Origin of the sequence: Microbacterium enclense (assembly GCF_001456955.1) — a bacterium.
Lineage (GTDB): Bacteria > Actinomycetota > Actinomycetes > Actinomycetales > Microbacteriaceae > Microbacterium > Microbacterium enclense.
Window position 1 is genome coordinate 1 of record NZ_KQ758475.1, and the last position, 57,671, is coordinate 57,671.

At 70.9% G+C, this 57,671-nt stretch carries 45 protein-coding genes, 2 tRNA genes and 1 rRNA gene (1 of these 48 running past the window's edge); 23 read left to right on the forward strand and 25 right to left on the reverse strand.

Translation table 11 applies throughout. From position 1 onward, the window contains the following. The 4 genes from AS029_RS15085 to AS029_RS15100 form a co-directional block, all read right to left on the reverse strand. A 16S ribosomal RNA gene (locus tag AS029_RS15085) occupies positions 1–352 on the reverse strand; the annotation flags it as partial. 553 nt (positions 353–905) lie between these two features. Further along, positions 906–2,216 carry a glycosyltransferase family 2 protein gene (locus tag AS029_RS15090; protein ID WP_228375965.1) on the reverse strand — a complete coding sequence of 437 codons (1,311 nt, stop codon included), beginning with the start codon at positions 2,214–2,216 and terminating at the stop codon, positions 906–908. A 20-nt stretch (positions 2,217–2,236) separates the two neighbouring features. Further along, complete coding sequence (locus AS029_RS15095; RefSeq protein WP_058233430.1) at positions 2,237–3,232, reverse strand: glycosyltransferase; 996 nt, start codon at positions 3,230–3,232, stop codon at positions 2,237–2,239. Then, positions 3,229–4,170, reverse strand: coding sequence for a WcbI family polysaccharide biosynthesis putative acetyltransferase (locus AS029_RS15100; RefSeq protein WP_058233515.1), 942 nt, complete (start codon positions 4,168–4,170; stop codon positions 3,229–3,231). The genes AS029_RS15095 and AS029_RS15100 overlap by 4 nt, the downstream gene beginning before the upstream one ends. A gap of 57 nt (positions 4,171–4,227) precedes the next feature. Between AS029_RS15100 and AS029_RS15105 the strand changes: the two genes are divergently transcribed. The 4 genes from AS029_RS15105 to AS029_RS15120 are packed head-to-tail and all read left to right on the forward strand — an operon-like array spanning position 4,228 to position 8,322. Then, positions 4,228–5,379, forward strand: a complete 1,152-nt coding sequence (locus AS029_RS15105) for a glycosyltransferase (RefSeq protein WP_058233431.1) — start codon at positions 4,228–4,230, stop codon at positions 5,377–5,379. After that, positions 5,376–6,512: a glycosyltransferase gene (locus AS029_RS15110; RefSeq protein WP_058233432.1), complete on the forward strand. Its 1,137-nt coding sequence runs from the start codon at positions 5,376–5,378 to the stop codon at positions 6,510–6,512. The genes AS029_RS15105 and AS029_RS15110 overlap by 4 nt, the downstream gene beginning before the upstream one ends. Next, positions 6,506–7,513, forward strand: a complete 1,008-nt coding sequence (locus AS029_RS15115; protein ID WP_058233433.1) for a glycosyltransferase — start codon at positions 6,506–6,508, stop codon at positions 7,511–7,513. The genes AS029_RS15110 and AS029_RS15115 overlap by 7 nt, the downstream gene beginning before the upstream one ends. Then, positions 7,510–8,322, forward strand: coding sequence for a glycosyltransferase family 2 protein (locus AS029_RS15120; protein ID WP_058233516.1), 813 nt, complete (start codon positions 7,510–7,512; stop codon positions 8,320–8,322). The genes AS029_RS15115 and AS029_RS15120 overlap by 4 nt, the downstream gene beginning before the upstream one ends. Positions 8,323–8,476: 154 nt before the next feature. Here AS029_RS15120 and AS029_RS15125 read toward each other — a convergent pair whose 3' ends face one another. Genes AS029_RS15125 through AS029_RS15140 form a run of 4 tightly spaced genes read right to left on the reverse strand, consistent with a single transcriptional unit; the run spans position 8,477 to position 13,338 of the window. Next, the gene (locus AS029_RS15125; RefSeq protein ID WP_058233434.1) at positions 8,477–10,159 is read right to left on the reverse strand and encodes a glycoside hydrolase family 13 protein; all 1,683 of its coding nucleotides are present in this window, start codon (positions 10,157–10,159) and stop codon (positions 8,477–8,479) included. A gap of 31 nt (positions 10,160–10,190) precedes the next feature. Continuing rightward, positions 10,191–11,117: a carbohydrate ABC transporter permease gene (locus AS029_RS15130; RefSeq protein WP_228375966.1), complete on the reverse strand. Its 927-nt coding sequence runs from the start codon at positions 11,115–11,117 to the stop codon at positions 10,191–10,193. Continuing rightward, complete coding sequence (locus AS029_RS15135; protein WP_058233435.1) at positions 11,114–12,028, reverse strand: carbohydrate ABC transporter permease; 915 nt, start codon at positions 12,026–12,028, stop codon at positions 11,114–11,116. Before AS029_RS15135 ends, AS029_RS15130 begins: the two co-directional genes overlap by 4 nt. Further along, complete coding sequence (locus AS029_RS15140; protein ID WP_058233436.1) at positions 12,025–13,338, reverse strand: ABC transporter substrate-binding protein; 1,314 nt, start codon at positions 13,336–13,338, stop codon at positions 12,025–12,027. The genes AS029_RS15135 and AS029_RS15140 overlap by 4 nt, the downstream gene beginning before the upstream one ends. A 114-nt stretch (positions 13,339–13,452) precedes the next feature. Here AS029_RS15140 and AS029_RS15145 point away from each other — a divergent pair, with 114 nt between their 5' ends. Together AS029_RS15145 and AS029_RS15150 are read left to right on the forward strand one after the other, a co-directional pair. Then, positions 13,453–14,682, forward strand: a complete 1,230-nt coding sequence (locus AS029_RS15145; RefSeq protein ID WP_058233437.1) for an ROK family protein — start codon at positions 13,453–13,455, stop codon at positions 14,680–14,682. Positions 14,683–14,864: 182 nt separating this feature from the next. After that, entirely contained in the window at positions 14,865–16,148 is a 1,284-nt protein-coding gene (locus AS029_RS15150) for an alpha-amylase family glycosyl hydrolase (protein ID WP_058233438.1), read from the forward strand. A gap of 167 nt (positions 16,149–16,315) precedes the next feature. On the opposite strand, the gene AS029_RS15155 is transcribed toward AS029_RS15150, so the two are convergent. Further along, entirely contained in the window at positions 16,316–16,966 is a 651-nt protein-coding gene (locus tag AS029_RS15155) for a response regulator (RefSeq protein WP_058233439.1), read from the reverse strand. Next, complete coding sequence (locus tag AS029_RS15160; protein WP_175456673.1) at positions 16,963–18,576, reverse strand: sensor histidine kinase; 1,614 nt, start codon at positions 18,574–18,576, stop codon at positions 16,963–16,965. The genes AS029_RS15155 and AS029_RS15160 overlap by 4 nt, the downstream gene beginning before the upstream one ends. Positions 18,577–18,758: 182 nt before the next feature. Here AS029_RS15160 and AS029_RS15165 point away from each other — a divergent pair, with 182 nt between their 5' ends. Together AS029_RS15165 and AS029_RS15170 are read left to right on the forward strand one after the other, a co-directional pair. Further along, the gene (locus tag AS029_RS15165) at positions 18,759–20,285 is read left to right on the forward strand and encodes a CitMHS family transporter (protein WP_058233440.1); all 1,527 of its coding nucleotides are present in this window, start codon (positions 18,759–18,761) and stop codon (positions 20,283–20,285) included. 161 nt (positions 20,286–20,446) lie between these two features. Further along, positions 20,447–21,673 carry an acyltransferase family protein gene (locus tag AS029_RS15170; protein ID WP_058233441.1) on the forward strand — a complete coding sequence of 409 codons (1,227 nt, stop codon included), beginning with the start codon at positions 20,447–20,449 and terminating at the stop codon, positions 21,671–21,673. Positions 21,674–21,788: 115 nt separating this feature from the next. On the opposite strand, the gene AS029_RS15175 is transcribed toward AS029_RS15170, so the two are convergent. From AS029_RS15175 to AS029_RS15185, 3 genes are read right to left on the reverse strand one after another with little or no spacing between them, the layout of a single operon-like run. Beyond that, positions 21,789–23,162, reverse strand: coding sequence for a hypothetical protein (locus AS029_RS15175; protein ID WP_058233442.1), 1,374 nt, complete (start codon positions 23,160–23,162; stop codon positions 21,789–21,791). Continuing rightward, positions 23,143–23,898, reverse strand: coding sequence for a TIGR03943 family putative permease subunit (locus AS029_RS15180; RefSeq protein WP_058233443.1), 756 nt, complete (start codon positions 23,896–23,898; stop codon positions 23,143–23,145). The genes AS029_RS15175 and AS029_RS15180 overlap by 20 nt, the downstream gene beginning before the upstream one ends. Then, positions 23,891–24,943, reverse strand: a complete 1,053-nt coding sequence (locus tag AS029_RS15185) for a permease (protein WP_228375967.1) — start codon at positions 24,941–24,943, stop codon at positions 23,891–23,893. Before AS029_RS15185 ends, AS029_RS15180 begins: the two co-directional genes overlap by 8 nt. A 221-nt stretch (positions 24,944–25,164) precedes the next feature. Between AS029_RS15185 and AS029_RS15190 the strand changes: the two genes are divergently transcribed. After that, positions 25,165–25,725, forward strand: a complete 561-nt coding sequence (locus AS029_RS15190; protein WP_058233444.1) for a flavin reductase family protein — start codon at positions 25,165–25,167, stop codon at positions 25,723–25,725. Positions 25,726–25,740: 15 nt separating this feature from the next. Here AS029_RS15190 and AS029_RS15195 read toward each other — a convergent pair whose 3' ends face one another. Beyond that, positions 25,741–26,628, reverse strand: a complete 888-nt coding sequence (locus AS029_RS15195; protein ID WP_058233445.1) for a DUF808 domain-containing protein — start codon at positions 26,626–26,628, stop codon at positions 25,741–25,743. 226 nt (positions 26,629–26,854) lie between these two features. On the opposite strand from AS029_RS15195, the gene AS029_RS15200 reads away from it, so the two are divergent. The 3 genes from AS029_RS15200 to AS029_RS15210 are packed head-to-tail and all read left to right on the forward strand — an operon-like array spanning position 26,855 to position 28,436. Continuing rightward, positions 26,855–27,445: a molybdopterin-dependent oxidoreductase gene (locus AS029_RS15200; RefSeq protein ID WP_058233446.1), complete on the forward strand. Its 591-nt coding sequence runs from the start codon at positions 26,855–26,857 to the stop codon at positions 27,443–27,445. Continuing rightward, a complete protein-coding gene (locus AS029_RS15205; protein WP_058233447.1) occupies positions 27,442–28,176 on the forward strand; it encodes an FAD-binding oxidoreductase in 735 nt (244 codons plus the stop codon). Before AS029_RS15200 ends, AS029_RS15205 begins: the two co-directional genes overlap by 4 nt. Then, positions 28,176–28,436 carry a DUF6510 family protein gene (locus AS029_RS15210; RefSeq protein WP_058233448.1) on the forward strand — a complete coding sequence of 87 codons (261 nt, stop codon included), beginning with the start codon at positions 28,176–28,178 and terminating at the stop codon, positions 28,434–28,436. Before AS029_RS15205 ends, AS029_RS15210 begins: the two co-directional genes overlap by 1 nt. Positions 28,437–28,494: 58 nt before the next feature. Here the strand turns inward: AS029_RS15210 and AS029_RS15215 are convergent. From AS029_RS15215 to AS029_RS15225, 3 genes are all read right to left on the reverse strand, one after another. Beyond that, positions 28,495–28,586 (reverse strand) — tRNA-Ser (locus tag AS029_RS15215). A gap of 101 nt (positions 28,587–28,687) precedes the next feature. After that, a complete protein-coding gene (locus AS029_RS15220; RefSeq protein ID WP_058233449.1) occupies positions 28,688–29,977 on the reverse strand; it encodes an LCP family glycopolymer transferase in 1,290 nt (429 codons plus the stop codon). 570 nt (positions 29,978–30,547) lie between these two features. Continuing rightward, positions 30,548–30,632, reverse strand: a tRNA-Ser gene (locus AS029_RS15225). 84 nt (positions 30,633–30,716) lie between these two features. On the opposite strand from AS029_RS15225, the gene AS029_RS15230 reads away from it, so the two are divergent. Continuing rightward, positions 30,717–31,967 carry a DUF2254 domain-containing protein gene (locus AS029_RS15230; protein WP_058233450.1) on the forward strand — a complete coding sequence of 417 codons (1,251 nt, stop codon included), beginning with the start codon at positions 30,717–30,719 and terminating at the stop codon, positions 31,965–31,967. Between the two features lie 270 nt (positions 31,968–32,237). Further along, positions 32,238–32,528, forward strand: a complete 291-nt coding sequence (locus tag AS029_RS15235) for a PLDc N-terminal domain-containing protein (RefSeq protein WP_058233451.1) — start codon at positions 32,238–32,240, stop codon at positions 32,526–32,528. A gap of 270 nt (positions 32,529–32,798) precedes the next feature. Here the strand turns inward: AS029_RS15235 and AS029_RS15240 are convergent, their stop codons facing one another. Further along, a complete protein-coding gene (locus tag AS029_RS15240; protein WP_058233452.1) occupies positions 32,799–33,698 on the reverse strand; it encodes an HAD family hydrolase in 900 nt (299 codons plus the stop codon). Further along, a complete protein-coding gene (serS, locus tag AS029_RS15245) occupies positions 33,695–34,963 on the reverse strand; it encodes a serine--tRNA ligase (RefSeq protein ID WP_058233453.1) in 1,269 nt (422 codons plus the stop codon). Before serS ends, AS029_RS15240 begins: the two co-directional genes overlap by 4 nt. Positions 34,964–35,139: 176 nt before the next feature. Here serS and AS029_RS15250 point away from each other — a divergent pair, with 176 nt between their 5' ends. Both AS029_RS15250 and AS029_RS15255 read left to right on the forward strand, forming a co-directional pair. Continuing rightward, complete coding sequence (locus tag AS029_RS15250; RefSeq protein ID WP_082642338.1) at positions 35,140–36,429, forward strand: diacylglycerol/lipid kinase family protein; 1,290 nt, start codon at positions 35,140–35,142, stop codon at positions 36,427–36,429. Between the two features lie 215 nt (positions 36,430–36,644). Continuing rightward, complete coding sequence (locus AS029_RS15255; RefSeq protein WP_058233454.1) at positions 36,645–38,015, forward strand: cryptochrome/photolyase family protein; 1,371 nt, start codon at positions 36,645–36,647, stop codon at positions 38,013–38,015. A 155-nt stretch (positions 38,016–38,170) separates the two neighbouring features. Here AS029_RS15255 and AS029_RS15260 read toward each other — a convergent pair whose 3' ends face one another. Then, positions 38,171–38,596, reverse strand: coding sequence for an Asp23/Gls24 family envelope stress response protein (locus AS029_RS15260; protein ID WP_058233455.1), 426 nt, complete (start codon positions 38,594–38,596; stop codon positions 38,171–38,173). Between the two features lie 198 nt (positions 38,597–38,794). Here AS029_RS15260 and AS029_RS15265 point away from each other — a divergent pair, with 198 nt between their 5' ends. Continuing rightward, the gene (locus tag AS029_RS15265; RefSeq protein WP_058233456.1) at positions 38,795–39,844 is read left to right on the forward strand and encodes an LLM class flavin-dependent oxidoreductase; all 1,050 of its coding nucleotides are present in this window, start codon (positions 38,795–38,797) and stop codon (positions 39,842–39,844) included. Between the two features lie 175 nt (positions 39,845–40,019). Here AS029_RS15265 and pheA read toward each other — a convergent pair whose 3' ends face one another. Further along, entirely contained in the window at positions 40,020–40,982 is a 963-nt protein-coding gene (gene pheA, locus AS029_RS15270) for a prephenate dehydratase (protein WP_058233457.1), read from the reverse strand. A 119-nt stretch (positions 40,983–41,101) separates the two neighbouring features. Between pheA and pgm the strand changes: the two genes are divergently transcribed. Further along, a complete protein-coding gene (gene pgm, locus AS029_RS15275; RefSeq protein ID WP_058233458.1) occupies positions 41,102–42,748 on the forward strand; it encodes a phosphoglucomutase (alpha-D-glucose-1,6-bisphosphate-dependent) in 1,647 nt (548 codons plus the stop codon). 1,014 nt (positions 42,749–43,762) lie between these two features. Here the strand turns inward: pgm and AS029_RS15280 are convergent. The 3 genes from AS029_RS15280 to AS029_RS15290 all read right to left on the reverse strand — a co-directional run bounded on the left by AS029_RS15280 (position 43,763) and on the right by AS029_RS15290 (position 49,995). Then, entirely contained in the window at positions 43,763–44,809 is a 1,047-nt protein-coding gene (locus AS029_RS15280; RefSeq protein ID WP_058233459.1) for an NAD(P)-dependent alcohol dehydrogenase, read from the reverse strand. A gap of 124 nt (positions 44,810–44,933) precedes the next feature. Beyond that, entirely contained in the window at positions 44,934–48,524 is a 3,591-nt protein-coding gene (locus tag AS029_RS17045; RefSeq protein ID WP_082642340.1) for a glycoside hydrolase, read from the reverse strand. A gap of 427 nt (positions 48,525–48,951) precedes the next feature. Further along, positions 48,952–49,995, reverse strand: coding sequence for a LacI family DNA-binding transcriptional regulator (locus tag AS029_RS15290; protein WP_058233460.1), 1,044 nt, complete (start codon positions 49,993–49,995; stop codon positions 48,952–48,954). Positions 49,996–50,103: 108 nt separating this feature from the next. Here AS029_RS15290 and AS029_RS15295 point away from each other — a divergent pair, with 108 nt between their 5' ends. The 5 genes from AS029_RS15295 to AS029_RS15315 all read left to right on the forward strand — a co-directional run bounded on the left by AS029_RS15295 (position 50,104) and on the right by AS029_RS15315 (position 56,777). Further along, positions 50,104–51,027, forward strand: coding sequence for a carbohydrate ABC transporter permease (locus AS029_RS15295; RefSeq protein ID WP_058233461.1), 924 nt, complete (start codon positions 50,104–50,106; stop codon positions 51,025–51,027). A 122-nt stretch (positions 51,028–51,149) separates the two neighbouring features. Beyond that, a complete protein-coding gene (locus tag AS029_RS15300; RefSeq protein WP_058233521.1) occupies positions 51,150–51,959 on the forward strand; it encodes a carbohydrate ABC transporter permease in 810 nt (269 codons plus the stop codon). 134 nt (positions 51,960–52,093) lie between these two features. Next, positions 52,094–53,446, forward strand: coding sequence for an ABC transporter substrate-binding protein (locus tag AS029_RS15305; protein WP_139168148.1), 1,353 nt, complete (start codon positions 52,094–52,096; stop codon positions 53,444–53,446). A 73-nt stretch (positions 53,447–53,519) separates the two neighbouring features. Continuing rightward, the gene (gene arfA, locus AS029_RS15310) at positions 53,520–55,040 is read left to right on the forward strand and encodes an arabinosylfuranosidase ArfA (protein ID WP_058233462.1); all 1,521 of its coding nucleotides are present in this window, start codon (positions 53,520–53,522) and stop codon (positions 55,038–55,040) included. Positions 55,041–55,055: 15 nt separating this feature from the next. Then, a complete protein-coding gene (locus AS029_RS15315; RefSeq protein ID WP_058233463.1) occupies positions 55,056–56,777 on the forward strand; it encodes a glycoside hydrolase family 35 protein in 1,722 nt (573 codons plus the stop codon). A 571-nt stretch (positions 56,778–57,348) separates the two neighbouring features. On the opposite strand, the gene AS029_RS15320 is transcribed toward AS029_RS15315, so the two are convergent. Beyond that, positions 57,349–57,671, reverse strand: the 3' portion of a protein-coding gene (locus AS029_RS15320; protein WP_058233464.1) for an MFS transporter. Its footprint extends 970 nt past the window's final position; only the last 323 of its 1,293 coding nucleotides appear in the window; its start codon lies beyond the right edge, outside the window; its stop codon occupies positions 57,349–57,351.

A 57,671-nucleotide genomic window follows, 5' to 3' on the forward strand; every position in this document is an offset into this window, starting at 1 on the left:
TGCTGCCTCCCGTAGGAGTCTGGGCCGTGTCTCAGTCCCAGTGTGGCCGGTCACCCTCTCAGGCCGGCTACCCGTCGACGCCTTGGTGAGCCATTACCTCACCAACAAGCTGATAGGCCGCGAGCCCATCCCAGACCGAAAAATCTTTCCAAACATGACCATGCGATCACGCCTCATATCCAGTATTAGACACCGTTTCCAGCGCTTATCCCAGAGTCCAGGGCAGGTTGCTCACGTGTTACTCACCCGTTCGCCACTGATCCACCAAGCAAGCTTGGCTTCACCGTTCGACTTGCATGTGTTAAGCACGCCGCCAGCGTTCATCCTGAGCCAGGATCAAACTCTCCGTAAAAGAAAAAATGCAAACAACACCGGGAAAACGATGCTGCCGCGAGTTTGAAACTGACCAAAGAGATAAATCATTGCTGACTATCCGTTGCCAACCCCCGAAAGGGCTGGTCTTTGATCCAAAGGAATTTCTCGCAGTCCGAAGACCGACGAGGAATAAATTGGCATTTGACAAGTGCACGCTGTTGAGTTCTCAAGGAACGGACGCACCCACAGAAACGATCTCTCGACCGACCCGTGGGGCAGTTCACTTCTAGATGGCCACCGGTGACCCGAACAGCCGGACACAACTCTTGGAAGAGAGTGTTAGCTGAGGGTGTGCGCCGAGTGGCAGGATCCCAACTGTAGACCAGAGAGCGGAAACTCTCAAGTGCTGCTGTCGGGAGTGGTTCACCACTTGAGAGGACGCGGGGCCTTCCGGCCGCTCCGCTCTCCCCTGTGGGGCGAACAAGTAATAAGTTACGTGCGTTTCGGCATCCGGGCGAATCGAGCCCCATCCCGGGCGTGTCGCGCCGTGACTCCCCCTGCGCCGTGCGGGGTGCCGTGGCGTCCCACTGTCAGGACGCGGCGAAGCGATCCGGTCCGCCCCATCCGCCGACCCAGGCCTCGACGTGCGGTTCGTCGCGAAGCACGTACGCGCCGGTAAGGGTGAGAGTGCTCTCGGCGAAGCCGACGGGCGTGCCCCACCGCTCGCGTCGACGGCGGGCGCGACGCGACGTCACCCGGCCCAGCGGAGACGCCGCCGGGTCGATCAGACGCAGGGCATCGACGTCAGCGTCACCCAGTGAGGCGAGAGCGGCGGTGAGGGGGGCGGCATCCTGGATCACCAGCGGGCTCTCGAGGCGCAACGTCAGGCGGGCGTCGAGTCCTCCTGCCTCGGTGGCGACGCGGACGCGCGGGTCCGCGCGCACGAGCGGGCTTTGCGCTTCGGTCGGAAGCACCACCGCAGCCAGGGGGAAGGTCGCAAGGACGGAGTCCACGCACACGAACTCCGCAGACACGCTGAGTCCGGCGGGGATCTCGACCATCAGGTCGGGGGTGGCGGAGAGCAGCCCGCGTCCGGCGGAACCCGGCACCGGGATCTTCTGCGCGAGCAGCAACGACTGGCGGTTGCCCTCGCGGACGCGGTCGTCGCCCTCTCGCGCCGCCCAATCGGGGCCGTCGTGCCACGCGACGGCATCCGGGACGTGAGCGAGCACGGCGCCCGCCTGCCAGGCGCGGTGCGCCCACTCCCAATCCTCTCCCCCGTAGGACGAGAACTCCTCGTCGAAGCCTCCGGTCTCGTCGAAGAACGCGCGGGAGCAGGCGAGGACGGCGCTGATGACGTACCGGTACGAACGGTCGTCGGCGCGCAGGAGGTCGCCGCTGCGCGCATAGGCGTCGCGAAGCCAGGCGGGCTCGGGCAGTTCGTGCGCCGGGCCGGCCTCGGCGACGGGCACGTCGGCATCCACTCCCCTCAGGTCGGCGTGACGGCGGCGACCCACGGTCACCGCCTCGGTCAGCAGCGCGGGCAGGCGCGAGAGACGGCGCACGTAGGAGGGCTCGGGGGTGGTGTCGGCGTCGAGGAAGCAGAGCACGTCGCCCGTCGCGGCAGCGGCACCGAGGTTACGGGCGGCCGCGGCGCGGAAGCCGCGGTCCTCCTGCCGGACCAGGCGGACACCGGTGGGGACCTCCGGCCGCCGGGGGGATCCGTCATCGGCCACGATGACCTCGAGGCGGTCGGCCGGGTGATCCTGCCGCCGCAGCGCGGTGAGCGTCCGCGCGAGCTCGGCCGGCTGGTCGTAGTGCGTCACGATCACGCTGACCCGCGGGGGTTCCGGCTCGCGATGGGCGACAAGGTCCCACCGGTTGCCCGGGACCCACGGCATCCGATCGTTCCACCCGACGCTCATCGGAAGACCTCCGCCCACCACCGGAGGTACGCGCGGGCCGCGTCGACACGACCGAACGGCACCGGGTCGAGGCCGTGCCACGCGCGTGCCGCATCGACCCGCGCCGCGGCGACCTCCCCGGCCAGGGCGTCGGGCTCGACCACGCGGAGGGCGCCCGGGCGCAGCGCGACCATCTCATCGACGTAGCGATTGCGCACGGCGAGGGGCCGGCGGCCCCAACCGATCCACGATGCCAGCGAACCCGACGCCGACACGTGGCGGTGGGCGATCACCGGCACCGCGACTCGACGGGCGCGAGCGATCATCTCGGGCTCGTCGAGCCACCCCGTCACCTCGACGGTCACACCGGCGTCGTCGGCGCGACGGACGAAGGCGTCGAGGTCGGCGGCGTGCCCGTCGGAAGCGCGACCGAGGACGGTGAGACGGCTCATGCCCGCCGCGACGGTGGCGGCGAGCGCTTCGTCGTGCCCCTTGCCGGGGTAGAAGAATCCGAGCACGCCGACCGCGTCATCGTGCGGGGCGGATGCCGAGGGCGGGACGGTCTCGACCGGGAGCGGGACGACGGCGACCGGGCCGTCCCAGACCCCCTCTTCGCGCAGCAATTCCCGCTCGTGGGCGCTGTTGACGGCGACGGCGCGGGCGGAGGCGGTGACAGCACGGTAGAACGCCTGTCGGCGTGGGCGGTTGCGCTCTCCGTCGGACGCCTGCGGGACGTCGTGCAGGGTCACCGTCACCGGGTGCCTGTGCGCGAGCGCCACGACGGCGCGGCCCGCCTCTTCCGGCGACGCCCCCCAAAGCCGATCGGTGACGTGCGCGTGCAGCGGCGTTCCCGCGGGGAGATCAGCGAGCGCGTCCGGCGTCGTCACGCGCACGTCCGGTCGCTGCCGGGCGACCTCGGCCGCGACTTCGCGGGCGTAGACGGCGACGCCGTGGGGCCCGGGGTGCACCAGGAGCACCGGCGGGACGGCATCCGGAATCGGGCGCTCGGTCATGCGGCGCCCGCCCAGGTGCCCAGGAGCGGCTCCATGCGCTCGACGACCGCGGCGAGCAGGGCGGGTCGTTCGGCGTAGTACGCCAGGTGCGCCTCGCGGACGTCGGCTGCGGAGAGGGTCTCGCCCGCGACGATCCAGTCGGGGCGGGGCGCGGCATCCAGGTTCCACGCATCGACGACCCACGACTCCAGCGGGGCGCGGACGCCGGCGAGGATCGGGCGGCCGGGATCGACGACGCGGCCGGGCGCGCCGAGAGCGGCGACCAGACGCTCGCCGAGCGGGAGGAACAGGGCGTTCCCGGGGTGGTTCACCGTGCGGGCGAGGTCTTCTACGACGGGAGCGAAGAGATCGGATGCCGCGATGTCGATACCGAGGGTCTCGCGGCGGCGGAGTTCTGCGACCGAAGCGTCGGCGATCGCGTGCACGGCGGCGGGCGGCAGCTCGGCAGGGACGGGGGTGCCGGCGGCCTGGGCGACGGTGCGCACGTCGTGGTAGTCCACCAGGGGCGGGTCCTCGGGGAACGCGGGCAGGCGCAGCACCGCCTGGAACGGCTGCAGACCCGCGAAGCGGACGGCCGGAACGGTGACGACGCGGGCCGTGGTGGGCAGCGACGCGCGCAGCTGGGCCGTGCCGAGCGGGAGGCCGCGGTAGTCGTCGCGGATCGGTTGGACGACCAGGAACGAGGCCCTCGCGAGGAGCTCGTGCAGACGCCGTGCGTCGTCGGCCGTGAGCTCGTGGACGGCAGGGACGCGTATGGCGGGAAGGGCGTCGGATGCGATCACCAGCCGAAGTGATTCTGCTTGGCAATTGCCCACGACCAGGCCGAAATTCTGGGGCAACGGCGTCAGGCCGAAGAATTGGCCGTAGTGCCGACGTCGCGCTATCACCGCCTCGCCGTGGTCCGCAAGGCTTCCCAGCCGCTCACTCTCGCCGCCCATGATGTGAAGGTATCCGTCGGTGTCATCGTCGTCCCAACCGCCCCGTTGCATTGCGATGTGCCTGGCGATGCGGTACGCGCACGCCATGGCCACATCACCGCACGAGGAGGAAAGAAGATCGTCGCCACCACCGTTCCCCCGGTTCGCATCGCCGCGGTGCCCTCGAACCACCCCTATGTCGCGGCCATCGCCGATCCCCGTCGCGTGACCCTCCTCGCCGACCCCCCGCCGCCGGGTGCTCCCAGCGGCCAGTGGTGGCCGCCGCAGGTGCTGCTGCCCGAGTGGCTCGAAGCGCACGCCGACGACTTCGACCTGGTCCACGTGCATTTCGGTATCGAGTCCTACGGCCCTGACGAGCTGCGGGCGACGGCGGCGACGCTGCACCGCCTCGGCCGGCCTCTGGTCTACACCGTGCACGATCTCGAGAACCCGCAGCTGAGCGCGCAGGATGAGCATCGCGCGTCGGTCGCCGTCCTGGCCGCAGCCGCCGACGAGCTGATCGCCCTCACCGGCACCGCCGCGACCGCCGTCGAGGCGATCGCCCATCGACCCGTGACCGTGATCGCGCACCCGACGCTGCTCGACGACACGGTGCGCCCCGCGGGCATCGCCCACGACACCGTGCGCGTGGGGGTGCACCTGCGCGACCTCCGACCGAACATCGACGGCGTCGGAACGGCCGCCACCCTCGTGCGGGCCATCGCCGACCTGCGTGCCCAGGGTGCGCGCATCGAGGCCGTCGTGCGGATGAACGAGCGGGTCCGCGACGCGGAGGCAGCGGCATCCATCGACCTTCTCGTCGAGGGGGCCGACGGCGTCACGTGCGAGCGCGGCGCCCGCCTCGACGACGACGCGCTGGCCGCATGGCTCGCCGATCTCGACGCGTGCGTGCTCCCCTATCGTCACGGCACCCAGTCCGGCTGGGCCGAGCTCTGCTACGACCTCGCGGTGCCGATCGTAAGCACGCGGATCGGACACATCGCGGCGCAGCATCCGAACGACTTCCACTCCTTCGACGTCGGCGACCCGGTCTCGCTCGCCCGGGCGATCGTGGATGCCACCGGCCCGGCGTGGACGGCTCCGGGATCGACGGCTCGTGCGGCCGAGGTGGACCGGCGACGGGCGGAGCGCCGTGCCGAGCTCGACGCCGTGCGCGCGGCGCATCTCGAGGTGTATCGCCGGGCGCTGTCGAGCGAGGTGGCCGCGTGATCCGCGGTGCGCGTCCGCTGCGGGTGCTCGTCGTCGCCCCCTCGCGCTACCCGCTGCGCCAGCCCCACGCCGGCGGCCTCGAGGCGTGCGTCTGGGATCGTGTGCGGTGGTTGCGTGCCCGCGGCCACGAGGTGACGCTGTGCGCGGCGGAGGGATCGGACTTCCTCGGCGACGCGCCCGAGTTCCGCCTCCCCGTGCCCGAGTGGACCCGGCCCGAGGATTCGTCGGACACCGAGTACCCGGAGGGGTACGCCGCCGCCGTGGATTCCGCTTACGACGCAGCCCTCGACCGGCTGGTCGCCGACCGGCACCTGTACGACGTCGTCGACAACCACAGCCTCAACCCGGCTCCGATCCGGTGGAGCCGAGCGGCCGGCATCCCGGTCGTCACGACCCTGCACACACCACCGCTCGAGCCGATGCTGGAGGCGGCGTCGGAGGTGCGCGACAGCCCGCACCGCTTCGTCGCGGTGAGCCAGGCGACGGCACGTGCGTGGTCGGTGGAAGGGGTGGACGCCTTCGTCTTCCCGAACGGCATCGACACCGACCAGTGGACGCGCGGCGACGGCGGGTCGTCGTGGGTGTGGTCGGGGCGCGTCGTGCCCGAGAAGGCGCCGCACCTGGCCATCGAGGCCGCCCGCTCGGCCGGTGCGCACATCGTGCTGGCGGGTCGCATCGGCGACGTCGACTACTTCGAGCAGGAGATCGTGCCGCGCCTCGGCGCGCACGCGCGTTACGTCGGCCCGCTGCGCCAACCCGATCTCTGCCGGCTGGTGGGATCGTCGGCCGTCGCGCTGGTGACCCCGATGTGGGAGGAGCCGTTCGGGCTCGTCATCGCCGAGGCGCTCGCAACGGGAACGCCCGTCGCCGCCTTCGACATCGGAGGGGTGTCGGAGGTGCTGGCCGGGATGCCGGGCGCGGCGACGGTCATGCCCGGTGACGTCGTGGCGCTCGGGGAGGCGGCTGCACAGCTCGCCGCGGAGGGCGCGCGCGAGCCGCTCACCCGCGTGTGGACGCGTCGGGCGGCCGTGCGCCAGCACTCCCTCGCCCAGCGCTACCGCGAGGTCGAACGCGTGCTCGCGCACACCGCTCAGCCCGTCGCCGCACGTCGCGTGCCGGCGGTGTCGTGGTGATCGGCTGGTACGTCCACCACCACGGCTTCGGCCATGTCTCGCGGTTCCTCGCGGTGCAGCCGCACCTGCGCGCGCCCGTGATCGCGTTCTCGTCGATGCCCCGGCCGGCCGCTCTCGCCGGAGACGTGGAGTGGGTGCCGTTGCCGCCGGACGCCGACACGTTCGAGGGGCCGGACGGGCGGCCGATCGACCCGCGGGCCGCCGATCCGACCGTGCGCGGTCACCTGCACTGGGCGCCCCACGGACACCCCGGGCACCGGGCGCGGCTCGCCGCGATCGCCGCGGCGGCCGTGGAACGCGGGCTGGAGACCTTCGTCGTCGACGTCAGCGCCGAGGTCGTCGCGTTCGCGCGTCTGCTCGGTCTGCGCACGATCGCGGTCACGCAACCCGGGGCACGGGTCGACCCCGCGCATGTGCTCGCCTACGACCTGGCCGACCGCATCGTCGCGCCGTGGCCGGAGGGCGCCGTGCCTGCACCGGGCCTGTCGCCCCACGGCGATCGCGTGACGTGGACGGGCGGGATCTCGCGCTTCGACGGGCGAGACGCGTCGGGTCCGGCGGACGGCCGGCACGCGCTGCTGCTCGGGCGCGTGCTGCGGCCCGGCGTGCGCGACGAGGTCGACCGGCTCCTGCGCACGCGGGGCTGGACCGTGACGTCCGTGGGACACGACGACGCGTCGCGCGTCGACGACCCCTGGCCGCTGCTGACCCGCAGCACGGTGGTCGTCAGCGCGGCGGGACAGAACAGCGTGGCCGACCTCGCGGCATCCGGAGCCCGCGCCGTCGTCATCGCGCAGGATCGGCCCTTCGACGAACAGCACGCCACCGCCGACGCCCTCGCCGCGTGGGGTCTCGCGCGTCAGGCGCCGGAGGACGTCTCGGCCCCGGACCTGGTCGCTCTGATCGAACGGGCGGCCGCCGACGCACCGGACTGGACGCGGTGGCGGGTCGCGGGCGCGGCCCGGCGCATGGCCGACGCGATCGAGGGGACACCGTCGTGAGGACCGCCGTCATCACCGTCGCCTCGTCCGCGCGACGCGAGCACCTCGACCGTCAGCGGCGCATGCTCGCCGAGGTGGCGGGTGACATCGTGCGGGTGGAGGCCTGGCTCGACGAGACGCTGCCGGATGGCATCCGGGATGCCGACACCGTCACGCTGCACGTGCCGCCGGGGCCCCACGGATTCCGCGTCGGCGAGGGGCGCAATCGGGCGGCGGAGGCCGCGATGACCGCGGGCGCGGAGCTGCTGGTGTTCCTCGACGTGGATTGCTTGCCCGGGCCCGACCTGCTGACCGGGTACCGCGCTGCGGCGGACGCGCGTCCGGGGGCGTTGCTCGCCGGCGCCGTCACGTACCTCGCGAGCGTGCAGCGGCCAGAAAGCGCCTCCGACCTGCCGTTCCTCACCCGTCCGCACCGGGCGCGTCCGGCACTTCCCGTCGGCGGGACGCGGGCCGCGACACCGGCCGAGTACGACCTGTTCTGGTCGCTGTCGTTCGCCGTGACGCCTGCCACGTGGAACCGCATCGGCGGTTTCCATCCCGGCTACGAGGGCTATGGCGCCGAGGACACCGACCTCGGTTGGACGGCCCGCGCCCGGAGCGTCGAGATGCGGTGGATCGGCGGAGCGGATGCCTACCACCAGTGGCATCCGGTGTCGTCTCCACCGTGGCAGCACCTCGACGACATCCTGCGCAACGGCGCCGCGTTCTTCGAGCGGTGGGGCGAGTGGCCCATGGGCGGGTGGCTCGAGGCCTTCGCCGCGGCCGGGGCGATCGAACGGCGCGGCGACGGATGGGTGCGGGTGCGCTGAAGGTGTGACGGCCCCGTCATCGGTCGGAACGGGGTCGGCGGGATGCGGCGAGCGTCCGGGGCGATGCCGAGCGGACGGCGTGCCGGACGCTCGAGGGGGTTGCGGGGCGCGACGAAGCCCCGACGCGAGCTGCGCCGGGGCTTCGTCGAGGCGGTCAGGCGCGGCGGAGCCAGACCGTGGTCTCGCCGGGCAGGGCGTCGCCGTCGAGCGGTGCGCTCGACAGGAGCACCTCGCCCACGGGGAGTTCAGCAGGGTCGGTGCCGAAGTTCGTCACGACCGTCCAGCCGTTCGGGCGCTCGAACGCCACGACATCGTCGCGGCCCGCGTCGACCCACTGCAGCTGCTCGTCGGTCTGCAGATCGTGGCGCAGCTCGAGCGCGCGGCGGTACAGCGACAGGGTCGAGGCCGGGTCGCCGTCTTGGACGTCGACCGCATAGGCGCCGAACCACTCCGGCTGCGGCAGGTGGGCGCCCGCGGAGCCGAAGCCGAACGCGGGACCGTCGTGGGTCCACGGCAGCGGCACACGGCATCCATCTCGCCCCTGATCGATGCCGGGGCTGCGGAAGAACGTCGGGTCCTGTCGTTCGGCGTCGGGGATCTCGGCGACCTCGTGCAGGCCGAGCTCCTCACCCTGGTACAGGTACGCGGAGCCGGGCAGCCCCAGCACGAACGTGGCCGCGGCGCGGGCGCGGCGCTCACCACGGGCGGCGTCGAGCGTCGGCGACTGACCGCCGGAGAGCAGCCACTCGTTGCCGTGCTTCAGGGTCGGGCGGCCGTCGGCGCCGCGCTCGGCGTCGGGGAGTCCGTAGCGCGTGGCGTGACGGACGACGTCGTGGTTCGACAGCACCCACGTCGTGGAGGAGCCCGACTCGGCGGCCAGGGCGAGGTTGTCGGCGACGATCCGGCGGAACTGCGCGGGGTCGAAGTCGGCTTCGAGCAGGTCGAAGTTGAACGCCTGGCCCAGGCTCTCGGCACTGGCGTACAGCGGGACGCGCGAGGGGTGCACCCACGCCTCGGCGACCGCGGTGCGCGGCGGGTCGTAGGAGTTGAACACGGCGCGCCACTCGGCGTAGACCTCGTGCACGTCGTCGCGGTCGACCAGCGGGTGCGTGCCGTCGAAGGGCAGCGCCGCGAGCTCGGCCCGCGAGGGCAGGGGCTCGGTGAGATCCTTCGTCAGCATGTGCGCGACGTCGATGCGGAAGCCGTCGACACCGCGGTCGCTCCAGAACCGCAGCGTGGTGAGGAAATCGTCGCGCACCTCGCGGTTGTCCCAGTTGAGATCGGGCTGCGAGACGTCGAAGTTGTGCAAGTACCACTGCCCGTCGTCGACGCGCTCCCACGCGGAGCCGCCGAACAGCGACTCCCAGTCGGTGGGCGGCTCGGAACCGTCGACGCCGGTGCCCTCGCGGAAGATGTACCGCTCGCGGGCCGCGGAACCTCGACCCGCGGCGAGCGCCTCCTGGAACCAGACGTGCTTGTCGGAGGTGTGGTTCGGCACGATGTCGACGACGATCCGGATGCCGTGGGCGTGCAGCTGCGCGATGAGCTCGTCCATGTCGGCCAGGGTCCCGAGCTTCGGGTCGACGTCGCGGTAGTCGGCGACGTCGTACCCGCCGTCGGCGAGGTCGGAGGGGTAGAAGGGGCTGAGCCAGACGGCATCCACCCCCAGCTCTGCGAGGTACGGCACGCGCGAGGTGATCCCGCGGATGTCGCCCAGGCCGTCGCCGTCGGTGTCGGCGAAGCTGCGGGGATACACCTGGTACACCACGGCCTGGCGCCACCAGTCGGGGGCGTCGGAGAGCTCGCGGGTCTGCACGGAGGGTGCGGCGGTGGTCACGTACGGGGTCCTTTCGAGGGGGGTGGTGAGGTCAGCCCTTGATGGCGCCCTGCGTGACGCCCGCCATCACCCATCGCTGGGTGAAGAGGTAGGCGACGATCGCGGGAGCCATGGCCATGAGGTAGGAGGCGAAGGCGACGTTGTAGTTGTTGCTGAACTGCGTCTGGAACAGGTTCTGGCGCACCGGCAGGGTCTGCAGCGCCGGGTCGCTGATGATGAGCGAGGGCATCATGAAGTCGTTCCAGGCGTAGAGGAACGCGAAGATGCCGACCGTGGCGCTCATCGGAGCCAGGAGCGGGAAGATGAGCCGCCAGAACGTCTGCCACGTGGTCGCGCCGTCGATGCGCGCGCTCTCTTCGAGCTCGAGCGGGATCGAGCGCAGGAACGCCGTGAACAGCAGGACGCTGAAGCTCAGCTGGAACATCGTGGCGAGGATGATCACGCCGACCGGGTTGTCGAGCCCGACGCGTCCGGTGAGCTGGATCTGCGGGAGGGCCACCACCGGGAACGGGATGAACATCGCGGCCAGCAGATAGAAGAACGAGTAGCGGAAGAGCTTGCGGTCCCAGTTGCGGGCGATGGCGTACGAGGCGAAGGCCGCGAGGATGATCGTGGCCGCGACCGTGCCGGCGGTCACGAGCAGCGAGACGGCGAGGCCCACGGGGAACCTCGTCAGGGTCCACGCCTGCACGAAGCCGTCGAAGCTGATCGGCGAGGGGAACGAGAAGGCGTTGCCGTCGACGACCTGGGTACCGCTCTTGAGCGCCATCGAGACGGTGACGTACAGCGGCAGCAGCACGGTGAGGGAGCAGAGCACGAGGATGGTCGTCGTCGACCAGTTGATGCGTTCGGTTCCCACGCGGCGGAAGCGGCGGCGCGGTGGTTCGGTCCCCTGCCGCTCGGGAAAGGCGAGTTCGGCCTGCTCGAAGGCGAGCGCGGGCTGGTTGAGAGCGGTCATGACAGGGTGTTCCTTCCCCGGGTCAGGGAGAGCTGGAGGAGCGAGATGACGACGGCGACGACGAAGAAGAGCGCCGCGTTCGCCATCTGGTAGGCGTAATCGCCACCGTTGAAGCCGAGGATGATCGACATCGCGACGCTGCGGGTCGCGGTGCCGGGGCCGCCGCCGGTGAGACCGACGATGATGTCGTAGGCGTTCAGGAAGCCCTTGAAGCCCAGGATGATGTTGATCACCACGTAGCCGGCGACCAGCGGGAGGGTGATGCGCAGCAGCTGCTGCGTCTTGCTCGCCCCGTCGAGACCGGCCGCCTCGTAGACGTCGCCGGGCACCGACAGCAGCCCCGCGATGTAGATCAGCAGCGTGCCGGGGATCGCCTGCCACGCCGTGACGATGACGATCGCGACCCACGCCAGGTCGGGGTTGGCCAGCAGGCTCGTCTCGAGCCACGGGATGCCGATGGCGGCTCCCGCCTCGGGAACGGAGTTGCTGAAGAGGAAGTTGAAGACGTAGGCGATGATGATGCCCGAGATCACCATCGGGATGACGAAGACCGTGCGCAGTGCCTTCTTGAAGCGGATCTGCGCGGTCAGGCCCACCGCCAGCAGGAATGCCGCGATGTTCACGACGATGACCGTCGCGACGGAGAACCCGAAGGTGAACAGATAGGCCTGCAGGATGGCCGGGTCGCTGAAGATGGCGATGTAGTTCGTCAGCCCCGTGAAGTTCCACTCGCCGAGACCGATCGAGTCGGTGAAGCTGAAGAAGATCCCGATGATGCCGGGCACCGTGATCGCGAGCGTGAACAGCACGAGCGTCGGCAGCAGGAACAGGTAGTAGATCGGCTCCACGCGGCGGGTGCTGCGGCGCGCGGCCGCCTTCCCTCCCGTGACGATCGTGGTCGTGGTGCTCATCGCGCGGCCTCCTCGCCGGATGCGTCGGTGGTCGAGGCCGGCGGCTGGCGGAAGGCGAGCCGCGACCAGTCCTCGTCGAGGGTGTTCAGGGTGGCCTGCGGCGAGGCGCCGAAGAGCATCGCCTGCACGTAGTTGAAGACCGGGATGGTCTTGGGCACGAGCACCGAGGCGCCCTGGTAGATGCGGCCCTCGTCGTAGTAGGGCACCATTCCCGCGATGCGGGGGTCGCTCGGCGAGGGGGCGTCCTTCGTCGGCGCGAAGCCGAGCTGCGACTCGTTGTAGGCCTCGATCACCTCGGGCCGGTACAGGTACTCGAGGAAGTCGCGGGCGGCATCCTTGTGGCGGGACGCCTCGGGGATGATGGCCGCGAGGTCCATGTTGACGCGGACCTTCAGGTCGGCCGGGTCGTCGGTCATGGGCAGCGGGAAGGTGCCGACGGGCAGGTCGGGCGAGGTCTTGGCGATCTCGCCGAGCGCCCACGGGCCCTGCAGGTACATGGCCGCCTGCCCCTGAGCGAACGCGAGGTTGCCGTCGCCGTAGGCCCGGCTCTCGGCATCCTGGTTCGTGTAGTTCTCGGCGAGCTCGAGCATGCGGTCCATCGGCTCGCTGAAGTCCTTCGCGAACGACACCGCCGACTGCGGGCCGACCTGGTCGCCCTCGGCGGCGAGCGCGTCGAAGAAGTCGATGACGTCGAGCGATCCGCCGACGGAGTAGTCGTACCAGCCCTGACCGACGGTCCAGTCGTCTTTGAAGGTGCCGTAGAAGGGCGTGACGCCATTGGCCTTCAGCGTCTCGGAGACCTCGAGCAGCTCGTCCCACGTGGTCGGAACCTCGAGGCCGTACTGGTCGAAGATCTGCTGGTTGTAGATGACCGAGGCCGCCATGACCGAGTAGGGCAGCGCGCTGGTGCGCCCCTCGCACGAGCCGTACTGGTCCATGAGGGGCTGCAGGTCGTCGCGCACCGTGCTCGCGGCCGTCGTGCCCGAGAGGTCGCTCAGCGCGCACCGCTGGACGAAGCGGGCGGTCTCGTAGTTGTAGTTGGCCAGCATGATGTCGGGCGGGTTGCCGCGGACGAAGCTTGCCGAGACCACGTCGACTCCCGAGCTGTCCATCTCGACGCGCACCGCGGCTTGCGAGGCGTTGTACTCGGCGACCACGTCGTTCATGAACGACAGCGCCTCGCGTTTGCTGAAGGTGAATCGGATCGTCTCGCGCCCATCGGCGGAGCACCCGGCGAGCATCGCCGCCCCCAGCACCCCCACCGCGGTCGCGGCGATCCATCGTCGCCCCGCCCTGATCTTCGTCGACACCAGCTGCCTCCTCCGCCGCACTGCGAATATGTTGTGTCAGCGAGTAAATCTACTCGCCAAATCAATGTCGTGCAGGCAGTATTGCAGCAGAACCGAAAGGGGTCAAGCGTGCCGATGGATGCCATGACGGCGACGCCGTCGCTGCGCCGCCACAACCTCGACGCGGTGCTCGCCGCGGCCTGGGACTCCGAGGCGTTCACCGCCAGCGACGTGATCGCGGCGGTGGGACTCACCCGCTCGACGGCGATCGACGTCGTCGACGAACTCACTGCGCGCGGGCTCCTCGCGGAGATGCCCAACGCTCGGGCGGTCGGCGAGTACTCGAAGGGCCGGCCCGCGCGCCGCTTCGCCTTCCGGCCCGACGCCGGGGTGGTGGTCGGGGTCGACGCCGGCCGCGGCCACCTCACGGCGACCGTCGCCGACCTGCGCGGCCGCACGATCGGCGCCTCGCGCCTGACGGTCGACCCCGAGCTCGACTCCCCCGAGCGACGCCGGCGGGCCGCGGAAGCGACGGTCGGTGCCGCCCTCACCCGCGCTCGACGGTCGCGCGATGAGGTCGTCGCCCTCTGCGTCGGGGTCCCCGCCCCCGTGAACCGGCAGGGTCGCTCCCCCGTGCACCACGACGGGTTCTGGGCGCGGATGAACCCCGACTTCATCGAGACGTTCGCCGCCTGGGCGCCGCTGGTGCGGGTGGAGAACGACGCGACCCTCGCCGCGGTCGCCGAACGCACGCACGGCGCGGCCGCCGGCTGCGACGACTTCGTCGCGCTCCTGGCCGGGGAGCGCTTCGGCGCGGGCATCAGCGTGGACGGGCGCCTGCTGCGCGGCACCCACGGCGGCGCCGGAGAGACCGTGGCCTTCGACCGCGTCGAGGGGGTCGGCAGCGCGTGGGGCCTCGCCCCGCGATGCGTCGAGGCGGCGCGCGCCGCACTGGCATCCGGCGCTCTGCCCCCCGACAGCGCTCTACGCGCGATCGATCCCGACCATCTCGAGGCCAAGACGGTGCTCGACCTCGCGGCGGCCGGGGACGCGGGGGCCCTGGAGGTCGCCCGCGAGGTGGGCGGGGCGCTCGCCGGCGTGGCGGCGATCTTCGGCAGCCTCTTCGACGTGGAGCTCGTCGTCGTGTCGGGAGCGATCGCCGCGGGCTCGGGACCCATCATCGAGGCCGCGATCGACGCCATCCCCGACTCGCTGCACCTGCCCGCCCCGCGGATCGTCGCCTCGACGCTCGGCGCCGACATCGTCTCGATCGGGGCGGTGGCCGCGGCGGTGGAAGCCGCGCGGGCGCACGCGCTCGACCTCGACGCCTTCGCCCTGCCGGAGGACGACCGGGCGCGGGCGTGAGCGCACGCCCCGGCGGGCCCCCGCGTGAGTCGCCAGGTTTTGTCGCTTCCGCCGCGCCGGAGGCGACAGAACGTGGCGACTCACGCGAGATGGGCCGCGGGCGCAACCCTCGGGGACGTGCGGGGAGGGGCGGATAGCGTCGAGGAGACCCGGCTCCCGAGCCGCCGGGCGGAGGAGGACCCATGCCCGCGTGGCCCGAACACGTCATCTGGTGGCACGTCTACCCGCTGGGATTCGCGGGGGCGCCGATCCGCGACGGCGTGGACCCGGATGCCGCACCGGTACACCGCCTGGACCGCCTCGAGCCCTGGCTCGACCACGTCATCGAGCTGGGGTTGAACGGTCTGCTGCTCGGTCCGGTGTTCGCCGCCGAGACGCACGGCTACGACACGGTCGATCACTTCCGCATCGACCCGCGGCTCGGCGACGACGGGGACTTCGACCGCCTCGTCGCCGCAGCGCGGGAGCGCGGCATCCGGATCCTGCTCGACGGGGTCTTCAACCATGTGGGGCGTGGGCACGCCGCCTTCACGAGTCTGACCCCGGATGGCCCGAACCTCTTGCGCGGGCGCTGGGTCGACGGAGGCTTCGAGGCCGACGTCTTCGAGGGGCATGACGCGCTCGTCGCCCTCGACCACTCCTCCCCCGCTGTCGTCGACCTCGTCGTCGACGTGATGTGCCACTGGCTCGATCGCGGAATCGACGGGTGGAGATTGGATGCCGCGTACGCGGTGCCCTCGTCGTTCTGGGCCGAGGTGCTGCCGCGCGTGCGCGAGCGCTTCCCCGAGGCGTGGTTCCTCGGCGAGGTGATCCACGGCGAAGCCGCGCGGATCGTCGAGGAGTCGACGATGGACTCGCTCACGCAGTACGAGCTGTGGCAGGGCATCTGGCACGGCATCGCCGACGGGAACCTCTTCGAGCTGAGCCACGCCATCGAGAGGCACGACGAGCTGCTGGCGACGTTCGCACCGCAGACCTTCGTCGGCAACCACGACGTCACCCGCATCGCGTCGGCGATCGGCGCCGAGCTGGTGCCGCACGCGCTCGCCGTGCTCTTCACGGTCGCCGGCACGCCGTCGGTCTACGCCGGCGACGAGTTCGGCTGGACGGGAGTGAAGGAAGAGCGGCTCGGCGGCGACGACGCGGTGCGACCGGAGTTCCCCGCGTCGCCGGACGAGGCCGGGGGCGATGCCCGCATCCTCGAGGCGCATCGGGCGCTCATCGCGCTGCGGCGGCGCAAGCCCTGGCTCTGGCGCGCGCACACCGACGTCGTCGAGGTCGCGAACGCGGCCATCGCCCTGCGTACGGCGATCGGCGACGACGCGGTCGTGGTGGCGCTGAACATCGGCGAGGAGCCGGTCTCGCTGCCCGTCGCGGACGGACACGGGGTCGTCGCCGGGCAGGGAACACCGGTCGGCGGGCGGGTCGAGCTCGGCCCGCGGGGGTGGGTGGTGCTGGAGGCGTGAATGCGGCGGGGGTGGGGTCTGGTACGAGGTCCCTGAGCCCGTCGAAGGGACCGGGACCCGCGCAGCCCCCGGTGGCTCCGACAGGCTCAGCCACGTCCCCATCAGCCCCGTCGAGACACCGCACGCCCGGTGACGTCGACACGCTCGGCCACCTTCGCGTGGGAGGGTCAGGCGCCGGCGCGGAAACGGTGCTCGGGGCGGCCGGTGGAGCCGTAGCGCAGACTCACCTGCACCAGTCCCCGCTCGGCCAGGGCCGTGAGGTGCCGCTGCGCGGTGGCGCGCGAGACACCGGTGCGCTCGGCGACTTCGCTCGCCGAGGCCTCGTCAGCGCCGAGGGCGGCCAGCACGGTCTGCTCCGTCGCCGATCGGGCGAGCGAGGGACCTTCGCGCTCGCCCCGCATCACGGATGCCGCGCGGTCGATGTCGTCCTGTGAGAGCGGCCGACTGCTGGTCAGCAGGTTGCGGTAGCGGGCGTACCGGTCGAGGCGTTCCGCCAGGACGCGGGTGTCGAACGGCTTGACCAGGTAGGCGAGGGCGCCGGCGGTGAACGCGCGGCGGACGGTCTCGGCATCCGTCGCCGCCGACAGCACGAAGGCGTCGACGCCGGCGGACCGCACCAGCTCCACCCCGTCGCCGTCGGGCAGGTACACATCGGCGAGGAGCAGGTCGGGCCGGTGCGCGGCGAGCGCGGCGCGGGCCTCGCCCACGGTGCGCGCGGGCTCGAGGGCGACGAAGCCGGGGCGCGAGGCGACGGCGTCGCGGTGCAGACCCGCGACGCGGAAGTCGTCGTCGACGACGAGGACGCGGATGTCGGTCATGGGTTCTCTCCTCGCAGCACGCCGGGCAGGCGCGCGGCCACCACGGCACCTCGCCGGTCGCCGCCCGGCTCGACGATCCAGACGTCTCCCCCGCGGCGCCGCGCGAACTCGCGCGAGAGCGGCAGGCCGATGCCGAGGCCGTGCACCGCGGCGGGGTCGTCATCGCGCTCGCGCGGGGTGAACACGGCATCGATGTCGGCGATCCCTTCGCCGGTGTCGGACACCGTGAGCACGATGGCATCGCCGTCGCCGAGCACCGCGATCTCCACCTCGCGCGGCTCGGGGCCGGACGCCGTGGCGGTGACCGCGTTGTCGACGAGGTTGCCGAGGACCGCCACCACGTCTTCGACGTCGTCGACGGTTCCGCGGAGGTAGGTGTCATCGGAGACGCGGAGCGCCACACCCCGCTCGCGCGCGGCGAGCGCCTTCGCCCCGAGGAACGACTGCAGCATCGCATCGCCCACGAGGTCGATGCCGGGCACCGCCCAGTCGACGGAGCCGCGGTCGACGAGGTCGGCGAGGAATGCGCGCGCCTCGTCGGTGCGGCCGGCGTCGAGCAGCCCCACCGCCGCATGCAGGCGGTTGGCGTTCTCGTGGCGCTGGACGCGCAGCGCGTCGCCCATCGCGCGGACGCTGTCGAGCCGCCCCGACAGGGCCGCCACGTCGGTGCGGTCGCGCAGCACCGCGACGCGGCCGAGGGTGCGGGATCCGCGGCGCACCGGTCGCACGTCGATGAACACGACGCGGTCGCCGATCGGAAGGCCCGTGCTCGCTCCGGCACCGGCGAGCGCGGTGACCACGGCCGGCGGGAGGGCGAGCGCGGCGAGGGGGCGGCCCACGGCATCCGTGGTGCCGAGAAGCCTCTCGGCCGCGGCGGTGCACACGCGAACGACCCCTGCGTCGTCGAGGGCGAGCACGCCCTCGTCGGCGCTCTCGAGCACGGCGGTCTGGGTCTGCACGAGGGCGGCTAGCTCCTCCGGCTGCACGCCGAGCGTGAGGCGCTCGAGGCGGCGGCGCATGAGCAGCGCGACGAGCGCACCGATGGCGACGGCCAGCAGCACCGCGACGGCGATGCCGGCGACGAGGGCGGGCAGGTCGTCGAACACGCTCGCGCGCTCGAACCCGACGCTCACCTCTCCCACCGGGGCACCGCCGGCGGGCGGGTACACGGGCACCTTGGCGCGGGCCGACTCCCCCAGCGTGCCCACTTCCCACGTCACGACCTCGCGCCCGGCGAGCGCGTCGGCGAAGCTCGTGCTGACGACCTGTCCGAGGCGGTCGGGGTCCGGATGAGCGAGACGGATGCCGTGGTCGTCGGTGATGACGACGAACAGACCGTCGGTGCGCGCGGTGACGTCGGCGGCGTACTGCTGCAGCACCCCGTCGCGCAGTCCCGTGGCATCCGGGGTGCCCGGGTCGGCGGAGTACTGCGTCACCAGGTCTCGCACCTCGGGAGACTCCGCGACGGAACGGGCGATGTTCAGTGCCGAGGAGTCGGCCTCGGCCTTCAGCTGCTGCACACCGAGCCACGCGAAGACCGCGGTGCACACGGCGACGACCGCGACCTGCGTGGCGACCTGGACGACGAGCATCCTCGTGGCGAACCGCATTCCCACCTCCGACCCGTCCGTCGCCCGGTGCGCTGCCGGGGGCGGTGCGCGAAATGCGCAGAACACACGGTACGCGCATAAGCGGGTGCAATGCGAGCAAGCGCGCGCTCAGGTGCATGGCATCCGTAATGTCACCGCATCGACAGCGCGACAGCCGCGCCCGTCTCGACGAAGGAGTCGCGATGACCCCCCTGATCCTTGCGGCCGAAGCCGCCGAGTACCCGGTGGCCTACACGCCCGCCGACGGTGTGCTCGTCGCCCTCGGCTTCCTCATGGTCCTGTCTTTCATGGCCCTCATCATGACGCGGCGCATGACCCCGATGGTCGCCCTCATCGTCGTTCCGACGGTCTTCGGCCTCATCGCCGGCGCGGGCTTCGGCCTGGGCGACATGGTGATCGACGCGATCGGCAAGATGGCACCGACCGCCGCCCTGCTGCTCTTCGCGATCATGTACTTCGGGATCATGATCGACGTGGGGCTGTTCGACCCGCTCATCCGCGTGATCACGCGCTTCCTGGGCGACGACCCCGCGAAGATCGTGCTCGGCACGGCGATCCTCGCCGGCGCGGTCTCGCTCGACGGCGACGGCTCGACGACCTTCATCATCACCACCTCGGCCATGCTGCCGCTGTACCTGCGCCTGGGCATGAGCCCCGTCGTGCTGACCTGCGTCGCGGGCCTGATGAACGGCACGCTGAACATCGTGCCGTGGGGCGGCCCCACCGTCCGCGCCGCGACCGCGCTCGGGCTGCAGCCCACCGACGTCTTCGTTCCGATGCTGCCCTCGCTGCTGGCGGGTCTGGTCGTCGCGCTCGCTTTCGCCTGGTTCCTAGGCCTGTCGGAGCGCAAGCGTCTCGCCGGCTCCGTCGACACCGCCAAGATCGACGGCCCCGGCGGCTTCGGCCGCCTCGGCGCCCCCAAGATCTTCCGCGGCGCGGAGCACAAGCCCGGCGCCCTCGCCTCGCTGCGCACCGGCAACATCGTCACCGTCCGCGGCGGCCGCGATGCCGTGGCCGCCCCGCAGCTCGTCGAGGCCGCCGACACCGCGATGGCCGACACGATGCTCGACCCCAACCGCGCGACGCTGCGTCCCAAGCTCATCTGGTTCAACCTGGCGCTGACGGTCGCCGTCATGGTGCTGCTGGTGCTCGACCTCTTCCCGCTGGCGTTCGTCTTCATGGTGGGAGCCGCCGTCGCCCTCATCGTCAACTTCCCCAAGCTCCGCGGCCAGGCCGACGAGATCGTCGCTCACGCGCCGAGCATCGTGGGTGTCGTGTCGATGGTGCTGGCAGCCGGTGTGCTGGTCGGCGTGCTGAACGGCACCGGCATGGTCACCGCCATGGCCGACTGGATCACCCAGGTGATCCCCTCGTCGATGGGTCCGTTCCTCGCCGTCATCACCGGTGTGCTGTCGATCCCGTTCACGTTCTTCATGTCGAACGACGCGTTCTACTTCGGCATCCTGCCCGTGCTCGCCGAGAGCGCCGCGAACTACGGCATCGCCCCGGTCGAGATGGCCCGCGCCTCGATCACCGGCCAGCCCGTGCACCTGCAGAGCCCGCTCGTGCCCGCGATCCTGCTGCTCGTCTCGCTCGCCGGCGTCAACCTCGGCGACCATCACAAGAAGGTGCTGTGGCGCGCAACGGTCGTCTCGCTCGTCATGCTCGCCGTGGGCGTACTGGTGGGCGCGGTGCCGCTGCTGCGCTGACGGCGCTCGCTCGAGCAGGACCCCGGATGCCACGGCATCCGGGGTCCTGCCGCGTTCAGGGCGGACTCACGCGTACGCTCCCCGGCCGGAGTCGTGCGTTACACGGATGACACGCTGAGTCCCTATGCTGACGCCGGGGCCACAGCCGGGGGGAAGACCACATGCACAGTGCTGCCACGACGACCGAGCCGAATCCGAACGCCGGTGGTCGCAGGATCGAGGGGCTCGACGGACTCCGCGGCGTCGCCGCGATGGTCGTCGTGCTGCTGCACTCGCTGCTGCTGTCGGACGCCTTCGTCACCCCCTTCGCCGACCCGCGCCCCACCACGACGCCGGCCGATGCGATGTGGTGGTTGACCCACACTCCCCTGCACCTGCCGTGGGAGGGGTCGGTCGCGGTCTTCGTGTTCTTCGTCCTCAGCGGATTCGTGCTGTGCCTGCCCGCACGCCGATCACGCATGGACTGGCGGGCCTACTACCCCAGCCGCCTCGTGCGGCTCTACCTGCCGGTCTGGGCCTCGATCGGCGTCGCGCTGATCTGGATCTACGCGCTGCCCGACCTCGTCGAGGGCAGCCGCTTCCTGCAGATCCACATGGATCCGGTGCCGCTCGGCATCCTGCGCGACCTGATCCTCATCGTGCCCGCACAGCCGGGGATGACGAACACGGTGCTCTGGTCGCTGAAGTGGGAGATCATCTTCTCGCTCCTGCTGCCGCTGTTCATCCTGTTCGCGGCGAAGTGGCGGCGCGGCCTCGCCGTGAAAGTCGTCGTCGTGCTCGCGCTGCTCGCCATCGGGGCGTACGAGGGGCCGATCGAGCGCCCCTACGCCCTCGGCGCCCTGTTCCAGCTGCCCATCTTCGCGCTGGGCTGCCTCATCGCCTTCGAGTGGGACCGTCTGGTGGCGCTGCGCGACCGCCTGCGCAACCCGACCCCCGTCTTCGCGTGGCTCGGTGTGCTCACGGTCCTGCTGATCACGAGCTACTGGATGGTGTTCGCGCTTCCGATCGGCGAAGGGGCGCTCGACCTCGTGGCACCGGCCACGCGTGTGCTGCAGGTGCTCGGCGCCGCGCTTCTCGTCATCCTCGTCATCCTCTCGCCGGGCCTCGGCGCCCTTCTCAGCGTGCGCCCGCTGCGCTGGCTGGGCACCCGCTCGTTCAGCCTGTACCTCGTGCACGAGCCGATGATCGTCGCCTTCGGCCGACTCCTTCCCGAGTCCGTCAACCCGCTCTTCCTCTCGCCCCTCGTGATCGTCGTCGCGCTCGGGCTGGCGGAGGTGTTCTTCCGTCTCGTCGAACGCCCCAGCCACCACCTCGCTCGACGGGTCGCCCGCCGCTTCGCGACGCGGAGAGAGCTGCGGCCCGAGGCCGCACCTGCCGAGACCGTCTGAGCCCGCTCGGCTTCGCGCGACCTCGGATCGCGGGCGGACCGCCGCCCCTCCCCGCCTCGCGGGGCGTGCGACCCGTTGATCGACGAACGCCGCGACCCGGAGCGATCGCGTGCGCTCAACCGCACCAGTCCGGCCGCGTACCCGTCACCCGGGCGACCGTCTCGCCCGAGACCGCGTCGACGACATCCGTCGCGCGACCCTGCCAGTCGGCGCGGGCCGGGTACCCGTCGATCGGGGCACCGGCGGGGACGACGCCGACCGCGAGATGGCGTCCGCTCGGCGAGACGCACACCTCTTCGATGCGCTCGCCTGCCGCCGCGCGCGTCACCGTCATGGCATCCGCTCCGGCCGTCGCGCGCGTGACCTCGGACGGCGTCCAGGTGACCGTGGCATCCGTCGAGACGACGAGCGCGCCCGATCCGACCCCTCCGCCCGCGGTACCGGGGACCGCCTCTATCGAGCCCGTCGTGAGGTCGAGCACCGACAGCCCCGCGAGGGAGCCCACGACGACGGAGGTGGTGCCCGGCAGGAAGGAACGCAGCTCACCCAGCTCCCCCAGCACCCGCGGTGGGGCGGCTCCGGTGGAATCGACGAGGATGAGGCTGCCCTGCGCCGTCTGCGCGACGAGATACGCGCTCCCCGGCACGAACTGCCACGCCGCGGTCTGCAGCGGCTCTCCATCGAGGCCGACGACGACGCGCGGCGACGACCCCTCGACGGTGGTGTCGAGCATGAACAGCGCGCTCGTGTAGACCTCGGCGCCATCGCCGGAGGAGCCGGTGTAGACGTAGCCGAGGTGACCGGCGTCGCTCGACGCTCGCAGCAGGCGCACATCGCCCGCTCCCGGCGTGCTCACCGACCGAGGTTCTTCGCCGGGTCGGGTGTGCAGCAGGTGCGACGTCCCCTCGGCGTCGATCGTCAGCGCGACGACGCTGTCGCCGTCGTCGGCGTACTCCTGGATGCGAGGCGCGGAGATGAGGGTCTCGTCGGCGCCGTGCGACAGATCGTGGCGGACGATCCGATCGTCGTCGCCCGCCGAGCGGTCGAATGCTCCCCCGCGCTCGAGCGTCGTGACGGTGAGGGCCGGGGTCGTGAAGGCGAACTCGGTCGCGCTCGTCGTGCCCGTCGTCTGGCCTTCCAAACGCGGGACGACGATGCGGTAGTCGGTGGCGAAGGCGAGGGTGTCGGTGAACCGCACACGCACGCTCGCGCCGTTCACGTCGATCTGTGCCGGAGCGTCGGGTTCGATGCGGATGCCGTCGGCCGACGACGGGTCGAGGGGTTGGTCGGTCCGCACGGTCACCGTCACCCCCTGCTGCGAGACCGTCAGTGCCGTGTCGCCGGTGACCGCGCGCACCTGCGGCCCCCGCTCGAGGGCCACGACGGCCATGGTCGTGCTCGCGGCGACGAGGACGCCGACGATCGCGCCCGCCGCGAGACGGAAGCGACGGGGCGAACGTCTCGTGCGCTCAGGAGAGGTAGGGGTCATCGGGCTCGGTCACCTCCTCGACCGCGTCGGGAACGAGACGGGTGACGCCGTCGGCGTCGGCGAACGAGCCGGTGATGCGCACCCACGTTCCCGACGCGAGGCCCGAACGCAGCTGCGCGTCGTCGAGCGGCACGGCGAACAGCTGCGCGTCGACCGTGCAGCACGTGACGGCGTAGCGGCCGATGCGCGCTCCGCCGCCGTCGTCGAGCAGAAGGATGCCGGTCACGTCGGCGCGCTGACCGACCAGGTCGGTGGCCGTGGAGCCGCTGCCGAGGATCGTCGCCCAGTCGCGAACCGAGAACCGGGTCGGGTCGCTGCCGACGAGGACGGGGGCGGGCACGTCGCCCCCGCCGTCGGTCGCGGCGGCGCTGGTCAGCGCGCGGTCTGCGCTCAACGTCGTCGGCGGGGCCACCAGCAGGGCGAGAGCCGCGACCACCACGACCGCACCCCCGCCGAGGAGGCCCGCACGACGCCATGCGGACGGACGGGTGGAGTGGTCGTGGTCGTGCACGTGACCCTCTGCGTCGTGATCGTGCCGGTGGTCCCGCCCGGTCGCCGCGAACCAGACCGACAGACACAGGAGCACCGCACCGATGACGACCAGCGCCACGGTGAACACCACGTAGCGCGGGTGGATGTAGAGCGTCAGATCGCCGGCCGCGGCGAGCGCGAGGGTGGCGATGACGCCGATGCCGCACAGCAGCAGGCCGGTCCAGCGTGCCAGGAAGTCAGACAACGAGGTTCACCGCCAGACCGATCGTCAGTGCCCCGAGAGCGGCGATCAGGGTGATCGCGGCGAGAGCCCGGGCGCGGAAGGTGGTTCCGAGCATCGCGAGCATCTTCACGTCGATCATGGGCCCGAAGACGAGGAAGGCCACGAGGGCGCCCGGCGAGAAGGACGACGCGAGCGAGAGCGCGAAGAAGGCATCGACGTTCGAGCAGATAGCGATGACGAAGGCCAGCGCCATGAGCGCCAGGATGCCGACGACCGGGTGACCGCCCACCCCGGTCAGGGTCTCGCGCGAGATCGCGACCTGGATGAGCCCGGCGATGGCCGCGCCGACGAAGAGGGCCGGGAGCATGGCCGACATCTCGTCGCGGAACATCCCCGCTGCGCGCGCCAGGCTGGGGCGCTCGCGGCCCTCCGGTGCCGCCGCGCATGCGGCAGCCCATGCCGGGGTGAGCAGACGCGAGGGATCGGGGTGCAGGCTCACCAGCCACCCGACGAGGTTGGCGATGACGAAGCCGCCCACCAGACGCGAGACCAGGATGCCGTCGCTCCATCCGAACGCCTGGTAGGTCGTCACGAGGGTGACGGGGTTGAGGATCGGGGCGGCGAGGAGGAACGTCACCGAATCGGCGACCGAGAAGCCCCGCATCATCAGGCCGCGCGCGAGCGGGACGTTCCCGCACTCGCACACCGGGAGCACGACGCCCAGCAGCGACAGCACCGCCCGCCGAGGGATGCCACGACGCGGGACGATGGCATCCATCACCCGGGTCGGCACCCACAGCTGCACGGCGATCGAGATGACGACACCGAGGAACACGAAGGGCAGCGACTCGATGACGACGCTCGCGGCCAGCGTGATGCCGTCGGAGAGAGCGCTGGGAAGGGCGTTGGGCGCGTCGAGGGTGACAACGCGGGCGACGACCGCCACGAGGACAAGACCCGCCGCGACGGGCAACGCCCGCGAGAGGCGGGGCGTCGACACCGCCGCGGGCGACGCGAGGGGCGTCGGGCGCGGCTTCGTCGGACTGCCCTTCATCGGACTGCCCATCGTCGGGTCTCCGTTTCGTCGTGCACCGGTGCGATGCATCGCTCGTCGAATGCCGCGGCGGCGACCCCCACGGGCCGCGGCATCGGCGCTGACTAGCGTGCCATGAATCGGCCGGACGGACGGCACGCGCGGTCTTCGCGGATGGGCGGTCTGGTGGGACGCGTTTCGTCGTATTGCGCCAGAGGGCCCCCTGCGCGCCGACAGCGCCTACCGTCGTAGGTATGAGTTCGCTTGCGCACGGCGCCCCCGAGAGCACCCCGGCCATCGGCACGTCGGTGTCGGCCGACGACTTCAAGCGCGCGTTCCGCGGCCACCCCGGAGGCATCGCGGTCATCACGGCCTACGGAGAGAAGGGCCCCGTCGCCCTCACCGCCTCGTCGGTGTCGTCGGTGAGCGCCGACCCGCCGCTGCTGATCTTCTCGGTGTCGGCGCTGTCGTCGGCGACCCCGACGATCATCGCCGCCGACACCATCGTCGTGCACCTGCTCGACGCCGAAGACATCTCGCTCGCCCGCGCCGGTGCGACCAGCGGCCTCGACCGTTTCGCCGACACGTCGGCCTGGTCGCGCCTGGCGACCGGCGAGCCGGTCTACCACGGCGTGCGGGCGTGGCTGCGGTGCAAGATCGTCAGCCGGATGGATGCCGGCGGGTCGACCGTCATCGCCGCCCAGGCCCTGCAGGTCGACGTCGAACGCGACCTCGAGCCCGGCGAGGCGGGCGCCGCCCTGGTGTACTACAACCGCAGCTGGCACCGCCTCGGCGAGCACTCGCGGCTCGACTGAGGCGTCGCGCCGGGGTCAGTGGGCGGTCGCGCCGCGACGGGTCAGGCGCGAGACACCCGTGACCACGCCGACGATGATCAGGCCGAGCACGAGACCGAACACGGCCGAGATCGCCGTGTCGACGATCCAGACGACGACCGGTCCCGCCGCCTCGATCGCGTGGGTGACGACGTGGACGAGGTCGTACGGACCCGACCAGAGCGTCTCGGCGAGGTTCTGCACCACGAGGTGACCGCCGACCCACAGCATCGCAACGGTCCCCACGATGCTGATGACACGGAAGACGGCGGGCATGGATGCCACGATCCGCACGCCGAAGCGACGGATGCCGCGCGACGGGCTCTTCATGAGGCGCAGGCCCATGTCATCCAGCTTCACGAGCAGCGCCACGGCGCCGTAGACGATCACCGTCATCGCCAGACCGATCACGAGCAGGGCGCCCAGCGTCATCCAGATGCCGAAGTCGGGGTCGAGGCTCGACAGGGCGATGAGCATGATCTCGGTGCTGAGGATGAGGTCGGTGCGCACCGCGCCGAGCACGAGCTTCTTCTCGTCGCGCGGGCCGTCGTCGTCGTGCGCGCCGTGATGCACGCCGAACCACTCGAGCACCTTCTCTGCACCCTCGAAGCAGAGGAAACCGCCGCCGATGATCAGCAGGTACGGCAGCACCCAGGGCGCGAAGGCGGTGAGCAGGAGCGCGATCGGGATGATCACGACGTACTTGTTGAGGATGCTGCCGAGCGCGATCTTCCACACGACCGGCAGCTCCCGCGCGGGAGTCAGTCCCTGCACGTACTGCGGCGTGACGGCGGCATCGTCGATGACCACGCCGGCGGTCTTGGCGCTGGCCTTCACGGCGGCGCTGAGGATGTCATCGACGACGGCGAGGAGTCCGACCGACATGTGCGCTTCTCCCGGGGGTGAGGGGGCTGGGCGCGTGTGCGCCGCGGGACGACCTTAGCGGGTGGCGCGCCGGGGCAGCGGCGGTGGTACCCCGGCGGAGGAGGACGTCCGGTGTGGGAGGAGGGGTTCCACCCGGTCGCCCTCCCCTCCCGCTCACCGACCCCTGTCCCGCGCCCGGGCGGATGGCTAGGGTAAATCCACACATCGACCCCGTCGAAGGGATGCCATGTCGTTCATCACCCGCGGCTTCGGGGGCCGTCGCCGCGAGCGCGATCCGCGGCTTCCTCCCGGGCAGAGCCTGGTGTCGGACTGGCCGGTGCTGTCCGCGGGCCCCACCCCCCGCGTCGCGCCCGACGCCTGGGAGTTCGCGATCGGCACCGAGAACGGCGTGCACCGCTGGGATCGCGCCGAGCTGCAGGCGCTCGGCATGGAGGACATCGTCGTCGACATCCACTGCGTCACGCACTGGACGAAGCTCGACATGCCCTGGCGAGGGGTGTCGCTCGACCGGATCTTCGCAGAGGTGCAGACGGACCACCGTTTCGCCATGGTGCACTCCTTCGGCGGGTACACCACCAACCTCGCCCTCGACGACCTGCTCGGCGGGAAGAGCTGGATCGCGTTCGAAGCCGACGGCGAACCGCTCAGCGCCGAGCACGGCGGACCCGCGCGCCTGCTCGTGCCGCACCTGTACTTCTGGAAGAGCGCCAAGTGGGTGCAGGGGCTCATCACGATGCCGCACGACAAGCCCGGGTTCTGGGAGCAGAACGGCTACCACCCGCGCGGCGACCCGTGGCGCGAGGAACGGTACGGGTGAGCCGCCGAAGCCCTTCCTGGCACGTCGCGACGGTCGTCGGCACGCGCGCCGAGACCGCGACGGCCCGGCGCATCGAGCTCGAGATCGCCACCTGGCCGGGCAACGACGCGGGGGCGCACCTCGACGTGCGCCTCACCGCACCCGACGGGTATCAGGCCAGCCGCTCCTACTCGGTCGCGTCGTCGGGTGAGGGCACCCGGGTCGTGCTCGTGATCGACGAGGTGCCCGACGGCGAGGTCTCGCCCTTCCTCGTGCACGACCTGCGCGAGGGCGACCGGATCGAGGTGCACGGTCCTCTCGGCGCCTTCTTCGTATGGACGCCCTCGCCCGACCCCGCGCCCGTGCAACTCATCGCCGGCGGGTCGGGAGTCGTGCCGTTGTACGCCATGGCATCCGCGCACGCCGCAAGCGACGACACCGCACCGTTCCGCATGCTGTACTCGGTGCGCTCGTCCGACGACGTGTTCTTCGGCGACGAGTTACGCGCCCTCGCCGACGGCGATCGCCTTCACCTCGACATCGTCTACACCCGGACCGCGCCGCCCGGCTTCGCGAGCGCCCCCGGTCGCCTCACCGCGGAGAGCCTCCGCGCAGCCGTCCTCCCCGCCGGCCAGGAGCCCCGGGTGTTCGTGTGCGGACCGACGCCGTTCGTCGAGGCCGTCGCCGGATGGCTCATCGACGCAGGGCACGCGCCGGCACGTGTCCGCACGGAGAGGTTCGGAGGTTCGTGATGTCGTTGCTCGACGGAAACGCCCTGGCCGGTCGTCTCGACGACCTCCTCGGCTGGGATGCCACGGCATCCCTCGTGCGCTGCAGACACTGCGGCGTCCCGGGACTTCTCGCCACGGCCGCCGTCTACGCGAGCGACATGGGGGTCGTCGTGCGGTGCCGCTCGTGCGAGGCGGTGCTCGTCACCCTCGTCGACGCGCCGGATGGCAGGACGTGGCTCGGGATGCCGGGACTCAGCGCTCTCGAGATCCGAAGAGCCTGATCTCGTCACGACGATCGACGGGATACGCGAGAAGCCCCGGCGAACCGGGGCTTCTCGATGGCGGAGACGGAGGGATTTGAACCCTCGGTCCCCTTACGGGGACTCCACCTTAGCAGGGTGGTGCACTAGGCCTGACTATGCGACGTCTCCAGGTGATCGAAGCCGTACGGCTCGAACACACCGGTCCATACTAGCCCGTCGTCACCCGGCATCCGAACCACGATCAGGATGCCGGGTGCTTGGGCCGAGGATCACTCGCGGACGTTGCCGTTCGAGCAGGTCGCCTGCGCTGCCGTCTGGCCCGCGATTCCGGAGGGCAGGGCGATGGCCGACGAGGTGGGTGCCGGGGTGGGCTCCGCGCTGTCGGTGGCCTCGGGGGTTGCCGTTTCGCTCGGGGCCGGCGTCTCGGCGGGCGCGGGCGTCGCGTTCTCGTCGACCACGACGCCGTCGCCGTCGCTCAGGTTGCCCGAGAGCTCGAGGGGCTGGTTCGCGGCGAGCGCGGCCCACAGCGTGTCGGCGTCCTCGTAGTCGGGCACGACGCGGTTCGCGTCGTAGGGGTCGGTGTACGTCGGGTACTGGATGAAGACGATGTCGTCGAAGGGGACGTCCTTCACCGCGGAGGCGATCTGCACGAGGGTGAGCGGGTTGGTGAGCGAGGTCGACGGGTCGACGTTGCGCAGCGCCGTGGACGCGAGCTTGTACAGGGTCGCGGGGTTCGACAGCACCTCCTGGCTCTTGAGCTTGTTGGCCAGACGCGACATGTACTGCTGCTGGTTCGAGATGCGGCCCAGGTCGCCGCCGTCGCCGACGCCGTGGCGGGTGCGCAGGAACTGCAGGGCGTCGAGGCCCTTCACCTGGCGCATGCCGGCGGGCCAGTCGATGCCCGTGTAGGGGTCTTTGATGCCGTTGGCGATGCAGACATCGACGCCGCCGATGGCATCCGTGATGTTGATGACGCCGCCGAAGCTGACCTTCGCGGCGAACGGGATCTCGAGACCGCTCAGGTCGGAGATGGTGGATGCCACGCACGACAGGCCGCCGTAGAGGTAGGCGCTGTTGATCTGCTGCTTGCTCATCGCCGAGTTGACGTTGCCGTCTTCGTCGGTGCACGACGGGATCGGCACCATGAGGTCGCGCGGGAACGAGATGACCGTCACCCGGCGCGGGTTGTCGGAGATGTGCACCAGCATGTTGACGTCGTTGAGGTTGCCCTCGGCGTCGTCGCCGGAGCAGCGGTCGCCGAAGAGCTGCGCGAAGTCGGGTTCGCACTCGTCGGTGCCGATGAGCAGCAGGTTCACGCCACCCTTGAGCTCGCCCAGATCCGGCGGCACCGCGGGCTGCCCCTTCAGATCGACCGCGTCGGCGGTGAAACTGCGGGTGAGGTCGATCGCGGCGTAGGCGAAGACGGCACCGCCGGCGACGAGCACGACAGCCAGCACGATGGCAAGACCGCGGAAGAGCTGGGCGAAGGGGCCCGGCGACGACAGCCGCCCGTGGCGGGCGACGGTGCGTTGACCGCGCGGTGTGGTCGTCTTGCTCACTCGGGTCCTTTCGCGACGGATGCCACCGGCCCGGCAGCACGTCGACCCCGGCGGGTCGGAGGTCGCAGCAATACTAGGGACGCACGGCTGTGAATGCCGTGAAGGCGTCCTCGCGACGGCTTCGAGCGTTCGCCTTCCGGACGCCCTGCCGTTACCGTCGACCCCTATCGTCAGAACGGAACGAGGAGGTACGCATGTTCCCGTCCGTCGACATGGTCGCCATGATCATCTTCGTACCCGGACTCTTCCTCGCGACACTGACGATGGGCATCGTCGCCGCCCGCTCGCGGCGCGACCGCCGGTGAGGCGTCACGCATGAGCGAGACGTTCGAGACCTACGCCATCATCGCGGGCATGATCGGCCTCTTCATCGCCACCGTGGTGATGGGCATCATCGCGGCCCGCAGCAACCGCGACTGAGCAGCCCGGCGTCGGTGACCCCACCGCCCCTCCACGCGCCGCTCCGCGGCACGCGGAGCCTCCGGCGGCGTGGGCCCAACTGCGTTCTCATCCCGCTCAACCGGTCATAACGCGAAACGCGGACCCCTGCGGGGCCCGCGTTTCGCGTTGCGGAGGGTGTGGGATTCGAACCCACGGGACATTGCTGCCCACTGGTTTTCAAGACCAGGTCCATCGGCCGCTCGGACAACCCTCCCGGACGCACCGAGTCTACCGACCGCCCCGCCAGGCGGCGTCCAGCCCCGGGGCGGGTCCGGCCCGACCGGATAGCGTCGGCGGAATGGCCACCACGACGCGCAGCTCCCTGGCATCCTTCTTCCTCCGCCTCGGAAGACAGGTGTGGGTGCGGGCCGCGGCCTTCACGCTCATCGCCGTCGTCGTCGCCCTGGCGGCGAACTACCTCGGCCCGGTGCTGCCGTTCGAATTCGGGATCGACCTGGCGCAGAACTCCGTCGGTTCGCTGCTCCAGATCATCGCCACGGCGATGCTCACGGTCAGCACCTTCTCTGTCACGGCGATGGTCACGGCCTTCTCGTCGGCCACCACGACCGCCACACCCCGGTCGACGCCCCTGCTCATCGCCGACCCGACCTCGCAGAACGCGGTCTCCACGTTCATCGGCGCATTCACCTTCTCGCTCGTCGGCATCGTCGCCCTCTCGACCGGGTACTACGAACCGCGCGGGCGCACCATCCTGTTCGTCGCCACCCTGGTCGTCATCGCCATCGTCGTTTTCACCCTGCTGCGCTGGATCTCCCACCTGTCGACGTTCGGACGCATGGCCGACGTCATCGACCGTGTCGAGAAGGCCGCGACGCTGTCGTTCCAGGTGCACGCGGAGTCGCCGACGCTCGGGGCACGGCCGGCGACCGTCGTGCCCGCGGATGCCACCGCGGTCCACGCCGACGGGGTGGGCTACGTCACGCATGTCGACGTCGCCGGGCTCGACCGCCTCGCGCATCGACACGGGATCGAGGTGCACGTTCGCGCGACGCCGGGTCGCATCGCCGACGCGCGCGTTCCGCTCGCCGCGGTCGTAGGGGACGTCGATGACGACGTGCGGTCCGGCATCCGTCGCGCGTTCCGCATCGAGAACCACCGTACGTACGAGCAGGACCCGCGCTTCGGGGTGATCGCGCTCACCGAGATCGGCAGCCGCGCCCTGTCGGCCGCGACGAACGACCCGGGCACCGCCATCGAGGTCATCGCCGCGCTGCAGCGGGTTTTCGCCCGCGGCCTCTCCGTCGACGCCGCAGCCGACATCGAGCACGAGCGCGTCTTCGTCGCGGCGCCCGCACTCGTCGATCTCGTCGACGACGCCTTCCGCCCGCTGGCGCGCGACGGCGCGGCCGACGTCGAGGTGCAGGTGCGGCTGCAGAAATGCCTCGCCTCGCTCTCGGCATCCGCTCCCGCGCGGGCCGGGGTGTTCCGGGATGCCGCGCGCGCGGCGTACGAGCGGAGCCGTCGCCAGCTCGACCGGAGCGATGGGCGGATCCTGCGGCGAGCGGTGCGGGAGGCGTGGGGGCGGTAGTCGGCCGCGAGGTCGACGGGTGCGTGGCGGCACGACGCAGGAGATTCGACTCCGGCTCCGCCTCGAAGACCGGTTCCCGGCGGGGTGCCGGACGGAAGGTCGGCGTCGGCCGGGGCGGGGCACGTCGGAGTGACTACCGATCTGACGTCTGAGTAACGGATACGACGGGGTTATCAGTTCGCCGCGGAGTCGCCCGACGCCGCCGCGACCGGCGTAGACCGAGAACATCACCCCACGACCCGCCGGGCCGTTCGAGATGAGGAGGTCATCATGCTCGTCACCCCGCTGTCAGCGCAGATCGTTCTCGCCGTCTTCGCGCTCGTCTACGCGGCATCCATCTTCGCCGCCATCGTCGCCGTGAGAGACTCGCAGGCGTCTCCCGGGCTTCGCGCCGCCTGGGCGACCGCTCTGCTTCTGCTGCCGCCGGTCGGGCTCGTCGCGTGGGAGGCGGCGCGCGTCGCCGATCACCGTGCGGCCCACCGGCCCATCACCGTCGTCGATCGCACCGCATCCCTCGCCGACCGCGCCGCGCACGTCGCGGGCGGGTTCGCGCGCGTGTGACACGCGCGCCGAGAACCGCCGGGAGCGGACGCGGCCCTCGCGGCGCGGGCATGACGGCAGGACGAGCCGCAGACACGCCGCCCACTCGCCGCCGACCTCGGCGTGTCGTCACCGATCCCCGCCGTTGTGCTCGGCGGCGGGGCGGGACGTCAGCCGGGTGCTCGGCGGCGGGGCGGGACGTCAGCCGGGTGCTCGGCGGCGGGGCGGGACCTCAGCCGGGAGCTCGGCGGAAGGCGGTCGGCCGACGGCGAGACACCGCGGGAAGACGGGTCAGAGGGCGCGGAGCGCGGCGGCGACGCCACCCTCGGTCACCGACAGACCCACCTCGCCCGCTGCCTCGTGCACCTCGGGCGGCCCCTGGTGCATGGCGATCGCGCGGCCGCCGTTGCGCACGGACCACTGCATCATCTCGATATCGTTGCGGCCGTCGCCCATGACCAGCACTCGCTCGGGCGCGATGTCGAGCCACGCCCGCACGCGCTCGAGCGCGGTCGACTTGTCGACGCCCTGCGGCGCGATGTCGAGCCACGCCGTCCACCCGATCGCGTACGACACCTGGCTGAGGCCGATGCGCTCGACCAACTGGAGGAAGTCCTGATCGGTCTGCTCGGGGGCGACCACGACGACGCGGCACACCGGCTGGTCCGCCAGACGTTCGAACGACACCCGGTTGGCGCCGACAAGGTTCCAGTCGTCGAGGTAGTCCGTGAACAGGCGGGTGCCGTCGGGCAGCTCGACGAGGAAGTGCGCTCCGGCCAGGTGCTCGCCCAGCAGCGTCAGCACCTCGGTGGGATCGAAGGTCTCGACGTGCGCGCGCTCGTAGGCGTCGGAGGTCTCGTCGCCGACGCGCCGCATGATCACGGCGCCGTTCGAGCACACCGCGTATTCGGGCCGGATGCCGAGACGATCCATGATCGTGTGCGTGCTGTCCCAGCTGCGGCCGGTGGCGAGCATCACCTCGTGCCCCGCCTCGGCGGCATCGGTCACGGCCTCGACGACGCCCGGACTCAGGGTGTCGTCTTCGAGCAGGACGGTGCCGTCGATGTCGAGAGCGATCAGCATGCGGCCGACGGGGGCGTCGTCGGCCAGCGCGGCGACCGTGTCGGCCGCCTCCTGCTTCGGCGCGCTCTCGACGGCGCCGGTGTCGGGAAGAGCGGCCTCGTCGGTCACGCGATCGGCTCCATGACCTCGAGTCCGCCCAGGTACGGTCGCAACACCTCGGGCACGGTGACCGAGCCGTCGGCGCGCTGGTGCGTTTCGAGCAGGGCGACGATCCATCGGGTGGTGGCGAGGGTGCCGTTCAGCGTCGCGACGGGCTGCGTCTTGCCGCCGTCGGCGGGACGGAAGCGGGTGTCGAGGCGACGCGCCTGGTAGGTGGTGCAGTTCGAGGTGCTGGTGAGTTCGCGGTAGGCGTCTTGCGTGGGAACCCAGGCCTCGATGTCGAACTTGCGCGCGGCGCTCGAGCCCAGGTCGCCGGCCGCCACATCGATCACGCGGTAGGCCAGGCCCAGGTCTTGCAGCATGCGCTCCTGCATGGCGACGAGGCGCTCGTGCTCCGCCTCGGCGTCGGCGGGGTCGGTGTAGACGAACATCTCGAGCTTGTTGAACTGATGCACGCGGATGATGCCGCGGGTGTCTTTGCCGTACGAGCCCGCCTCGCTGCGGTAGCACGTGGACCATCCGGCGTATCGCTTGGCACCGCGACCGAAGTCGAGGATCTCGTCCATGTGATACCCGGCGAGGGGCACCTCGCTCGTGCCCACCAGGTAGAGGTCTTCTTTGGGCAGGTGGTAGACCTCGTCGGCGTGCTGGCCGAGGAAGCCGGTGCCGCGCATGACCTCGGGCCGCACGAGCGTCGGGGGGATCATCGGGGTGAAGCCCGCCTGCAGCGCGCGGTCGAGGGCGAGGGTCATCAGCGCGAGTTCGAGACGGGCACCGATGCCGGTGAGGAAGTAGAAGCGGCTGCCCGACACCTTGGTGCCGCGCTCCATGTCGATCGCGCCGAGCAGCTCGCCGATCTCGAGGTGGTCGCGCGGGGTGAAGTCGTAGGTCGGGACCTCGCCGTGAGTGCGCAGCGTGACGAAGTTCTCTTCGCCACCGGCCGGCACGCCCTCGATGACGATGTTCTCGATCTTCGCCAGTGCGGCCTCGGCGGCCGCCTCCGCCTCGTTCGCGGCCTGCTGCGCGGCCTTCACCTGCTCGCTGAGCTGCTTCGCCTCGGAGACGAGGGCCGCCTTCTCGTCTTTCGGCGCCTGCGCGACGCGCTTGCCGTGGGCGTTCTGCGCGGCACGCAGCTCTTCGAAGGCGGTGATGGCGGCGCGGCGGTCGCGGTCGGCGGCGAGCGCGTCGTCTACGGAATCCGGCGACTCCCCGCGGGCGATCTGGGAGCGCTTCACGAGCTCGGGATCTTCACGCAGCAGAGTCAGGTCGATCACGCGTCCATCCTAGGGTCGGCGTCCGACATCGTCCTGTCGGCGCCGGGCGACGCGTCGAGCGGGAGACACGGAACGACGCACCGGGTCCACCCCGCGCATGAGCGCGCGGCATCCCCCGCGTCAACCCCGTCCTTTCACCCGGTCGCGGCAGGGATCGCGGTCCTATGGTGGATGCCATGGCCGCCCCTGACGAGCCGCGTGACGACGCGGAGTCCCCCGAACAGACCCCCGCCGACGCCCCCGAAGAGGTGAAGGCGGATGCCGCCGCAGCCGACGGTTCGAGCGAGCACTTCCACGCCGCACGCCTGGGCGACGATGTCGGCGACCGGCCTCGCAAGGACGCCCCCGACCCCAAAGAGGCGGCGGAGCCCGACGACGTCATCCATCAGCCCGAGGACGTCTCCCCCGACTCGTCGGAGGAGCTGCCCGGCAAGACGCAGCGCGTCGACGCCGAGGGCGACGAGGCGCCGATCGACGCGGAGGACACGCAGAAGAAGCGCGCCGCCCTCGTGTACAACCCCACGAAGGTCGAGCCCGAGACGCTGAGGGCGCGCGTCGCCGAACTGGCCGCCGGGGCCGACTGGGCCGAGCCCCTCTTCTACGAGACCACCGTCGACGACCTCGGCGACGACGCCACCCGCGCCGCCCTCGACGAGAAGGTGGATGCCGTGCTCGTGGCCGGCGGCGACGGCACCGTCCGCGCCGTGGCCGAGGCGCTGACGTCGACCGGGGTTCCGCTCACCATCGTGCCCAGCGGCACGGGCAACCTCCTCGCCCGCAACCTCAACCTTCCGCTGACCGACACCGACGCGATGATCCGCGCCACCTTCGAGGGTGACGTGCACGCCATCGACACCGGCATCGCGCGCATCCGTCGCGCCGACGGCGAGATCGAGGAGCACGGTTTCTCGGTCATGGCGGGCATGGGTCTGGACGCCGCCATGATCCAGAACACCCGGGACGACCTGAAGAAGCAGGTCGGCTGGGTCGCCTATGTCGATGGGGCCGCCCGGTCGCTCGTCGGTGCGAAGCCGTTCCGGGTGATGTACCAGCTGAACGGTCATCGCCTGCACTCGGCCAAGGTGCACAGCGTGCTGTTCGCGAACTGCGGCGCCCTGCAGGGCGGCGTGGCGCTCATCCCCGACGCCTCCATCGTCGACGGCCGCATCGACGTGGCCGTGCTGCAGCCGACGGGCGTGCTCGGGTGGCTGGGCGTCTGGCGGAGCATCGTGTGGGACAACTCCGTGCTGCGCAAGTTCCGCGCGGGCCGCCGCGTGCTCGAACGCCGTAAGGACACCTCCGTGCGCTACCTGCGCGGTACGGGCATCGAGCTGGCCACCGCCCCCGCACAGCCGATCGAGCTCGACGGCGACGAGTTCGGCGAGGCGACGCGCATCTACACGCGCATCGTCCCGGGCGGCCTCGCCATCGCGCTGCCGAAGGGTCACGACGTCTCGACCCTGTGACGCCGGCCGTGGCACGTGGGCGCCGCGCGGCCGGCGGCGAAGACGCACGCGATCGTCGAGACCGCACGCGGATGCGACGAACTGAATGCGTCTTCATCGAACGGGTACGTCCTCGACGTCGGGCCGGGCGCGCGCAGTGGCCGGGGCCGGCGCAGACCCGTGCACACCAGTGTCAAGCCCGCAGCACGGGATGCCGCGGTGGATAGCGTCGAGGGATGCCGTCGCCTTCGATCGTGTGGTTCCGTGACGACCTGCGCCTGACCGACAATCCGGCCCTTCGCGCGGCACTCGACCGCGACGAGCCGATCGTGGCGCTGTATCTGCTCGACGAGGAGTCCGACGGCGTGCGCCTCATCGGCGGGGCCGCGCGGTGGTGGCTGCACGGGTCACTGGCATCCCTCGGCGATCGCCTCGCCGAGCGTGGCGCTTCGCTCGTGCTGCGGCGCGGCAAGGCGGCGGAGGTCGTGCCGGCCGTGGTCGAGGAGGTCGGTGCCGGCGCGGTGTTCTGGAACCGCCGTTACGGCGGCGTCGAGCGCGAGATCGACGCCGGCATCAAGGAGAAGCTGCGCGACGACGGAGTGACCGTCGCGTCGTTCGCCGCCAACCTGCTGTACGAGCCCTGGACGGTGCGGACGCAGTCCGACAAGCCGTACGGCGTCTACAGTCCCTTCGCCCGCGCGGTGCAGAAGCTCCCCGCGCCGCGTCCCCCCATGCCCGAGGCGCGGAAGATCCCCGGCTTCGACGGCACGGTGGACGGCGATGACCTCGGCGCGTGGGATCTGCTGCCCACGAAGCCCGATTGGGCCGGCGGCCTGCGGGAGACCTGGGAGCCGGGCGAACCGGCGGCGAAGGCGCGGCTGAAGGAGTTCCTCGACGACGACCTCGGCGACTACTCGAAGTATCGCGACGAATTCGCGGGCGGGGCGACGTCGAACCTCTCGCCGCGCCTGCGCTGGGGCGAGCTGAGCCCCTACCAGGTGTGGCACGACACCGTCGAGCATCGCGGTTCGGGCGAGCACGCGAAGAGTGCGAGCGGGTTCCTCTCCGAGATCGTCTGGCGCGAGTTCGCCTGGCACGTGACCTACCACTCCCCCGACATCGCGACGGTGAACTGGCGGCGCAACTTCGACGACTTCCCCTGGCCGAAGCTGAACCGCGCGCACCTCGAGACCTGGCAGAAGGGTGAGACCGGCGTCGCCGTCGTGGATGCCGGGATGCGCCAGCTCTGGCACACCGGCGTCATGCACAACCGCGTGCGCATGGTCACGGCATCCTTCCTCATCAAGAACCTGCTGATCGATTGGCGCCACGGCGAGCAGTGGTTCTGGGACTGCCTGGTCGACGCGGATGCCGCCAGCAATCCGTTCAACTGGCAGTGGGTCGCGGGATCCGGCGCGGACGCCGCCCCGTACTTCCGCGTCTTCAACCCGGAGACGCAGCGCAAGAAGTTCGACGCGCACGACCAGTACGTGCGCGAGTGGGCGCCGGAGTACCTCGGCGACGACCCGCCCCAGCCGATGGTCGACCTCGGCGAGACGCGCAAGCGCGCGCTCGACGCCTACGCGCACGTGCGCCACGGCGGCTGAGCGGAAATCCGATCCCGTCGGCAGGACGGGTGGCCCGAGGCGGACGCGGATGCCATGGCATCCGGTCACGCTCGCGGGAGCGGACGCGAGAGCCATGGCATCCGGGTACGACGAAGGGGCGCCACCTCGCAGTGACGCCCCTTCTGGAACGTTCGTCAGTTGACGCGCTGCTCGTCGGCGTCGTCCTCGTCGTCGTCGCCCGGGATGAAGACGTCGACCACGGTCACGTTGATCTCGGCGACCTTCATGCCGACCAGCTCGGTGATGGCCTGGTGCACGGCCGCGCGGACGTTCGAGGCCACGCGCTGCAGCTGCTCGGGGTAGTCGACCTGGATCGAGATGTCGGCGGCGACCTCGGTCTCGCCCACCTCGACGCTCACGCCCTGGGCGTGGTCTTTCGCGCCCACGGCCTGGCGGATGTTGCCGATGACGCGGGCGGCGCCGCCTCCGAGGGCGTGAACGCCGGGAACCTCGGCCGCGGCGATGCCGGCGACCTTGGCGACGACGGCGTCGACGATGACGGTCGAGCCGCCGTCCTTCGTGGCGGTGGTGGGGGTGGCGGTGGTGGTGTTCTCAGCCATGTTCGCTTCCTTCCGTCGTGCCGGGACCGTGCGTCCCGCGATGTCATAGGTAAGACGCGAGCAGCGCGGCTTTCGTCACGGATTTCTTCCTGAGAGGAACCTGAGATCGTCCGCCCCGGCCACGAGTCGACTCCGGCGCCCGCGCTCGACCGATCCGGCCGCAGGAATAGCGCGAGGCCGGCGGAGGTTGGATCGAAGGTGAACGACGCGATCCCCTCCCTCTCCGTTCTCGACCTCGTGCCCGTGCGCCACGGGCAGACCAGTGCCCAGGCGGTGAGCGCCGCCCTCGACCTCGTCGAGCGAGCCGACCGCCTCGGCTACACCCGCTACTGGTTCGCCGAGCACCACAACATGCCCGCCGTGGCATCCACCTCTCCCCCGGTGCTCATCGCCGCGGCCGCCGCGCGCACGAGCCGCATCCGCGTGGGCTCGGGCGGGGTCATGCTGCCGAACCACTCGCCGCTGATCGTCGCCGAGCAGTTCGCGGCGCTCGAGGCGATCGCGCCGGGCCGCATCGATCTCGGCATCGGCCGGGCTCCGGGCAGCGACCCGGTCATCACGCAGCTGCTGAACCGCTCGGGCACCACGAGCGACGTCTCACGCTTTCCCGACCACGTCACCGACATCATGGCGCTGACCTCGCCCGAGGGCGCGACCGTGCGTTTCACCTCCGGCACGGAGTACCAGGTGAAGGCGACCCCCTCGGCATCCGGGATGCCGCAGGTCTGGCTGCTCGGATCGAGCGACTACTCCGCGCAGCTCGCCGCGAGCTTCGGTCTGCCGTACGTGTTCGCGAACCACTTCGCCGGCGAAGGGCTGGAGCACGCGCTGCGGCTGTACCGCGACCAGTTCGTGCCGAACGAGTCGGGCGAGGGTCCGCGCACGTTCGTCACCGCCAACGTCGTCGCCGCCCCCACCGCGGAGGAGGCCGAGGAGCGCGCTCTGCCGCAGCTGCGCATGATGGCCCGCCTGCGCACGAACCGCCCGCTGACCCCGCTCGAGACGATCGAACAGGCCAAGGCCGACCCGTTCGACGCACTGGCCGAGTCGCTCATGGCCTCGACGCGCCAGAAGTGGTTCGTCGGCACCGGCGCCGATGTGCAGGGCCAGCTCTCCGCCTTCGCCGCGCAGCACGGCGTCGACGAGATCATGATGTCGCCGGTGGCGGGTGCCTACGACGGCGAAGGGTCGGAGGGGCGCGCGCAGACGCTGGAGCTCATCGCGGCGACGGCGGCTGTCGCGGCCTGACGCTCCGCGGGTCTCCCGGGCGCTTCGACGAGCTCAGGGACCTGAGATGCGAGGGGGCTGAGCCCGTCGAAGCCACCGGGCCCACCACGGGGTCCCGGGCCCTTCGACGGGCTCAGGGACCTGGGACGAGCGGGTCCCGGGACCTTCGACAGGCTCAGTGACCTCAGCTGGGGGGTCAGGCCTCGGGCTCGCCGCTCAGCAGCCCGCGAAGCCAGTCGCGGGCTTCGACGAACACGTCGTCGCTGTAGCGCTGCGGGTACCGCACGATCGCGCGGTCGGCGCGGGCGTAGGAGCCGAGGAAGATGACCTTCGGGCTGAATCGACGCAGCCCGAGCAGCGCGTCGGCCATGCGCTCGTCGTGCACGTGCCCGTCGGCGTCGATGACGAAGCGGTACCGGCCGAGGGCATCGCCGATGGGGCGGGATGCCAGCAGGCTCAGGTTGATGCCCCGCGTGGCGAACTGCTCGAGAAGCTCGAGCAGTGCACCGGGGTGGTCCTCGGGCAGCTCGACGATGAGCGAGGTCTTGTCGGCGCCCGTCGGAGGAGCAGGGGCGACGGTGCGGCTGACGAGCACGAAGCGCGTCACCGCGTTGGGGTTGTCGCCGATGTTCTCGGCGAGCACCTCGACCTCGTGGTGCGCGACGATTCCGGGCGCCGCGATCGCGGCATCCGCGGCGCTCGTCTTGTCGAGCACACCGAGCGCGCTGGCGACGTTGCTCTCCGCCGGCAGATGCGCGTGTGCGGGGAGGTTCTTGCTGAGCCAGCCGAGGCACTGCCCGTAGGCGACGGGGTGCGCGGCGACCAGCGAGACGCCGTCGAGACGGGTGCCCGGCCGGCCGACGAGCACGAAGTTCACCGGCACGAGGTACTCGCCGACGATGCGCAGCCCCGGCACGGTGGCCAGGGCGTCCTGCGCGGTGGAGACGCCGCCGTCGACAGAGTTCTCGATCGCGATCATCGCGGCATCCGACCGCCCCTCGACAACGTCGGCCAGCGCTTCGCCGACGTTGCGCACGGGCCGCCAGATCTGATCGCGAGCCTCGGGCACCTGCGCGAGCGCCGCCTCGGTGAACGTTCCGGCCGGCCCCAGGTAGCTGTAGGTACGGCGGGCGGGCGTGGAGTCTGTGTCGGGCAGCACGGCGTACAGCCTAGACCGCGGGGGTGCGGGCGCCCGCCGGAATGCGGCGGCGACGACCGATCCCCGACGAATCCGCAATGACGTGTGCGCATGTCGGAGGGAGCGGGCAGACTGGGCGCATGAGCAGCCGTGCAGGACAGCCCGCCGAGGCATCCGATCTCATCGACATCGACGAACTGATCGCCGCGTACTACGACCGCAAGCCGGATGCCGCGGTGCCCGAGCAGCGCGTGGCGTTCGGCACGAGCGGCCACCGGGGGTCGTCACTGAGTACGAGCTTCAATGAAGACCACATCCTCGCCACCACGCAGGCGATCGTCGACTACCGCGCGGCACAGGGCATCACGGGCCCGCTCTTCCTCGGACGCGACACCCACGGCCTGTCGCTGCCCGCCGAGCGCAGCGCCGTCGAGGTGCTGGTCGCCAACGGCATCGACGTGCGCGTCGACTCGCGTGACGCTTGGGTGCCCACCCCGGCGCTCAGTCACGCCATCCTGACGTACAACCGCGACCGTGCGGCCGACGACCCGGGCCGTGCCGACGGCATCGTCGTCACCCCCTCGCACAACCCTCCGCGCGACGGCGGCTTCAAGTACAACCCGCCGCACGGCGGCCCGGCCGACACCGACGCCACCGGCTGGATCGCCGACCGCGCGAACGAGCTCATCGCTGCGGGCCTGGCGGGCGTCCTGCGCACCCCCCACACCGAGATCGATCTCGAGAACCTCGGCCAGTACGACTTCCGCGACGCGTACGTGCGCGACCTGGCATCGATCATCGACGTGGATGCCATCAAGAGCGCCGGCGTCCGCATCGGCGCCGACCCCCTGGGTGGCGCGTCGGTGGAGTACTGGGCGCTCATCGCCGAGGTCTACGGCCTCGACCTCACGGTGGTGAACCCCGAGGTCGACCCGACGTGGAAGTTCATGACCCTCGACTGGGACGAGAAGATCCGCATGGATCCGTCGTCGCCGTCGGCCATGGCCTCACTCGTGGCCGCGCGCGCCGACTACGACGTCCTCACCGGCAACGACGCCGACGCCGACCGGCACGGCATCGTCACCCCCGACGCGGGGCTCATGAACCCCAACCACTACCTCGCCGTCGCGATCGACTACCTGTTCTCGCACCGCCCCGGCTGGCCGACCGACGCCGCCGTGGGCAAGACCCTCGTGTCGTCGATGATCATCGACCGCGTCGCCGCATCGCTCGGCAAGACGCTGCTCGAGGTCCCCGTCGGCTTCAAGTGGTTCGTGCCGGGCCTGCTCGACGGCTCCGTCGCCTTCGGCGGCGAGGAGTCGGCCGGGGCGTCGTTCCTGCGGAAGGACGGAACGGTCTGGACGACCGACAAAGACGGCATCCTGCTCTGCCTGCTCGCCGCCGAGATCCTCGCCGTCACCGGCAAGACGCCCTCGCAGCGCTACGCCGAGCTCGAGGCCGAGTTCGGCGCCTCGGCGTACCAGCGCGTCGACGCTGCGGCCACGCCCGCGCAGAAGGCGGCGCTGTCGAAGCTGTCTCCGGATGCCGTGACCGCCACCGAGCTCGCCGGCGAGCCCATCACCGCGAAGCTGTCGCACGCGCCCGGCAACGGCGCGGCGATCGGCGGCCTCAAGGTGCAGACCGAGTCGGCGTGGTTCGCCGCCCGCCCCTCCGGCACGGAGGACGTCTACAAGCTGTACGCCGAGTCGCTCCGCGGCGAGGACCACCTGCGCGCGGTGCAGGAAGAGGCACGGGCCGTGGTCTCGGCCGCGCTCGGCCAGGCCTGACCCGCGCGGTTCGAAAGCGGCGTCGCCCTTCGGGGCGGCGCCGCTTTCGGGTGTGTGGGCGCGGCGGCGGGGCCGGGGCGGGGGGCGGTGCGGGGCCGGGGCGGTGCGGGACGGGGCGGGGCGGGTGCGGGACGGGGTCGGGGTCGGTGCGGGGTCGGGTGCGGGTGCGGGGTCGGGGTCGGTGCCGAACCGCTGCGAGAAACACCCTGGCGAGCGAGAAACGGCACCGCAAAGCGTGTCTCGCACGAAACAGCGTTTCTCGCGGGGAGGGCGACGGGATGCCGCGGCCCCGGCGCTCAGCGGAACGCCGGGGCTGCGGCATCCGGAATCCGAGGCCGCGGCCCGCGGTGATCGCCGCAGACCTCGCGATAAACGGCGCGGCAAGGCAGAAACGGCACCACAAGGCGTGTCTCGCACGAAACGGCGTTTCTCGCGGAGAGGGCGACGGGATGCCGCGGCCCCGGCGCGCGCGGTTCCCGCCGACAAACGGCGCGGCGAGGCAGAAACGGCACCGCAAGGCGTGTCTCGCACGAAACGGCGTTTCTCGCGGGGAGGGCGACGGGATGCCGCGGCCCCGGCGCTCAGCGGAACGCCGGGGCTGCGGCATCCGGAATCCGAGGCCGCGGCCCGCGGTGATCGCCGCAGACCTCGCGATAAACGGCGCGGCAAGGCAGAAACGGCACCACAAGGCGTGTCTCGCACGAAACGGCGTTTCTCGCGGAGAGGGCGACGGGATGCCGCGGCCCCGGCGCGCGCGGTTCCCGCCGACAAACGGCGCGGCGAGGCAGAAACGGCACCGCAAGGCGTGTCTCGGACGAAACGGCGTTTCTCGCGGGGAGGGCGACGGGATGCCACGGCCTGGCACGCTCGCCACAGCGCTCGCGGGCAGGGCGAACGGACGGCGATCGCCACAGCGCTCGCGGGCAGGGCGACGGGATACCGCGGCCCCGACGCTCCGGAGAACGTCGGGGCCGTGGCATCCGGGATCCACGCCCGGACCGGAAGAACCGCGGGTCAGGCGGGGGCGAAGGTCTTCGCGTCGATGACGAAGCGGTAGCGCACGTCGCTGTTCAGCACGCGCTCGTACGCCTCGTTGATCTGGTCGGCCGAGATGAGCTCGGTCTCGGGCGCGATGCCCTTCTCGGCGCAGAAGTCGAGCATCTCCTGCGTCTCGCGGATGCCGCCGATCGACGAACCGGCGAACGAGCGACGGTTGGTGAACAGCGTGAAGACCTGGATGGGCAGCGGCTCCGGCGGGGCGCCGACGTTGACCATCGTGCCGTTCAGCGCCAGGAGCCCGAGATACTGCTTGAGCTCGAGCGGGGCGCTGACGGTGTTGATGATGAGGTCGAAGCTCTTCTGGAGCTTCTCGAAGGTCTCGTCGTCCTTCGTGGCGTAGTAGTGGTCGGCGCCCATCTTCAGGCCGTCGTCCTTCTTGCTGAGCGTCTGCGAGAGCACGGTGACCTCGGCGCCCATGGCGTGGGCGATCTTGACGGCCATGTGGCCGAGACCGCCGAGGCCGACGACGGCGACCTTCTTGCCGGGGCCGGCGTTCCAGTGGTTCAGCGGCGAGTACGTCGTGATGCCGGCGCACAGCAGGGGCGCTGCCTTCTCGTAGGGGATCGACTCGGGAACGCGCAGCACGAAGTGCTCGTCGACGACGATCTTCTCGCTGTAGCCGCCCTGGGTGATCGTGCCGTCGACGTCCTTGCCGGCGTAGGTGCCGATGTTGCCCTTCTCGCAGTACTGCTCCTCGCCGGCCTTGCAGTTCTCGCATTCACGGCACGAGTTGACCATGCAGCCGACGCCGACCCGGTCGCCGACCTTGTGGCTGGTGACCTCGGAGCCGACCTCGGCGACCGTGCCGACGATCTCGTGACCGACGGTCAGGGGGTAGGGCACGTCGCCCCACTCGCCGCGGATGGTGTGGATGTCGGAGTGGCAGATGCCGGCGTAGGCGATGTCGATGAGGACGTCCTTCGGGCCGACGTCGCGGCGCTCGATGGTCGTGGGCTCGAGGGGTGAGGTCGCGGACGACGCCGCGTAGGCGTTGACGTGCATGGTTCTCCTCAGAGGGGGTCGATGCGGATGCATCCATCCTCCGTCAGCACCCACCGGCGGGGAGGACCCCTTGACGGATGCGGAAAGGGGCGGCGATCGGATCGCCGCCCCTTCCGTCACCGTCCTACTTGCAGGTGGCCGCCGGGATGACGGCCTGCGACGTCGCGGACGTGCCGTTCACGGTCGCCGTGATCGTGGCGGTGCCCGCCGCGATCGACGCCTGACGCGTGGTGAACGTCGCCGACACGCGCTTGCCCGGCTCGACGGCGCCGAGGCTCTTCACCCCGTAGGGGGTGTCGATGCGCACGTCGGCGCGGGTCGCTCCGTCGTTCTGCACCGTCGCCGCGACGATGACCTTGCCGGCCACGCAGCGCGAGGAGACGGTCGTCGACACCGTGACGGCCGGGACGCGCGTCACGGTCACCGTGTAGGCGCGCTCCGCACCGTTGGGGGCGGTCACCCGGACGGTGCCCACGCCGTTCGCGTCGGCCGGCTGAGTGATGCGGACGGTCGCGTTCTGGTCGACGGCCTGGGCGGCGAGCGTGGGCCAGGCGTCGCCCGTGACGGTCACGGCGTAATCGGTCTTGGCGGGGTCGAATCCGTCGACCGCCGTGGCACCCACGGTGAGGCGGGCGAGATCGGCGACACCGGCCGCCGACGGCGCCGATGCGAAGATCTCGACCTCCGAGACGACCATGTGGGTGGCCGAGCGCGCGTTCATCACGACGCGCACCTCGTCGGCGGCGACGCCTCCCAGCGACACCTCGACCTTGGGCGCACCCGTCGCCGGCGCCGGGACGGTCTGCAGGGCGCCCTGCATCCACGTTCCACCGGCGGTGCGGTAATCCACGCGCAGGGTGTCGGCCCAGCTCAGCGATCCACCGTCGCGGTAGAACTGCACCGCCACGCGCTGGACCGTCTCGGCGGTCGCGAGACCGTAGGTCAGGGTGTCCTGCGTGTTCTTCGTGCCCGAACGCCAGTTCGACCAGCCCTTGTCGGCGCTCTGACCGTTGATGGTGCGCTCGATCGGGTATCCGCTCTCGGTGTAGGTCGCCGACGGACGGCTCTGCGGGGCGACGTTGCGCTCGGTGGCGGCCGTCACTATGACCGTCAGCCGTGCGGGCAGCTTCTCGCCGCTGGGGCCGGTGGCGGTGCCGCTCACGGACACGGTGCCCGTCTGGGCGAAGGCCGCGTCGGTCAGGTCGCCCCAGGCCCACGTGACCGGCGTCGAGAAGCCGGCGCCGTCGGCACGGACCTCGGACTGCACGGTCTTGGGGGCGTTGGCCTTGACGCTCGAGAGCGCACTGCCCGCGGCGACCGTCATCGATGCGGGACGTGCCGCGGTGTACGCGCCGATCTCGACCGTGGCGGATGCCTCCACCGTCGCGCCGAAGATGTCGGTCCCGGTGCCGCGCACGGTGACCGTGCCGGCCTTCGAGAAGTCCTTGCCCTCGAGCTGCCAGGTCACGGGGACCGCGCGGGCCGTGTTGCCGGCGTAGCGCGCCGTCACCGTGGCGGGCAGGGTGGGTGCCGTGCCGACCGGCGTGCTGACAGAGACCGGGTCGACCCCGAGCACCGCAGTGCCCGACAGGCGCCACTGCTGGTTGCCGCCGCCGTTCGAGGTCCACAGGCCCACGCGGGCGTCGGCCTGCGTGCTCGCTCCGTTGACGTCGAGAACACGCTGGTCGCCGACGCTCAGCACCGAGAAGGTCTCACCGTCGGTGGTGGATGCCATCCACTGGAGGTTGCGATCCGCCGCTGCCGCTTCGGGATCCGAGTCGACGAGGGTCGTTCCGCCGCCCGTGACGGCGAGGTACTGCCCCGCGGCGTTCTCGAGGGTGAAGCGGTGACGGTTCGTGCCCTCGCCGCTCAGCGAACGCACCGTCCAGGTCTGCGTCTTGGCCGCGCTCGCGGTCGTCGCGGACGGACGGATCGCCAGCGACGAGCCGCCGTCGAGAACCAGGCCGCTCTGCACGCCCGTCAGCTGGATCGACTGCCCGTTGCGGAAGGCCGTGGCGGTGTCGGCGGCGCCCGAGACGCCGTCGATGACGAACGTCGTCACGGAGCGCGCGGGCACCGTGAGGGTCGCGGTCTTGGTGGCCGGGTTCACCGCGACGGCCGCGCCCTGCTTCAGCGCGTTGACGGTGGGGTTCTCGAGCGTCGACTGCGTCGTCACCACGGGAGTGACGGTCGCGCCCGCGGCCACGGAGCCGAAGCGGCTGAGGTCGATCTCGACGGTGCGGTCGGCGGTCTCGCTGTTGACGTGCACGATGGTCGCGCCGGTGCCGTCGGCGTCCGTCGCCGCCGTCGACTGCGTGTTGTTGGTCGCGATGAGGTGGTCGCCGGGCTCGATGTAGTGCGTGAAGTTGCGCACGGTGTTGAACTTCTCGTTCGTCAGCACCTTGCACGACGGGTCGGCGTCGCCGTCTTTGATGCGGCGCTCGGACTTGCCCTCGGCGTTGCAGTCGAAGTCGATGAAGACGCTGCCCCAGTTGAGCTGCTCGACCTTCTCCATGTTGTAGAGGTCTTCCACCGGCTGCCAGAACACCCACGCGTCGGGCTCGAGCTCGCGCAGATCGGCCTGGATGTGCTCGGCCATCCCCAGTCCGTTGCCGATGTCGACCGGGTTGAAGCCCTTGCCGGGGGTCCAGTTGCCCTCGACCTCGCTCATCCACAGCGGCTTGTCGGCCGCCTTGGCGATGTCGCGGACGATCGGGCGGCCCTGAACGCCGTAGGTGTGCACGTTCAGCTGGTCGACGGCGGCCTTGGCCTCGGGTGACCAGGCGTTCCAGTTGGTCTGGAAGATCCCGGGGTTCGTCTCGTCCATGGCCGAGATCACGGCGTCGGTCGTGGTGTCGGGGTCGGCCAGGCGCGCGGCGAGCGCCTTGATCATCTCGTCCTGACGCTGGGGCCCGATGTGCGCGCCCTCCTGCCGGCTCTCGCTGGTCGGCCAGGTCGCCCCGGCCGGGATGCGGGTGGACCAGTAGTTCGTGTTCGGCTCGTTGAAGGGGTCGATGGTGTCGAACTGGATGCCGTGCTCTTTCTCGAGCTCGTCGACGACGGTGGTGAGGTATCCCGCGAACTTGTCCATGTCGGCGGTGGCGAGCTGCTCGCTGGTGGCGTTGTTGATGCCGCCCGAGACGTAGCCGCTCTGGGTGAGGAAGTAGGGCGGGGAGTTGCTGAACGCCTCCCAGTGCGTGATCTTGCCCTTGAGCGCGTCGATCCACCAGCGCTGGGCGGAGTCGGCGTCGAAGTCGTAGTGCGTCGGGTCGTCGGGGTTCCACGCGGCCTTGTAGCGCTCGCGGTCGGCGTAGGTCGAGGTGATCGCACCCTGCGCGTCGGTGGCGGGGAGGTTCGGGTTCCAGAAGCCGGGGACGGCACCGCCCGGGCGGAGGTACGACGGGACGTCGGTCGCGTTGCCGCCGCCGATGTTGTACCGGGCGATGTTGAGGTTCAGCCCGTCCTCGCCGAAGACGGCGTCGAACAGCTTCTGCCGCACGTCGGCGGGGTAGTTGCCGGTCGCGTTGGCGAACCAGACCAGGCTCGTCCCCCAGCCTTCGAACGGCGCCGACGCCGTCGCGGGGTTGGGCGTGACGCGGACCGGCGTCGTGGCGGCCTGACTCTCATCGGACGCCGTCACGGAGGCGGTTGCGGTGATGGCGCCGGCGGCCAACGCCACGGCGCACGTCATCGACAGCAGTCGAACTGACTTCATCGTCATTTCCGATCCGGCCGCTGCGGTGCGGCCTCATGTGGGGGTGTTTACGTCAACATGGACGCTCAGCAGGAGCTTAGACGACGCTGTTACCGCACACAAGGAGCCGTGGGTGCCGCGGGGCTCCGCTCCGGCGATCGTCGCGCAGACGAGATCCCCAGCATCAGCGCAGCCGGCCGATCGAGCGGACGACGAAGGCCGCGGCGCCGGGGCCGCCGCGCGGAAGCAGGGGCGGCCTGCAGGCGCCGAACGCGAGGGCGCCGGGCTCCCCGCCCGCGCTCGCCGACACGAGGGCGCACGTGCTCCCTGACATACGGGCGCCGGACGCAGGGGCGCATGTGTTCCCGGGCCCGCATGCGCCCTGTGACCGAGTCACCGGACCAGGCGGTCGCGTGCGAGCCGGCACCGCCCGTCCGCGACATGCGTCTCAGCGCGGGCCGGAGCTGGCCCGCACCACGAGCGAGGTGGGCACGAGCGTGCGCTCGTGGTCGTCTCCGGTGCCCTCGATATCGGCGATGAGGGCCTTCATCGCCTCGGCGCCGACGCGCTCGAACCGCTGGCGCACCGTGGTGAGCGGGGGCCAGAAGTTCGCCGCTTCGGGCATGTCGTCGAAGCCGACGACGCTCACCTCCCCGGGCACGCGACGCCCGGCCTCGTGGAGGGCGCGGATGACGCCGAGCGCCATCTGATCGTTGGCGGCGAAGACCGCGGTCACCTCGGGGCGCACCGCGAGCGCCGCGCCGATGCGGTGGCCGGAGTCGGCCGTCCAGTCGCCGATCTGCACCTCGGGCACGCGGCATCCGCGGTCTTCGAGGGCGGCCCGCCACGCGTTGTGCCGGCGCTCGGCGGCGAACGACTCCGGCGGTCCCGACACGTGCCACACCGTCTCGTGGCCGAGGTCGAGCAGGTGCTCGGTCGCGAGCCGCGCCCCCTGCGCCTGGTCGTTGTCGACGACGGCGTAGGGGTAGTCGGCACTGGAGTCGACCACCACCACGGGCAGGCCCGACGGGATCGCGAGCTCGTTCTCGCCCAGGCGATGGGTCTCGATGAGGATGACGATGCCGTCGACCGCGTGTTCGCGCAGGCGCATGAAGGCGCCCGAGACGTCGGACTGCGAGGCCGACTGCACCGTGATGAGGGTGATGGAGTAGCCGGATGCCGCGGCCATCGACGCCAGCGCGTCGAGGGTGCGGGTGTTGCCGTACGACCCGAGCGAGAACATGATCACGCCGATGCTGCGGAACCGCCCCGAACGCAGGGCCCGGGCGGCGCTGTTGGGCCGGTAGCCGAGGTGCGTCATGGCGTCGAGCACGCGGGCGCGTGTGTCGGGGTCGACGTTGCTGCGTCCGTTGGCGACGCGCGATACGGTCTGACCCGACACTCCGGCCGCCGCAGCGACGTCTGCCATGGACACTTCGCGTCGGCGCTTGCGCGTCGGGATCGCGGGCGACGCCGTCGTCGTCTCGCTCATGGATGCCCCCTCGGTGTTGACGTTGACACCCTAGCGGGGCCGGGTTATGTTTACGTCAACATCTCGGCCACCCGGACCGAATGCGCACCAACGAAGAGGCACTGGACGATGACGACCACCGCGGCACCCCCGCCCGCCCTGCGCACCCCCCGGCGCAAACGGCGTGCACGCATCGACGATCGCGGCTGGCTGTTCGTCGCCCCCTTCGCGATCGTGTTCGCCCTGGTGTTCCTCGCGCCGCTGGTGTACTCGATCTACCTCAGCCTCTTCCGCGAGCAGCTGATCGGCGGCAACGCGTTCGTCGGCCTCGACAACTACATCGCCGCCTTCGGCGACGAGAAGTTCTGGGACGGCCTCATCCGCGTCTCGGTCTTCCTCGTCGTGCAGGTGCCGATCATGCTGATCCTGGCCCTCGGCGCCGCCCTCGCCATCGACAGCGCACGACTGCACGCCTCGAGCTTCTACCGCATCGTCATCTTCCTCCCCTACGCCGTGCCGGCGGTCGTGGCGGTGCTGATGTGGGGCTACATCTACGGCGACCAGTTCGGCCTCGCCGGCAACGTCAACCAGCTGCTCGGTTCGGACGTGCTCCAGCCGTTCATCCCGCAGTGGATGCTGCTGTCGATCGGCAACATCGTCACCTGGCAGTTCGTCGGCTACAACATGCTGATCTTCTACTCGTCGCTCAAGACCATCCCGAGCGAGCTGTACGAAGCGGCATCCATCGACGGAGCGGGCGCGTGGCGCACGATCTTCTCGATCAAGATCCCGGCCGTGCGCGGCGCCGTCGTGATCGCCACGATCTTCTCGATCATCGGCAGCTTCCAGCTCTTCAACGAGCCGAACATCCTCAAGCCCCTGGCCCCGAACACGATCTCGACGTTCTACACGCCGAACATGTACGCCTACAACCTGTCGTTCGCGGGCCAGCAGTACAACTACGCCGCGACGATCGCCATCATCATGGGTCTGATCACCGCGATCATCGCTTACGTCGTGCAGCTGCGCGGCTCACGTCAGGAGGCGCGATGACCACCGCGACCGCACCCCGCACCGACACCGTCGCGGTGACCACCGACCGTTCGCGCTCGCGCCGTTCGTACGCCCGCACCTCGCCCACGCAGACTCGCCGCTCGGTGGTGCTGACCATCGTGATGAGCCTGTACCTCGTGTACACGCTGCTGCCGCTGGCGTGGCTGCTCATCAACGCCACCAAGACCCAGCCCGACCTGTTCTCGTCGTTCGGACTCTGGTTCGGCGACAGCTTCGCCCTCGGCGACAACATCGTGCAGACCTTCACCTATCGCGACGGCATCTTCCTGCGCTGGCTCGGCAACACCCTGCTCTACGTGGTGGTCGGCGCCGGCGGTGCGACCTTCCTCGCCACCCTCGCGGGGTACGGCCTGGCGAAGTACAACTTCCGCGGACGCAAGGCGGTCTTCGCCGTGATCCTCGGTGCGATCGCCGTGCCGGGCACCGCCCTCGCCGTGCCGACCTTCCTGCTGTTCAGCCAGCTGGGTCTGACGAACACCCCGTGGGCGATCATCATCCCCTCGCTCATCAGCCCGTTCGGTCTGTACCTGGTCTGGGTGTACGCCACCGACGCCGTTCCGACCGAGCTTCTGGAGGCTGCTCGCATGGACGGTGCGGGCGAGTTCCGCACGTTCTTCACCATCTCGATCCGCCTGCTCACGCCCGGCATCGTCACCGTGCTGCTGTTCGCGGTCGTGGCGACCTGGAACAACTACTTCCTGCCGCTCATCATGCTGAGCAACCCGGAGTGGTACCCGCTCACGGTCGGCCTCAACCAGTGGAACGCCCAGGCCGTCGGCGTCGGCGCACAGCCCATCTACAACCTCGTCATCACCGGTTCGCTGCTGTCGATCATCCCGATCGTCGCCGCGTTCCTCGTGCTGCAGCGCTTCTGGCAGTCCGGCCTGAGCGCGGGCAGCGTCAAGGGATGACAACCACGACTTCCCCCGATCGGGGCATCAGCCCCACCACCCGAAACACCCGGAGCGTCCTGCCCCGGTCTTCACAACCCACCCGCACCGGAGCGTTCCGCCCCGGAACTCACACAACGAAGTAGAGGAACCCGATGACACTCATGCGCAAGGGCACCGCCGTCCGGCGGACCGTCTTCGCCGTCGCCGCCGCCGCCCTGTCGGTCGGCGCGCTGACGGCGTGCTCCGGCGGCAACACCGGCGGCACCACCGGCGGCGGCTCCGCCGACGACATCGAGAAGGCCCTCGAGGCCGGCGGCGAGATCACGTACTGGTCGTGGACCCCCTCGGCCGAGGCCCAGGTCGCCGCGTTCCAGGCGAAGTACCCCAACGTCAAGGTCAACCTGGTCAACGCCGGCACCAACACCGAGGAGTACACCAAGCTCCAGAACGCGATCAAGGCCGGCTCGGGCGCCCCCGACGTCGTGCAGATCGAGTACTACGCCTTCCCGCAGTTCGCCCTGTCGGACTCGCTGCTCGACCTGGCTCCCTACGGCTTCGGCGACCTCGAGAGCGCGTACGCCAGCGGCCCGTGGGGCGCGGTCGACTTCGACGGCAAGATCTACGGCCTGCCGCAGGACTCGGGCCCCATGGCCCTGTTCTACAACAAGAGCGTCTTCGACCAGTACGGCATCGCCGTGCCGACCACGTGGGACGAGTACTACGCGGCCGCGCAGAAGCTGCACGCCGCCGACCCGACCAAGTACATCACCGCCGACACCGGCGACTCCGGCTTCACCACCAGCATGATCTGGCAGGCCGGCGGCACCCCGTTCAAGGCCGACGGCACCAACGTCACCATCGACCTGCAGGACGCGGGCTCGAAGAAGTTCGCCGAGAACTGGAACCGCCTCATCGAGGGCGACCTGCTCTCGTCGACGCCCAGCTGGAGCGACGAATGGTTCAAGGGCCTCGGTGACGGCTCGATCGCCTCGCTGGTCATCGGCGCCTGGATGCCCGGTGTGCTCGAGAGCTCGGTCGAAGACGGTGCGGGCAAGTGGGCCGTTGCCCCCATCCCCACGTACGACGGCACGCCCGCTACCGCCGAGAACGGCGGCGGCGGCCAGGCCGTGACCAAGCAGAGCAAGAACCCCGCCCTCGCGGCCGGCTTCCTCAAGTGGCTGAACAACGACGAGGAGAGCCTGGAGATCTTCGCCGAGTCGGGTGGCTTCCCCTCCACCACGGCTCAGCTGAGCGACCCCGCCTTCGTCGACAAGGAGTCGGAGTACTTCGGCGGCCAGCAGATCAACCAGGTGCTCACCGAGGCGTCGGGCGACGTCGTCAAGGGCTTCAGCTACCTGCCCTTCCAGGTCTACGCGAACAGCATCTACGGCGACACCGTGGGCCAGGCGTACTCCACCAAGGGCGACCTGAACGAGGGCCTGAAGGCCTGGCAGGAGCAGCTGGTCACGTACGGCAACGACCAGGGCTTCTCGGTCAACAAGTAATCGGCATCATCGGGGGGCGGGCCGCAGCGAACGCGAGCGGTCCGCCCCTTCCCTTTCCCTCCCGAGGAGAGTCATGACCACCCCCACCCGCATCACCGTCGACCGCACCGCGGTCGGTGCCGAGGTGCCGCGCCGCCTGTTCGGCTCGTTCGTCGAGCACATGGGCCGCTGCGTGTACGACGGCATCCATTCCCCCGGGCACCCGAGTGCCGACGCCGCCGGTTTCCGCGCCGATGTGCTCGAGCTCGTGCGCGAGCTGGGCGCGACGGTCGTGCGCTACCCCGGCGGCAACTTCGTCTCCGGCTACCGCTGGGAGGACGGGGTCGGTCCGCGCGAAGAACGCCCGGTGCGCCTGGATGCCGCCTGGCACAGCACCGAGACCAACCAGGTGGGGCTGCACGAGTTCGCCGACTGGGCGGATGCCGCGGGCTTCGAGGTCATGGAGGCGGTCAACCTCGGCACGCGCGGCGTCGCCGAGGCCGCCGACCTGCTCGAGTACGCCAACCACCCCTCCGGCACGGCGCTCAGCGATCGTCGCCGCGCCAACGGCCGCGACGAGCCCTTCGGCATCCGGCTGTGGTGCCTCGGCAACGAGATGGACGGCCCGTGGCAGATCGGCCACAAGACCGCCGACGAGTACGGTCGCCTCGCCGCCGAGACCGCGCGCATGATGCGCTTCATCGACCCGCACGTCGAGCTCGTCGCAGCCGGCAGCTCGAACCACGAGATGCCCACGTTCGGCGACTGGGAGCGCACGGTGCTGCGGCACACCGCCGGACTCATCGACCACATCTCGGTGCACGCGTACTACGAGGAGGACCCGTCGGACCCGGCGAGCTTCCTCGCCAGCGGCGCCGCCCTCGACCGCTACATCGCCGACGTCGTCGACATCATCGACGAGACCGGCGCGACGACCCCGGACGGCGGCACGATCGGCATCAGCGTCGACGAGTGGAACGTCTGGAACCAGACGCGCTGGAACGAGGTCGACAAGCCGCGCGTCTTCACCGGCGACTGGCCGGTCGCTCCCCACCTGATCGAGGACGACTACACCGTCACCGACGCCGTCGTCGTCGGCTCGCTCCTGATCACCCTCATCCGCCGCTCCGACCGTGTGTCGATGGCCAACCTCGCCCAGCTGGTGAACGTGATCGCGCCGATCCGCACCGAGCCCGGCGGCGGGGCGGCCTGGCGCCAGAGCACGTTCCACCCCTTCGCCCTCACCGCGAAGGCGGCATCCGGTCGCGTGGTCGTCCCCCGGGTCGAGGGCGCCACGATCGACACGCCGCGTCACGGCGCGGTGGACGCCGTCGACACGGTCGCCACCGTCGACGGCGACGCCGTGTCGGTCTTCCTCGCGCACCGCGACCTCGACGCCGCCACCGAGGTCGAGCTCGATCTGGGCGCGGTCAAGAACGTCGAGGCCGTCGTCGTGACGATCCCCGAGGGCGGCGACCGCCACACCACCAACTCCGCCGACGCCGAGCCCGTCGCGCCGGCGCCGCTGGCCGTCGAGACCGGCGCCGACGGCATCCTCCGCTTCACCCTCCCCGCCCTCGCCTGGGTGCGCCTGACCGCGCGTCTCACCGCCTGACCCCCGAAAGACATCGTGACGACCTTCACCATCGGCGACACCGACTTCCTCCTCGACGGACGACCGCACCAGGTCATCTCCGGGACGCTGCACTACTTCCGCATCCACCCCGAGCACTGGGCCGATCGCATCCGCACGGCCAAGGACATGGGGCTCAACACCATCGAGACGTACGTCGCGTGGAACGCGCACGAGCCCGTGCGCGGCGAATGGGATGCCACCGGCTGGAACGACCTGGGCCGCTTCCTCGACCTGATCGCCGAGGAGGGACTGCACGCGATCGTGCGCCCCGGGCCCTACATCTGCGCGGAGTGGCACAACGGCGGCCTGCCGGTCTGGCTCACCTCGACGCCGGGAATCGGCATCCGTCGCTCCGAACCGCAGTTCATGGCGGCGGTGTCGGAGTACCTGCGCCGGGTGTACGAGATCGTCGCTCCCCGCCAGATCGACCGCGGCGGCAACGTCGTGCTCGTGCAGATCGAGAACGAGTACGGCGCGTACGGCTCCGACAAGGAGTACCTGAAGGAGCTCGTGCGCGTGACGAAGGAGGCCGGCATCACCGTGCCGCTGACCACCGTCGACCAGCCGATGCCGTGGATGCTCGAGGCGGGGAGCCTGCCCGAGCTGCACCTCACGGGCTCGTTCGGGTCGCGGTCCGAGGAGCGCCTGACGACGCTGCGCGAGCACCAGAGCACCGGGCCGCTCATGTGCAGCGAGTTCTGGGACGGCTGGTTCGACTGGTGGGGCAGCATCCACCACACCACCGACCCCGCGGCATCCGCCCACGACCTCGACGTGCTGCTCGCGGCCGGCGCCTCGGTGAACATCTACATGGTGCACGGTGGCACGAACTTCGGCACCACGAACGGCGCGAACGACAAGGGCCGGTTCGACCCGATCGTCACCTCCTACGACTACGACGCACCCATCGACGAGTGCGGTCACCCGACGGCGAAATACCACGCCTTCCGCGAGGTGATCGCGAAGTACGCCCCCGTGCGCGACCTCGAGCCCACTCCGCGACCCGCGGCCCCCGCCTTCGACGTCGCCCTGACCGGCGAGGGCGATTGGATGCCGGATGCCACGGTATCGGACGGCACCGAGAACCCGGCCACGTTCGAAGACCTCGGCCACCTCGGCGCCCTCGTGCGCTACGACGTCGACCTGCCCGCGTACGCCGGCCCCGCCGCCCTGGTGTTCGGCGAGGTGCGCGACCTGGCCTGGATCCACATCGACGGCACGCCCGTAGGGCGGCTGTCGCGCACGCTGCACGAGCGCGCGATCACGATCCCCGCGGGCTCGCGCCTGACGGTGCTCGTCGAAGACCAGGGCCGCGTCAACTACGCCGATCGGCTCGGCGAGGCGAAGGGTCTCATCGGCGCGGTGACCCTGAACGGCGAACCGCTCACCGGCTGGACGGCGACCCCCGTGGACTTGGCCACGGCCTCGGGCACGGGATCGACCGCGGTCGGCCGCGCCCTGCTGCGGGGCACCTTCACGCTCGACTCCGCCGTCGACCTGTTCCTCGACACCACGAGCTGGGGCAAGGGCTTCGCCTTCGTCAACGGCTTCTTCCTCGGCCGCTACTGGAACAACGTGCCGCAGAACACGCTCTACGTGCCCGGACCCGCCACGCGCGCGGGCGCGAACGAGATCGTGGTGCTCGAGCTCGAGCACGCGGTCGAGCCGGTCGCGCGCTTCGTCGCCGCCCCGTCGCTGGGGCAGCTCGAGGAGTAACCGGCGCGGGCGCGTGTCGGTGTCGTGCGGCGTGCGTCGAGCGCGGTGCGGCGTGCGGCGTGCGGCGTGCGGCGTGCGTCGAGAACAGGCCAATGTCACGAGAACAGGCCGTTCCCGCGTGGGACGGCCTGTTCTCATGGCATCCCCTGTTCTCGTGACGTCCCTGACGTCGGGCCGGGCAGCGTCGCGCGGGCGCGGCCGTGCGCCCTGCGCCGTGCGCCGAGAACAGGCCAATGTCACGAGAACAGGCCGTTCCCGCGTGGGACGGCCTGTTCTCATGGCATCCCCTGTTCTCGTGACGTCCCTGACGTCGGGCCGGGCAGCGTCGCGCGGGTCGAACAGAAGGTGTGGCGCACCTGGCGAGCGATACCGCACGCCGAGGCTGAGCTGCGCTGGCTCTGCATCCGCGCGGGCGGCGAGGCGCTCCCCCACGTCCCCGGACAGTTCGCGCGCCGCAGAGCGTCCGCGCCGTGGGGACCCGGATGCCGTAGCCTCCGCGAACGGCATCCACCGGCGCGAGTCGCCGGGAATTGTCGCTTCGAGGCCTGCCGAGGCGACAGTTTCTGGCGACTCACGCGGGTATTCGGGATCGTCGCTCCGTCGCGTGCGCCGGCTCCGCGGCATCCGGAATCGTCGTCCGCAGCGAGGGGCTGGCGAAGCGCGCCCGCCCGATGACGACGGCCGCGGCGACCATGAGCGCGGCCCCGAGCAGATAGGGCGCCGCGTGCGCGACGTGGGCGTACAGCAAGCCCGCAACCAGCGGCGCGACGGTGCCGACGGCGGCGTTGAGCGACTGCGCGGCGCCGGCGATCCAGCCCTGCTCGTCATCGCCCACGGCGTTGGAGAGGAGGCCGTCCATCGTGGCCTGGGCCGCGCCCTGTCCCGCGGCGAGCG

What these genes read in the sequence shown, in the direction of transcription:
- AS029_RS15090 (WP_228375965.1), bottom strand. Translation starts at nt 2,216, where the DNA reads ATGCCGTGGGTCCCGGGCAACCGGTGGGACCTTGTCGCCCATCGCGAG.
- AS029_RS15095 (WP_058233430.1), bottom strand. Translation starts at nt 3,232, where the DNA reads ATGACCGAGCGCCCGATTCCGGATGCCGTCCCGCCGGTGCTCCTGGTG.
- AS029_RS15100 (WP_058233515.1), bottom strand. Translation starts at nt 4,170, where the DNA reads ATGGGCGGCGAGAGTGAGCGGCTGGGAAGCCTTGCGGACCACGGCGAG.
- AS029_RS15130 (WP_228375966.1), bottom strand. Translation starts at nt 11,117, where the DNA reads ATGACCGCTCTCAACCAGCCCGCGCTCGCCTTCGAGCAGGCCGAACTC.
- AS029_RS15135 (WP_058233435.1), bottom strand. Translation starts at nt 12,028, where the DNA reads ATGAGCACCACGACCACGATCGTCACGGGAGGGAAGGCGGCCGCGCGC.
- AS029_RS15145 (WP_058233437.1), top strand. Translation starts at nt 13,453, where the DNA reads ATGGATGCCATGACGGCGACGCCGTCGCTGCGCCGCCACAACCTCGAC.
- AS029_RS15150 (WP_058233438.1), top strand. Translation starts at nt 14,865, where the DNA reads ATGCCCGCGTGGCCCGAACACGTCATCTGGTGGCACGTCTACCCGCTG.
- AS029_RS15155 (WP_058233439.1), bottom strand. Translation starts at nt 16,966, where the DNA reads ATGACCGACATCCGCGTCCTCGTCGTCGACGACGACTTCCGCGTCGCG.
- AS029_RS15160 (WP_175456673.1), bottom strand. Translation starts at nt 18,576, where the DNA reads ATGCGGTTCGCCACGAGGATGCTCGTCGTCCAGGTCGCCACGCAGGTC.
- AS029_RS15165 (WP_058233440.1), top strand. Translation starts at nt 18,759, where the DNA reads ATGACCCCCCTGATCCTTGCGGCCGAAGCCGCCGAGTACCCGGTGGCC.
- AS029_RS15170 (WP_058233441.1), top strand. Translation starts at nt 20,447, where the DNA reads ATGCACAGTGCTGCCACGACGACCGAGCCGAATCCGAACGCCGGTGGT.
- AS029_RS15175 (WP_058233442.1), bottom strand. Translation starts at nt 23,162, where the DNA reads ATGACCCCTACCTCTCCTGAGCGCACGAGACGTTCGCCCCGTCGCTTC.
- AS029_RS15185 (WP_228375967.1), bottom strand. Translation starts at nt 24,943, where the DNA reads ATGGGCAGTCCGATGAAGGGCAGTCCGACGAAGCCGCGCCCGACGCCC.
- AS029_RS15190 (WP_058233444.1), top strand. Translation starts at nt 25,165, where the DNA reads ATGAGTTCGCTTGCGCACGGCGCCCCCGAGAGCACCCCGGCCATCGGC.
- AS029_RS15195 (WP_058233445.1), bottom strand. Translation starts at nt 26,628, where the DNA reads ATGTCGGTCGGACTCCTCGCCGTCGTCGATGACATCCTCAGCGCCGCC.
- AS029_RS15200 (WP_058233446.1), top strand. Translation starts at nt 26,855, where the DNA reads ATGTCGTTCATCACCCGCGGCTTCGGGGGCCGTCGCCGCGAGCGCGAT.
- AS029_RS15210 (WP_058233448.1), top strand. Translation starts at nt 28,176, where the DNA reads ATGTCGTTGCTCGACGGAAACGCCCTGGCCGGTCGTCTCGACGACCTC.
- AS029_RS15230 (WP_058233450.1), top strand. Translation starts at nt 30,717, where the DNA reads ATGGCCACCACGACGCGCAGCTCCCTGGCATCCTTCTTCCTCCGCCTC.
- AS029_RS15235 (WP_058233451.1), top strand. Translation starts at nt 32,238, where the DNA reads ATGCTCGTCACCCCGCTGTCAGCGCAGATCGTTCTCGCCGTCTTCGCG.
- AS029_RS15250 (WP_082642338.1), top strand. Translation starts at nt 35,140, where the DNA reads ATGGCCGCCCCTGACGAGCCGCGTGACGACGCGGAGTCCCCCGAACAG.
- AS029_RS15255 (WP_058233454.1), top strand. Translation starts at nt 36,645, where the DNA reads ATGCCGTCGCCTTCGATCGTGTGGTTCCGTGACGACCTGCGCCTGACC.
- AS029_RS15260 (WP_058233455.1), bottom strand. Translation starts at nt 38,596, where the DNA reads ATGGCTGAGAACACCACCACCGCCACCCCCACCACCGCCACGAAGGAC.
- pgm (WP_058233458.1), top strand. Translation starts at nt 41,102, where the DNA reads ATGAGCAGCCGTGCAGGACAGCCCGCCGAGGCATCCGATCTCATCGAC.
- AS029_RS15280 (WP_058233459.1), bottom strand. Translation starts at nt 44,809, where the DNA reads ATGCACGTCAACGCCTACGCGGCGTCGTCCGCGACCTCACCCCTCGAG.
- AS029_RS17045 (WP_082642340.1), bottom strand. Translation starts at nt 48,524, where the DNA reads ATGAAGTCAGTTCGACTGCTGTCGATGACGTGCGCCGTGGCGTTGGCC.
- AS029_RS15290 (WP_058233460.1), bottom strand. Translation starts at nt 49,995, where the DNA reads ATGAGCGAGACGACGACGGCGTCGCCCGCGATCCCGACGCGCAAGCGC.
- AS029_RS15295 (WP_058233461.1), top strand. Translation starts at nt 50,104, where the DNA reads ATGACGACCACCGCGGCACCCCCGCCCGCCCTGCGCACCCCCCGGCGC.
- AS029_RS15300 (WP_058233521.1), top strand. Translation starts at nt 51,150, where the DNA reads ATGAGCCTGTACCTCGTGTACACGCTGCTGCCGCTGGCGTGGCTGCTC.
- AS029_RS15305 (WP_139168148.1), top strand. Translation starts at nt 52,094, where the DNA reads ATGACACTCATGCGCAAGGGCACCGCCGTCCGGCGGACCGTCTTCGCC.
- arfA (WP_058233462.1), top strand. Translation starts at nt 53,520, where the DNA reads ATGACCACCCCCACCCGCATCACCGTCGACCGCACCGCGGTCGGTGCC.